59 protein-coding genes (1 of these 59 cut by a window edge) are annotated in these 56,770 nt (G+C 71.7%); 38 read left to right on the plus strand and 21 right to left on the minus strand.

Annotated elements, in window-relative coordinates:
• Positions 1-1,981 (plus strand): phospholipid carrier-dependent glycosyltransferase (locus MILUP08_RS00385; RefSeq protein ID WP_144056845.1); only part of this gene is annotated, 1,981 nt, incomplete at its 5' end.
• A gap of 141 nt (positions 1,982-2,122) precedes the next feature.
• Here MILUP08_RS00385 and MILUP08_RS00390 read toward each other — a convergent pair.
• From MILUP08_RS00390 to MILUP08_RS00415, 6 genes are all read right to left on the minus strand, one after another.
• On the minus strand, positions 2,123-2,728 hold the full coding sequence (locus MILUP08_RS00390; protein ID WP_007453626.1) for a hypothetical protein: 606 nt from the start codon (positions 2,726-2,728) through the stop codon (positions 2,123-2,125).
• A gap of 56 nt (positions 2,729-2,784) precedes the next feature.
• Positions 2,785-4,251, minus strand: a complete 1,467-nt coding sequence (locus tag MILUP08_RS00395) for a sensor histidine kinase (protein ID WP_007453628.1) — start codon at positions 4,249-4,251, stop codon at positions 2,785-2,787.
• The gene (locus MILUP08_RS00400; RefSeq protein ID WP_007453630.1) at positions 4,244-4,936 is read right to left on the minus strand and encodes a response regulator transcription factor; all 693 of its coding nucleotides are present in this window, start codon (positions 4,934-4,936) and stop codon (positions 4,244-4,246) included. Before MILUP08_RS00400 ends, MILUP08_RS00395 begins: the two co-directional genes overlap by 8 nt.
• Before the next feature lie 93 nt (positions 4,937-5,029).
• A complete protein-coding gene (locus tag MILUP08_RS00405; protein ID WP_007453632.1) occupies positions 5,030-5,542 on the minus strand; it encodes a hypothetical protein in 513 nt (170 codons plus the stop codon).
• A gap of 111 nt (positions 5,543-5,653) precedes the next feature.
• Positions 5,654-6,667, minus strand: coding sequence for a protein kinase family protein (locus MILUP08_RS00410; protein ID WP_007453634.1), 1,014 nt, complete (start codon positions 6,665-6,667; stop codon positions 5,654-5,656).
• 116 nt (positions 6,668-6,783) lie between these two features.
• The gene (locus MILUP08_RS00415; protein WP_007453635.1) at positions 6,784-7,956 is read right to left on the minus strand and encodes a thiolase family protein; all 1,173 of its coding nucleotides are present in this window, start codon (positions 7,954-7,956) and stop codon (positions 6,784-6,786) included.
• 98 nt (positions 7,957-8,054) lie between these two features.
• Here MILUP08_RS00415 and MILUP08_RS00420 point away from each other — a divergent pair, with 98 nt between their 5' ends.
• Positions 8,055-8,483, plus strand: a complete 429-nt coding sequence (locus tag MILUP08_RS00420) for a PH domain-containing protein (protein WP_007453637.1) — start codon at positions 8,055-8,057, stop codon at positions 8,481-8,483.
• Positions 8,484-8,487: 4 nt separating this feature from the next.
• Here the strand turns inward: MILUP08_RS00420 and MILUP08_RS00425 are convergent, their stop codons facing one another.
• Positions 8,488-9,399 (minus strand): rhomboid family intramembrane serine protease, encoded by a 912-nt coding sequence (locus tag MILUP08_RS00425; protein ID WP_007453639.1) that lies wholly within the window; start codon positions 9,397-9,399, stop codon positions 8,488-8,490.
• 100 nt (positions 9,400-9,499) lie between these two features.
• A complete protein-coding gene (locus MILUP08_RS00430; RefSeq protein WP_007453641.1) occupies positions 9,500-10,030 on the minus strand; it encodes a peptidylprolyl isomerase in 531 nt (176 codons plus the stop codon).
• Positions 10,031-10,114: 84 nt separating this feature from the next.
• Here MILUP08_RS00430 and MILUP08_RS00435 point away from each other — a divergent pair, with 84 nt between their 5' ends.
• On the plus strand, positions 10,115-10,891 hold the full coding sequence (locus MILUP08_RS00435) for a hypothetical protein (protein WP_039905000.1): 777 nt from the start codon (positions 10,115-10,117) through the stop codon (positions 10,889-10,891).
• A 242-nt stretch (positions 10,892-11,133) separates the two neighbouring features.
• Here MILUP08_RS00435 and corA read toward each other — a convergent pair whose 3' ends face one another.
• From corA to MILUP08_RS00465, 6 genes are all read right to left on the minus strand, one after another.
• Positions 11,134-12,282, minus strand: coding sequence for a magnesium/cobalt transporter CorA (gene corA / locus MILUP08_RS00440; protein WP_007453643.1), 1,149 nt, complete (start codon positions 12,280-12,282; stop codon positions 11,134-11,136).
• A 307-nt stretch (positions 12,283-12,589) separates the two neighbouring features.
• On the minus strand, positions 12,590-13,684 hold the full coding sequence (locus tag MILUP08_RS00445) for an aminotransferase-like domain-containing protein (RefSeq protein ID WP_007453646.1): 1,095 nt from the start codon (positions 13,682-13,684) through the stop codon (positions 12,590-12,592).
• Between the two features lie 106 nt (positions 13,685-13,790).
• A complete protein-coding gene (locus tag MILUP08_RS00450; RefSeq protein ID WP_007453648.1) occupies positions 13,791-14,249 on the minus strand; it encodes an ester cyclase in 459 nt (152 codons plus the stop codon).
• An 83-nt stretch (positions 14,250-14,332) separates the two neighbouring features.
• The gene (locus tag MILUP08_RS00455) at positions 14,333-17,038 is read right to left on the minus strand and encodes an NACHT domain-containing protein (RefSeq protein WP_007453650.1); all 2,706 of its coding nucleotides are present in this window, start codon (positions 17,036-17,038) and stop codon (positions 14,333-14,335) included.
• A 19-nt stretch (positions 17,039-17,057) separates the two neighbouring features.
• Entirely contained in the window at positions 17,058-17,876 is an 819-nt protein-coding gene (locus tag MILUP08_RS35720) for an NACHT N-terminal Helical domain 1-containing protein (RefSeq protein ID WP_007453652.1), read from the minus strand.
• Between the two features lie 97 nt (positions 17,877-17,973).
• A complete protein-coding gene (locus MILUP08_RS00465) occupies positions 17,974-18,366 on the minus strand; it encodes a CBS domain-containing protein (RefSeq protein ID WP_039905087.1) in 393 nt (130 codons plus the stop codon).
• A 114-nt stretch (positions 18,367-18,480) separates the two neighbouring features.
• Here MILUP08_RS00465 and MILUP08_RS00470 point away from each other — a divergent pair, with 114 nt between their 5' ends.
• The 5 genes from MILUP08_RS00470 (at position 18,481) to MILUP08_RS00490 (ending at position 22,257) form a co-directional block, all read left to right on the plus strand.
• On the plus strand, positions 18,481-18,930 hold the full coding sequence (locus MILUP08_RS00470) for an NUDIX hydrolase (RefSeq protein WP_007453655.1): 450 nt from the start codon (positions 18,481-18,483) through the stop codon (positions 18,928-18,930).
• Positions 18,927-19,694 carry a hypothetical protein gene (locus MILUP08_RS00475; protein ID WP_007453657.1) on the plus strand — a complete coding sequence of 256 codons (768 nt, stop codon included), beginning with the start codon at positions 18,927-18,929 and terminating at the stop codon, positions 19,692-19,694. Before MILUP08_RS00470 ends, MILUP08_RS00475 begins: the two co-directional genes overlap by 4 nt.
• Before the next feature lie 79 nt (positions 19,695-19,773).
• On the plus strand, positions 19,774-20,505 hold the full coding sequence (locus tag MILUP08_RS00480; RefSeq protein WP_007453659.1) for a phosphocholine cytidylyltransferase family protein: 732 nt from the start codon (positions 19,774-19,776) through the stop codon (positions 20,503-20,505).
• On the plus strand, positions 20,493-21,560 hold the full coding sequence (locus MILUP08_RS00485; RefSeq protein ID WP_007453661.1) for an iron-containing alcohol dehydrogenase family protein: 1,068 nt from the start codon (positions 20,493-20,495) through the stop codon (positions 21,558-21,560). The genes MILUP08_RS00480 and MILUP08_RS00485 overlap by 13 nt, the downstream gene beginning before the upstream one ends.
• Positions 21,535-22,257 (plus strand): CDP-alcohol phosphatidyltransferase family protein, encoded by a 723-nt coding sequence (locus tag MILUP08_RS00490; protein WP_007453663.1) that lies wholly within the window; start codon positions 21,535-21,537, stop codon positions 22,255-22,257. The genes MILUP08_RS00485 and MILUP08_RS00490 overlap by 26 nt, the downstream gene beginning before the upstream one ends.
• A 28-nt stretch (positions 22,258-22,285) precedes the next feature.
• On the opposite strand, the gene MILUP08_RS00495 is transcribed toward MILUP08_RS00490, so the two are convergent.
• Positions 22,286-23,542, minus strand: coding sequence for a glycosyltransferase (locus MILUP08_RS00495; protein ID WP_039905006.1), 1,257 nt, complete (start codon positions 23,540-23,542; stop codon positions 22,286-22,288).
• Positions 23,543-23,622: 80 nt separating this feature from the next.
• Between MILUP08_RS00495 and MILUP08_RS00500 the strand changes: the two genes are divergently transcribed.
• From MILUP08_RS00500 to MILUP08_RS00520, 5 genes are all read left to right on the plus strand, one after another.
• Positions 23,623-24,483 carry an Fpg/Nei family DNA glycosylase gene (locus tag MILUP08_RS00500; protein ID WP_007453667.1) on the plus strand — a complete coding sequence of 287 codons (861 nt, stop codon included), beginning with the start codon at positions 23,623-23,625 and terminating at the stop codon, positions 24,481-24,483.
• Positions 24,484-24,747: 264 nt separating this feature from the next.
• Positions 24,748-26,319 carry a sugar transferase gene (locus MILUP08_RS00505; RefSeq protein ID WP_051065630.1) on the plus strand — a complete coding sequence of 524 codons (1,572 nt, stop codon included), beginning with the start codon at positions 24,748-24,750 and terminating at the stop codon, positions 26,317-26,319.
• A gap of 32 nt (positions 26,320-26,351) precedes the next feature.
• On the plus strand, positions 26,352-27,578 hold the full coding sequence (locus MILUP08_RS00510) for a sensor histidine kinase (protein WP_007453671.1): 1,227 nt from the start codon (positions 26,352-26,354) through the stop codon (positions 27,576-27,578).
• A gap of 22 nt (positions 27,579-27,600) precedes the next feature.
• A complete protein-coding gene (locus tag MILUP08_RS00515; RefSeq protein ID WP_007453674.1) occupies positions 27,601-28,362 on the plus strand; it encodes a LytR/AlgR family response regulator transcription factor in 762 nt (253 codons plus the stop codon).
• Between the two features lie 29 nt (positions 28,363-28,391).
• Positions 28,392-29,090: a DUF5701 family protein gene (locus MILUP08_RS00520; protein ID WP_039905008.1), complete on the plus strand. Its 699-nt coding sequence runs from the start codon at positions 28,392-28,394 to the stop codon at positions 29,088-29,090.
• 72 nt (positions 29,091-29,162) lie between these two features.
• On the opposite strand, the gene MILUP08_RS00525 is transcribed toward MILUP08_RS00520, so the two are convergent.
• On the minus strand, positions 29,163-29,714 hold the full coding sequence (locus MILUP08_RS00525; protein ID WP_167626022.1) for a Uma2 family endonuclease: 552 nt from the start codon (positions 29,712-29,714) through the stop codon (positions 29,163-29,165).
• Between the two features lie 182 nt (positions 29,715-29,896).
• On the opposite strand from MILUP08_RS00525, the gene MILUP08_RS00530 reads away from it, so the two are divergent.
• The 10 genes from MILUP08_RS00530 to MILUP08_RS00575 all read left to right on the plus strand — a co-directional run bounded on the left by MILUP08_RS00530 (position 29,897) and on the right by MILUP08_RS00575 (position 38,018).
• Positions 29,897-30,574, plus strand: a complete 678-nt coding sequence (locus tag MILUP08_RS00530) for a response regulator transcription factor (protein WP_007453681.1) — start codon at positions 29,897-29,899, stop codon at positions 30,572-30,574.
• Positions 30,571-31,647 (plus strand): sensor histidine kinase, encoded by a 1,077-nt coding sequence (locus tag MILUP08_RS00535; protein WP_007453683.1) that lies wholly within the window; start codon positions 30,571-30,573, stop codon positions 31,645-31,647. Before MILUP08_RS00530 ends, MILUP08_RS00535 begins: the two co-directional genes overlap by 4 nt.
• Before the next feature lie 758 nt (positions 31,648-32,405).
• Positions 32,406-33,731, plus strand: coding sequence for a DUF4153 domain-containing protein (locus tag MILUP08_RS33560; protein ID WP_237747004.1), 1,326 nt, complete (start codon positions 32,406-32,408; stop codon positions 33,729-33,731).
• A 44-nt stretch (positions 33,732-33,775) separates the two neighbouring features.
• On the plus strand, positions 33,776-34,189 hold the full coding sequence (locus tag MILUP08_RS00550) for a DUF485 domain-containing protein (protein WP_007453686.1): 414 nt from the start codon (positions 33,776-33,778) through the stop codon (positions 34,187-34,189).
• Position 34,190: 1 nt separating this feature from the next.
• Entirely contained in the window at positions 34,191-35,831 is a 1,641-nt protein-coding gene (locus MILUP08_RS00555; protein WP_007453688.1) for a sodium/solute symporter, read from the plus strand.
• Between the two features lie 65 nt (positions 35,832-35,896).
• Positions 35,897-36,307, plus strand: a complete 411-nt coding sequence (locus tag MILUP08_RS00560; RefSeq protein ID WP_007453690.1) for a YbaB/EbfC family nucleoid-associated protein — start codon at positions 35,897-35,899, stop codon at positions 36,305-36,307.
• A gap of 10 nt (positions 36,308-36,317) precedes the next feature.
• A complete protein-coding gene (locus MILUP08_RS00565) occupies positions 36,318-36,629 on the plus strand; it encodes a hypothetical protein (RefSeq protein WP_039905013.1) in 312 nt (103 codons plus the stop codon).
• 6 nt (positions 36,630-36,635) lie between these two features.
• Positions 36,636-37,130 carry a WXG100-like domain-containing protein gene (locus tag MILUP08_RS00570; RefSeq protein WP_007453694.1) on the plus strand — a complete coding sequence of 165 codons (495 nt, stop codon included), beginning with the start codon at positions 36,636-36,638 and terminating at the stop codon, positions 37,128-37,130.
• An 88-nt stretch (positions 37,131-37,218) separates the two neighbouring features.
• Entirely contained in the window at positions 37,219-37,626 is a 408-nt protein-coding gene (locus MILUP08_RS34280) for an EndoU domain-containing protein (RefSeq protein ID WP_167626023.1), read from the plus strand.
• Positions 37,623-38,018 carry a hypothetical protein gene (locus tag MILUP08_RS00575; protein ID WP_007453699.1) on the plus strand — a complete coding sequence of 132 codons (396 nt, stop codon included), beginning with the start codon at positions 37,623-37,625 and terminating at the stop codon, positions 38,016-38,018. The genes MILUP08_RS34280 and MILUP08_RS00575 overlap by 4 nt, the downstream gene beginning before the upstream one ends.
• A gap of 11 nt (positions 38,019-38,029) precedes the next feature.
• Here MILUP08_RS00575 and MILUP08_RS00580 read toward each other — a convergent pair whose 3' ends face one another.
• Positions 38,030-38,383: a hypothetical protein gene (locus MILUP08_RS00580; protein WP_007453701.1), complete on the minus strand. Its 354-nt coding sequence runs from the start codon at positions 38,381-38,383 to the stop codon at positions 38,030-38,032.
• Positions 38,380-38,841, minus strand: coding sequence for a hypothetical protein (locus tag MILUP08_RS00585; RefSeq protein ID WP_007453703.1), 462 nt, complete (start codon positions 38,839-38,841; stop codon positions 38,380-38,382). Before MILUP08_RS00585 ends, MILUP08_RS00580 begins: the two co-directional genes overlap by 4 nt.
• 122 nt (positions 38,842-38,963) lie before the next feature.
• Between MILUP08_RS00585 and MILUP08_RS00590 the strand changes: the two genes are divergently transcribed.
• Positions 38,964-39,728, plus strand: coding sequence for an ABC transporter ATP-binding protein (locus tag MILUP08_RS00590; RefSeq protein WP_007453705.1), 765 nt, complete (start codon positions 38,964-38,966; stop codon positions 39,726-39,728).
• Positions 39,725-41,416, plus strand: a complete 1,692-nt coding sequence (locus MILUP08_RS00595) for an ABC transporter permease (protein WP_039905101.1) — start codon at positions 39,725-39,727, stop codon at positions 41,414-41,416. Before MILUP08_RS00590 ends, MILUP08_RS00595 begins: the two co-directional genes overlap by 4 nt.
• A 22-nt stretch (positions 41,417-41,438) precedes the next feature.
• Here the strand turns inward: MILUP08_RS00595 and MILUP08_RS00600 are convergent, their stop codons facing one another.
• Both MILUP08_RS00600 and MILUP08_RS00605 read right to left on the minus strand, forming a co-directional pair.
• The gene (locus tag MILUP08_RS00600) at positions 41,439-41,654 is read right to left on the minus strand and encodes a DUF397 domain-containing protein (RefSeq protein WP_007453709.1); all 216 of its coding nucleotides are present in this window, start codon (positions 41,652-41,654) and stop codon (positions 41,439-41,441) included.
• Positions 41,651-42,436 (minus strand): helix-turn-helix domain-containing protein, encoded by a 786-nt coding sequence (locus MILUP08_RS00605; RefSeq protein WP_007453711.1) that lies wholly within the window; start codon positions 42,434-42,436, stop codon positions 41,651-41,653. Before MILUP08_RS00605 ends, MILUP08_RS00600 begins: the two co-directional genes overlap by 4 nt.
• A gap of 626 nt (positions 42,437-43,062) precedes the next feature.
• Between MILUP08_RS00605 and MILUP08_RS00615 the strand changes: the two genes are divergently transcribed.
• From MILUP08_RS00615 to MILUP08_RS00670, 12 genes are all read left to right on the plus strand, one after another.
• The gene (locus tag MILUP08_RS00615) at positions 43,063-43,815 is read left to right on the plus strand and encodes a flavin reductase family protein (RefSeq protein ID WP_039905103.1); all 753 of its coding nucleotides are present in this window, start codon (positions 43,063-43,065) and stop codon (positions 43,813-43,815) included.
• A 184-nt stretch (positions 43,816-43,999) separates the two neighbouring features.
• Entirely contained in the window at positions 44,000-44,365 is a 366-nt protein-coding gene (locus MILUP08_RS00620) for a DUF485 domain-containing protein (protein ID WP_007453717.1), read from the plus strand.
• A complete protein-coding gene (locus MILUP08_RS00625; protein WP_007453719.1) occupies positions 44,343-46,016 on the plus strand; it encodes a solute symporter family protein in 1,674 nt (557 codons plus the stop codon). The genes MILUP08_RS00620 and MILUP08_RS00625 overlap by 23 nt, the downstream gene beginning before the upstream one ends.
• Positions 46,017-46,094: 78 nt before the next feature.
• A complete protein-coding gene (locus MILUP08_RS00630; protein WP_007453721.1) occupies positions 46,095-47,072 on the plus strand; it encodes an NAD-dependent epimerase/dehydratase family protein in 978 nt (325 codons plus the stop codon).
• A 75-nt stretch (positions 47,073-47,147) separates the two neighbouring features.
• Positions 47,148-48,371 carry an LCP family protein gene (locus tag MILUP08_RS00635; RefSeq protein ID WP_007453723.1) on the plus strand — a complete coding sequence of 408 codons (1,224 nt, stop codon included), beginning with the start codon at positions 47,148-47,150 and terminating at the stop codon, positions 48,369-48,371.
• A 424-nt stretch (positions 48,372-48,795) separates the two neighbouring features.
• Positions 48,796-49,827 carry an LCP family protein gene (locus tag MILUP08_RS00640; RefSeq protein WP_237747008.1) on the plus strand — a complete coding sequence of 344 codons (1,032 nt, stop codon included), beginning with the start codon at positions 48,796-48,798 and terminating at the stop codon, positions 49,825-49,827.
• Positions 49,828-50,224: 397 nt separating this feature from the next.
• On the plus strand, positions 50,225-50,968 hold the full coding sequence (locus MILUP08_RS00645) for an LCP family protein (RefSeq protein WP_449288939.1): 744 nt from the start codon (positions 50,225-50,227) through the stop codon (positions 50,966-50,968).
• A gap of 58 nt (positions 50,969-51,026) precedes the next feature.
• Complete coding sequence (locus tag MILUP08_RS00650; RefSeq protein ID WP_039905019.1) at positions 51,027-51,362, plus strand: rhodanese-like domain-containing protein; 336 nt, start codon at positions 51,027-51,029, stop codon at positions 51,360-51,362.
• A gap of 10 nt (positions 51,363-51,372) precedes the next feature.
• Positions 51,373-52,161, plus strand: coding sequence for a glycerophosphodiester phosphodiesterase (locus MILUP08_RS00655; protein ID WP_007453731.1), 789 nt, complete (start codon positions 51,373-51,375; stop codon positions 52,159-52,161).
• 56 nt (positions 52,162-52,217) lie between these two features.
• A complete protein-coding gene (locus tag MILUP08_RS00660) occupies positions 52,218-53,672 on the plus strand; it encodes a sensor histidine kinase (RefSeq protein WP_007453733.1) in 1,455 nt (484 codons plus the stop codon).
• 61 nt (positions 53,673-53,733) lie between these two features.
• On the plus strand, positions 53,734-54,168 hold the full coding sequence (locus tag MILUP08_RS00665) for an ATP-binding protein (protein ID WP_237747009.1): 435 nt from the start codon (positions 53,734-53,736) through the stop codon (positions 54,166-54,168).
• A gap of 61 nt (positions 54,169-54,229) precedes the next feature.
• Positions 54,230-55,117, plus strand: a complete 888-nt coding sequence (locus MILUP08_RS00670) for a DUF5926 family protein (RefSeq protein ID WP_007453737.1) — start codon at positions 54,230-54,232, stop codon at positions 55,115-55,117.
• Positions 55,118-55,135: 18 nt separating this feature from the next.
• On the opposite strand, the gene MILUP08_RS00675 is transcribed toward MILUP08_RS00670, so the two are convergent.
• On the minus strand, positions 55,136-56,353 hold the full coding sequence (locus MILUP08_RS00675; RefSeq protein WP_039905020.1) for an arginine deiminase: 1,218 nt from the start codon (positions 56,351-56,353) through the stop codon (positions 55,136-55,138).
• A gap of 167 nt (positions 56,354-56,520) precedes the next feature.
• Here MILUP08_RS00675 and MILUP08_RS00680 point away from each other — a divergent pair, with 167 nt between their 5' ends.
• Positions 56,521-56,770, plus strand: the 5' end (the start) of a protein-coding gene (locus MILUP08_RS00680) for a hypothetical protein (RefSeq protein ID WP_007453741.1). The gene runs 491 nt beyond the window's last position; only the first 250 of its 741 coding nucleotides appear in the window; it begins with the start codon at positions 56,521-56,523; its stop codon lies beyond the right edge, outside the window.

The raw sequence follows: 56,770 nt of genomic DNA on the forward strand, positions 1-56,770 counted from the left end.
GGTCGGCGCGGCGGTGGCCGCCGGCGCCGGCCCGGAGACGTCCGTCGCGCTCGCCGACCGCGGCCCGGCGGGCGGGCGCGCCGCCGCGCCGGTCCAGACCGGTGGGGTACGCGCCAGGGCAGCCGACGCCTGGCGTACGGCGAGTCGGGGCGAGCGGCTGCTCGGCGGCGTGATCGGTGGGCTGGTGCTGCTGGAGTTGCTCGTCGCGCTGCTGGCCGAGCCGAACAACTTCGACTCGCAGACGTACCACCTGCCCAAGGTCGAGCACTGGGTGGCCCAGGGTGACCTCGACTTCTGGCCCACCGCCATCCACCGGCAGGTGACCATCCCGCCCGGCGCGGAGTACCTGCTCCTGCACCTGCGCCTGCTCACCGGCTCAGATGCGCTGCACAATCTGGTGCAGTGGGCCGCCGGGGTGCTCTGCCTGCTGGTGGCCGCGCGGATCACCGCGCAGCTCGGCGGCGGTCGGCGGGCTCAGTTGATCACCGCGTTCGTGCTGGCCAGCACCCCGATGGTCGTGCTCCAGGCGACCAGCACCCAGACCGACCTGGTCTGCGCGGCGTGGGTGGCGTGCGCCGCGACACTCGTCCTGGACGGGCTGCGGCGGCGGACCGGTTGGGGGACGCTGCTCTGCCTGGGCGCGGCCACCGGGTTGACGGCGGTGACGAAGACCAGTGGCCTCATCGCGGTGGGCCCGCTGCTGGTGCTCTGGGGCCTGGCCCAGCTCCGGCTGGCCCTGGCCGCCCGGGCACCGGCCGCCGCGCTGTCCGTCGGTGGTCCGTCGGCCGGCGGAGCGCCGGCCGGCGGAGCGTCGGTCGCTGCGACGTCGGCCGACGAGGCTCCGACGGGTGCCACGTCGGTTGGTCGGGTGCGGCCGGTCGGCGGGGTGGTCCGGGTCGTCGCTGGCTCGGCGCTGATCCTGGTGGTCGCGGCGGTTGTGGTGGGCCCGTTCCTGGCCCGGGTGACAGCCGAGTTCGGGCATCCGCTGGGCCCGCCGCGGCTGCGGGAGTCGATCCCGATGGAACGGCATGATCCGGCGTCGGTACTGGTCAACGCGCTGCGGATCGGGCACACGGCGTTCGACACGCCGTTGGCGCCGCTGCGCAGCGCCAGCGCGGACGCGATCATCGACGGCGCGGACGCGATAGGCGTCGACCCTCAGGACCGGGCGATCACCTTCGGCCGGGAGGTCTTTCCGGTGCCCGCCTGGTACCCGGACGAGGACCGGGTGGCCTTCCCGATCGCCGGGGCGGTGGCGTTGCTCGGGGCGCTCGTCGCGCTCGTCCGCCCGCGCCGGATCGATCCCGGCCAGGTGGGGCCGCTGCGGGCGTACGCCGTGGTGGTGCTGACCACCGTGCTGCTGCACACCGCGATGCTCAAGTGGCAGCCGTGGGGCAACCGGCTGCTGCTCTACGCCCTGGTCCTCGCCGTGCCGCTCGCCGGGCTGTGGCTGGATGCGATCCTGCGCCGCCACGCCGGCCGCGCGACGAGCACCGCCCCGACGAGCGGTCGTGCGCGGCGGTCGGTGGCCACGCTGGCGGTGGTCGCCGTGTTGGCCACCTCGGCGCTGGCCGGGGTGCTGGCGCTGTCGTACGGCTTCCCGCGGCGGCTGGTCGGCTCCGGCTCGGTGTTCACCACCTCGGACTGGGACACCCGGTTCCTGCGCCGGCCGGAGTGGGCCGACGAGTTCCGCTGGGCGGCGTCGGCGGTCCGCGACAGTGGCGCCCGGCGGATCGGGCTGGTGGAGCAGAACGACAACTGGGAGTACCCGTGGTGGCTGCTGCTGCGTCAGCCGGACGGCGGCTCGCCGGAGCTGGTGTCGTTGCAGTCGGTGCTGCCGGAACGGCCGCCGGCCGACCCGGCCTCGGTGGACGCGATCGTCTGCACCGGCAGTCAGCCGGCCTGCGCCAAGCTGGTTCCGGCTGGCTGGCGGCTGGAGTTCCGTGGCTACGTGGGCTACGCCCTGCCACCCGGCCGCTGACCGGCCCGGACCCCGATTGATCAACACGGCTTCGGCGATATCGGGGTGTTGCACCGACCGGGACACGCCCGTTTCACCGAACCCGTGTTGATCACGCCAGAGCGGTGCGGGCCCCCGGGCGTACACCCGGGGGCCCAGCGCTCACTTGTCGCGCGGGATGAGGACGAGCCGGGCGACACCCTTGTCGCCGTCCTTCGCGCCGGCGACGCCGACCTTCGCCCCGACCTTGACCTCGCTCGGCTGCACCGTCGCGCGCCGCTCGACGACCCGGAGGTCGTCGCCGAAGGTCCAGGTCATCGTGAAACCGTCGGTGGACTTGACGGTCATCGAGTCGCCGTCGATGGCGGTCACCTCGCCACGCTGCACCGCCACCGTCTGCGTACCGTTGTCCTTGGTCTGCACCACCGCCTCGCCGTGCAGGGTGTTCTTGCGGAGCTGCACACGGGCCTGGTGGCGCTTGCGCCACTCCTCGCCGCGCTTCTGCTTGTCCTTGTCCTTGTCCTTGGCCGTCGGAGAGGCGCCCGGCGCCGGGGTGGACGGTGCGGCGACGGTCTGCACGTCCAGGTCGGTGGCGTCGAAGCCCATCGCGGTAAGCGCCTGGCCCTCCACACCCATCGCCGCGGCGACCTCGACCGCCGCGTCCCGCGCGGGCTGGCTTGCCACCTCGGCCGCGCCGCAGCCGCTGACGCCGAGCGCCACCGCCGCGAACAGTGCCGTGGTGCCGGTGACGAATCCCCAACGTGGCATGACTCTCCCTCTCGTCCGTGGAGCCTTCAGCCTTCCCCGCGAGGACGAGCGGACCGTCAGGCCGATGTACGGATCCGGTAAGGATCACCGGGAAGCCGGACCGTGAAGGCCGCGCCGCCCTCGGGCGCGTGACCCGCGACGATCTCCCCGCCCAGCCGGCGGACCAGCCCGGCGGCGAGGGCCAGCCCCAGCCCGCTGCCCACCTTGCGCACCCCCCGGTAGCGCTCGTGCAACGCCCCCCGCTCGAACGCCACCGCCAGGTCGTCGTCGGTGAAGCCGGGTCCGCCGTCGCGGACCTCCAGCACACCACCGTCCGCCGGGTCCGCACCGACCGGCCGGACCGCGAGCACCACAGGCGCCCCCGGGGGTACGACCCGCAGCGCGTTCTCCAGCAGCCCGTCCACCACCTGCCGGATCCGACCCGGATCGGTGTACGCGGACACCGGCTGACCGGGCGTCTCCAGGCGGAACGACACTCCCACCGCGGCGCACCGACCCGACCAGGTCGGCTCGGCGTCGGCGGCCAGCCGGGTCAGGTCGACAGGCACCGGTTCCAGCGGAAAGTCGGCGGCCTCCAGCCGGGCCAGCGCCAGCAGGTCGCCGATCAGCCGGTCGAGGTGCTGGGCCTCGGCCAGCATCGTCCGACCGGCGTCGGCGGTGCCGTCGGTGTCGATGACGCCGTCGGCCAGCGCCTCGGCGTACCCCCGGATCGCGGTAAGCGGGGTCCGCAGCTCGTGCGAGACGGAGAGCAGGAACTCGCGCTGCCGGCCCTCGCTCGTGGTCAACGCGGCGGCCAACCCGTTCAGCGCCTCGGCCAGGTCGGCGACCTCGTCCGGCGGTTCGACAGGCACCCGGACGGCGCGGTCCCCGGCCCGCAGTCGGGCCGCGGCGGTGGCCGCGACGCGGATCGGTCGGGCCAGACGGCGGGCAAGCAGGAGGCCGGCCACCACGCCGGCGGCCAACCCGGCCAGCAGCGGCAACCAGAGGCTGAGCAGCACCTGCGCCCACAACCCGTTCGACGAGGCACGGGACAGCACCACCCCGTTGCCGCCGGGCAGCGCCCGGCCCTCCACCAGGGCGCGGTGGCCGTTGACCGAGCGGCGGGCCGACACGTTGCGGCCCTGCCCGATCCGCTGCACCACGCGGGCCGGCAGGCCCGACCGGTCGACGGTCCCGCGCCGGATCAGGTACGCGTCGATGCCCTGGTCGCGCAGTTGCTGGATGAGCCGCTCCTCGTCGACTGTGCGACCCCGGTCCAGCCGGGTGCGCAGCACCTCGGCGGCGAGTCGGGCCTGCGCGGCGAGGGCCTGCTGATCACGTCGCTCCGCGCCGCGGATCGCCAGTGGCACCGCGACGATGGCCGTGACGAGCACCGACACCAGTGCCACCGCGCAGGTGACGAGCACCGCGCGGGCGGTGAGCGTCCGGCCGAGCCGACTGCGCCGGGGTGCGGCCGGCGGGCGGACGCCGATCACCGGCAGCGCCATGGTCGGCGACTCGGCGCGTACGGGCTGCTCAGGCATCGACCGCGTACCCCACGCCCCGGTGGGTGCGGATGACGCTGACCGGGCCGAGCTTCGCCCGCACCTGGGCGACGTGCACGTCCACCGTGCGGGTTCCGGCGTGCGCGGCGTAGCCCCAGACGCCGGCCAGCAGCTCCTCCCGGGTGAAGACCCGGCCGGGCCGGGCCATGAGGTGCGCCAACAGGTCGAACTCCGTGGAGGTGAGCTGCACCGGTACGCCGTCGGCGGTGACCGTCCGACGGGCCGGGTCGAGGGTCACCGGGCCGACGACACGCGGTCGTTCCGCGCCCTCGGGGCCCCCGGCGGTACGGCGCAGCACCGCGCGTACCCGGGCGACCAACTCGCGCGGGCTGAACGGCTTCGTGACGTAGTCGTCGGCGCCCAGCTCCAGGCCGACGATCCGGTCCACCTCGTCGTCGCGGGCGGTGAGGAAGATGACTGGCGTCCAGTCACCGGCCTCGCGTAAGCGTCGGCAGATCTCGGTGCCGGGGAGGCGGGGCAGGGCGATGTCGAGGACGCAGGCGACCGGTCGCAGCCGGCGGGCGGCGCTCAGGCCCGCCTCGCCGTCGCGTTCCAGGTGTACGCCGAACCCGTCCCGGCTGAGGTAGAGCCGGACCAGGTCGGCGATGGCCGGCTCGTCCTCGACCACGAGGACGAGCCCGCGGTGCGGCGGTTCGACGGTCACCGGCCCATGATTGCCGACCCGGTCGGCTCGGAGCGATCGGTGCGTGTTCGGGTTCGGTAAAGGCGACGTGAAGGGCTGCCGTCCGGTCGGGCGTCAGCGCGCCACGGCGGGGCGGAACGCGCTGGGTCGGACGGCGGCCGGCGTGTCGCCGATGGTGGCGACGATCCGCTCGCGGGGTGCCCGCAGGCGGGTCCGGAAGGCGTGGTTGAGCAGCGCGTCGAGCTGCCACACCTGCTTCGGGTGGCTGGTGCGGACGAGGAACCGCTCGCGGATCCCGTCGATCGCGGTGGCGGCCAGCTCGACCGACCCCAGCCGGGGGTCCGGGCTCCAGGTGACGTTGCTCAGCTCGCGCAGCTCGGTGTTGAGGTGCAGGCGCAGCCGGTGCAGGAGCCGGGTCTGCTGGGTCACCACCAGTCGACGGTGGGTGAGCAGCAACAGGTAGTCGCCGGTGACCGGGCGGTCGGGGCGGCTGCAACGGGTGACCAGGATGGTGGCGTCACCGGAGCCGACACAGCGTCGGAAGACCGGCATGTGCCGGCTCACGGTCTGCACGGCAAGGCCGGCCTCGGTGGCGGCCGGGAGGAACGTTCGGGAGAAGACGTCCATGACCTGCCCAACGACCTCCCCGGCGCGGTGACGTGGGTCACGTCCAAATTTTGGAAGTTCCACGCCGCGCGTCGCACCGCCTGTCCGACTTCCGACTTCGACGGATGCCGGTCAGTGGTCGGGCTGAAGCGGGGTGGCGGCGAACAGCTCGGCGAGCCATCCGGGCACCGCCTCGGCGTACTCCGCGCGGGCCGGGTCGGCCGTGTCCAGAGCCCGCCGCCAGGAGAGCGACCGGCTCACCGCGCCCAGGTTCATGGCCAGGTCGGCGGCCTCGACGAGGGTCCGGCGGTCATAGCGGTCCGTCCACGCCTCCAGGTAACAGTCGCGCAGCCGGGCCAGGCCGGCGTCGTCGGCCGACGCCTCGGTGGCGTACCGGATCGAGCGCAGGGTCACCAGCAGCGTGCCGAACGGGTGCGCCACCGAGGCGTCACCCCAGTCGAAGTAGCGGTAGCCGGCCGGGCCGGCGAAGACGTTGCCGTCGTGCAGGTCGTCGTGCTGCACGGTGGCCGGGATGCCGATGTCCGCGAGCCGGCGGCACCGCTGCGCGTACGCCGGAAGCTCCGCCCGCAACCGCTCGTACGTCTCGACGGCGAGCCCGCCCTCCGCGCCGACGCGCAGCGAGTCGCGATCGTCGAGCAGCTCGTCGAGCAGCCCCGCCAGCACCTCCGGGCGGTGGTCCGGTACGCCGAGGGCGACCAGTTCGTCGGCGCGGGGCGCGGTGGCGAGCTGGAGTGCCGCGTACCCGGGCAGCGCCCGCTCCCAGTGCGCCAGGTCGGGGTCGCGGCCCAGCACGTCACGCAGCGACTCACCGCCGTCGGGAAGCAGCGACCAGCCCCGCTCCCGGTCCACACCGATCGGGGTCAGCACCCGCTCGGGCGCCAGCCGGGCAAGCGTCGCGATCAGGACCGCCTCGTGCGCCGTGCCCCGGTTGTTGGCCTTGAACCAGACCGGCCGGCCGTCGGTCGGCACCCGCCAGACCAGCGACCACGGCCGGACGCGCGGCTCCATCGGCCCGGTGACCCGGCGACCGGCGTTGCCGAGCTGCTCGTCGACCCAGGATCGGGCCTGCGCCTGCCACTCGTCGCTGGACCAGTCGGGGGCGCGCCCGTCGGCGATCGTCGTCACGATGGGCACCCTAGGCGGCGTGCCCGACCCGGGGCGAGACCATTTCCGCGATGCTCCTCGGCCGGCGTCGAGCCGCCGGGTCAGACCAGCTCGACGGTCCTCGGCCGGCGGCCGGGTCAGACCAGCTCGACGATCGTGGCGTTGGCCATGCCGCCGCCCTCGCACATGGTCTGGAGGCCGTAGCGGAGGCCGTTGTCCCGCATGTGCTGGAGCATCGTGGTCATGATCCGGGCGCCGGAGCCGCCGAGCGGGTGCCCGAGGGCGATCGCGCCACCGCGCGGGTTGAGCCGCTCCGGGTCCGCCTCGGTCTCCGCCAGCCAGGCCAGCGGCACCGGGGCGAACGCCTCGTTCACCTCGTACACCCCGATCTCCTCGATGCCCAGCCCCGCGCGGCGCAGCGCCTTCGCGGTGGCCGGGATGGGTGCGGTGAGCATGGTGACCGGGTCGTCGGCCGCGACCACGGCGGTGTGGATGCGGGCCAGCGGGCGCAGGCCGTGCCGGCTGGCCCACTCGGACGTGGTCACCGCGAGCGCGGCGGCGCCGTCGGAGATCTGGGAAGCGGACCCGGCGGTGACGACGCCGTCGGCGCGGAACGGGGTGGCCAGTTCGCCGAGCTTGTCCAGCGAGGTGTCCCGGCGGATGCCCTCGTCGGCGGTGAACTTGCCGCCGTCGGCGAGCGGCACGGCCGTCAGCTCCGGATCGAACGCCCCGGCGTCCTGCGCGGCGGCGGCCTTCTCGTGGCTGGCGAGCGCGAACTCGTCGAGCTGCGTACGCGAGAGTCGCCACCGGCGGGCGATCAGCTCGGCCCCGACGCCCTGGTTGAACGGCAGCGGCGCGTCGTCGGCGAAGCCCTCGACACCACGGTAGCGGGCGCGGAGCTGATCGCTGAACGGCATGCCGCCCGCCACGCTGGAGCCCATCGGCACCCGGGTCATCGACTCCACTCCGCCGGCGACCACCAGGTCGGCCTGGCCGGAGAGGACTGTCGCGGCGGCGAAGTGCAGGGCCTGCTGGCTGGAGCCGCACTGCCGGTCCAGCGTGGTGCCGGGCACCGTCTCGGGCCAGCCGGCGGCGAGCACGCCGTTGCGCGCGATGTTCCACGACTGCTCGCCGACCTGGGACACGCAGCCCCAGAAGACGTCGTCGACCTGCGTTGGGTCCAGGCCGGTGCGCTCGGCGAGGGCGCGCAGTACGTGGGCCGACAGGTCGACCGGATGGACACCGGCGAGGCTGCCCTTGCACCGCCCGACCGGGGTGCGCACCGCGCCGACGATGACCGCGTCACTCATGTTTACTCCCCGGTAACGTGGGCTGACCCGATCCTACGTCGTCGATCGACCGGCCGTCCGCCCAGGCGGCATCCGACCACCGCTGGCATGCTGGACGGGTGGACGAGATCTCCCCGGTGCGGCAGTGGCGGGTGCCGACGAACCTGCCGGTGACGAAGCTGGCCGGCGCCGTCCTGCTGGTCGCCCTCGGCCTGCTCTTCGCCGACGGCGACCCGGTACGCCTGGTCGTGGCCGGTCTGGCCGCCGCCACGCTGGCCGGTTGGGCGGTACGCGACCTGGTCGCGCCGGTCCGCCTGGCGGTGGACCCGGCGGGGCTCACAGTCATCCACGGCTTCGCCGGCCGGCGACTGCTGCCCTGGCCGACGGTCGAGGCGATAAACGTGGACCGCCGGCAGCGGCTCGGGGTGACCGGCGAGGTCCTGGAGATCGACGCGGGCGAGTCGCTGCACCTGTTCGGTCGGTACGACCTGGGTGCCACCCCGGAGGAGGTGGCCGCCGAGCTGCGCGCCGCCCGCCGATACCCCTGAGTCGTCAGCCAAGCAGTTGCGCGGTGCGGAACAGGACCAGGCCGAGCAGGATCAGCAGGATGATGGCGGCGCCCACGGCCTGCACCAGCGTACGCCGACCACGCGGCGCGTACGCGAGCACCAGGGACATCGCCGCGCCGACCACCAGGCCGCCGAGGTGCCCGGGGATCGAGATGCCCGGCACGGTCAACGTGAACACCAGGTTGATCACCAGGATGGGGATCACCTGGGAGATGTCCCTGCCGAGTTTCCGCTCGATGATGATCAGCGCGGCGAAGAGGCCGAAGACGGCGGTCGACGCGCCGGCCGTCGCCGAGTTCTGGGCGCTGAACAGGTAGGCGGCCACGTTGCCGCCGAGGCCCGCGATCAGATAGAGCGCGCCGAAGCGCAGCGGCCCGAGGTTGGCCTCCAGCGACCGGCCCAGCACCCACAGCGCCCACATGTTGAGCAGCAGGTGGATCACGCCGTAGTGCAGGAACATCGCGGTGACCAGCCGATACCACTGGCCTTCGGCGATGCCGCCGAGCGTGCCGTCGGGGAAGACCGCCAGCCCGAGCACCGAACCCCAGTTGGTAAGCGGGGTGCCGCCGCCCATCAGACCGCCGAAGCCGGAACCGCCGACTGCCGCGTCCCCACCCCGGTCGGAGGCGATGGACAGCAGCATGAGCAGCACGTTCAGGGCGATGATGCCCTTCGTGACGTAGCCGTGCCGGCCGGCCGTACCACCACCGAAGGCGGTACGTGCCGGCCGGACGGTGCGACGTCCCTCGTTGACGCACTCCGGGCACTGGTGCCCGACGGACGCCTCCCGCATGCACTCCGGGCAGATCGGCCGGTCGCAGCGGGTGCACCGGACGTAGGTCTCGCGACCAGGGTGCCGGTAGCAGACCGGGGTGGTCGGCGGGGACTCGCTCACCGGGCCGATCCTCCGTCCGCCACCGCGCGGCTCACCGACGCTGGCCGGCGCGGTGCTCCGGAGCGCTCAATCATGCGAGCAAAGGTACCTCGCGGGTTCGTCAGGCGGCAGACCGCTCGATCTCGACCCGCTCGATGACGACGTCCTGGAGCGGACGGTCGCTCGGGCCGGTCGGGGTGTTCGCGATCGAGTCGACGACCTTCACCGACTCCTCGTCGGCGACCTGGCCGAAGATGGTGTGCCGGTTGTTGAGGTGCGGCGTCGGGGACACGGTGATGAAGAACTGCGAACCGTTGGTGCCGGGTCCGGCGTTCGCCATCGCCAGCAGGTACGGCCGGTCGAAGCGCAGCTCCGGGTGGAACTCGTCGGCGAACTTGTAGCCCGGCCCGCCCCGGCCGGTGCCGGTCGGGTCTCCCATCTGGACCATGAAACCGCTGATCACGCGGTGCGAGATGGTGCCGTCGTAGTACGGCCCGCTGCCCGGCTGACCGGTGCGCGGGTCGGTGTACTCCCGGTTGCCCTCGGCCAGGTCGATGAAGTTACGGACCGTCTTCGGAGCGTGGTTCGGGAAGAGCTCCAGCCGGATCGGGCCAGCGTTGGTGTGCAGGGTGGCGTAGACAGCCTCGGCCACGGGTACTCCTCACTCGTTGGTCAGTTCCATGCGGATCCTCCCATGTGCCCGATCTGGCATCGCGGAGGCATCCGTTGGTGGAGGATGACGAAGGAACAACTCCCAGGAGGTAGGACCGTGTTTGGAATCGGGCGGCGTCAGTCCCAGGGCCAGCTCGCCAAGGCTGAGCTGAACCAGAGCATCAGCCACCTGATGCAGGCAGCCAACCACGCGGCCAAGGGCGCCGGCGCGACCGTCGGTCCTCGGGTCCAGGTGGCCCGGGGCTACGTGGGGCCGGCTGCGGTGAAGGTGCGCGACCGCGCGTCGACCGGCTGGGGAACCACACTCACCACGCTGGCACCGCTGGCGGCGGCAGCCCGGGACGGCGCCGCGCAGGCAGGGCCGCTGACCAGGAAGGCCAAGTCGAAGACCATGCGGATCACCGGGAAGAAGAAGCAGCCGCGCCGTCGCGGCTCGATGATGACCGGCCTGCTGGCCGCGGGCGCCATCGCCGGCCTGGCCGGTGCGGTCGCCCTGCGTCGCCGCCGGGAGCAGCAGGAGTGGGCGGAGTACGACCCGACCCGCTCCCTGGAGCCGATGCGCGACGAGGTCGACTCGATCGAGGTGCGCACGCCGGCCGCGACCAAGGGGACCGACGGGTCCGCCATGAGCGGCGCGCCCGGAATGACCGGTGCGGGCAGCTCGGCGGTCGCCGGCGGCGACAGCGCCAGCACCACCGCCCCGGCCAAGCAGACCGGGATCCGCCCGACCGACAAGGTCCCCTCGGTGGCCGAGGGCGCCACGGACGTCACCGGTCGGCCGACCGACGACCTCACCAAGGCGCTGGGCAAGGACACGGCCCGCACCAACGGCCGTCGCTGACCCCCGACACAGCAACGCAGCGAGCGCCGGCGACGCGGGTTCTCCCCGCTCGCCGGCGCTGCCGCGTCGAGCGGCGCACCCCGCGTGAGCTGAACCCTCGCAAGATCCACTCGGGTTTCATGAAATCGGGATGTCCGGGTCCATGGGATGCCCCGACTTCACGGAAGCCGAGTGGATCACGGTGCCGGTCCGGCCGCGGAGCGGTCCGGGCGCGGAGCGGTCCGGGCGCCGCCGCCGCGCGGTCAGAGCCAGCCGTTGCGGCGGAACCAGCGGTAGAGGGCCAGGGAGACACCGAGCATCAGGGCCAGGGCCACCGGATAGCCGTACGTCATCTTCAGCTCGGGCATGTTCTCGAAGTTCATGCCCTCGACGCCGGCGATGGAGGTCCAGACCGCCGCGATGGCCGCCCACGCGGCGATCTTGCGCATGTCGTTGTTCTGGTCGACGCTTACCTGGGCCAGCCGCGCCTGCAGGATCGAGTTCAGCAGGTCGTCGTACGAGTTCACCTGCTCGACGGTGCGACTCAGGTGGTCCTGCACGTCCCGGAAGTACTTACGGATCTCCTTGGGCACCTCGCGGTTCACCTGGGAGGTGAGCGACATGAGCGGTCGCTGCAACGGGATCACCGCCCGCTTGAACTCCACCAGCTCCCGCTTCATCTGGTAGATCCGCTGGATCCGGCCGTGGCTGTTGCGGTCGAAGACCTCGGCCTCCAGCACGTCCAGGTCGTCCTCGAGCTGCTCGGCCACCTCCAGATAGAGGTCGACCACCCGGTCGGTCACGCCGTACGCGACCGCCCACGGGCCCTGGAGCAGCAACTCCTGCTTGGTCTCCAGGTCGGCGCGGACCGGGGAGAGTCGGCAGGCGTCCCCGTGCCGGACGCTGATCAGGAAGTTCGGGCCGATGAACAGCATCACCTGGCCGGTCTCGACGACCTCGGAGGTCTCGGTCAGTTCGGTGTGCTCGCAGTACCGGGCGGTGCGCAGCACCAGGAAGGTCACGTCCCCGAAGCGCTCCAGCTTGGGCCGCTGCTCGGCCTTCACCGCGTCCTCGACGGCCAGCTCGTGCAGGCCGTACGTCTCCGCGATGGCGGTCATCTCGGCCAGCTCCGGCTGGTGCAGACCGATCCAGACGAAGCCGTGCTCCTCCCGGCGGGCCGCCTCCAACGCCTCCGCGTACGTCCAGTCGCCGGGCTGTCGCTTGCCGTCGACGTAGAGAGCGCAGTCGACCACCCCGCTGCGGCCGGTGCCGGGGGACGCCGGAGTGGGCGGCGATCCGTCGGCGTTGAGCATCCTGGTCACCGCCCGGACCGGCGACGGCCAGGCCCGGGGTCGCAGCACCCGGGACGTGCTCAGCGGCGCCGTCCGGCCCCGCTCTGCCCGATCCGTCATCGCGACACCTCCCCGCGCTCGCCTGCGGCTTGCAGGCTACGCCGATGGTCGCCATCGGCAGGTGTGACGGCGGTCGCGGGTGCGGCGCCGGGCGGGCCGGGCCGCATCGGGGGGTGAAGGACGACACGGCCCACCCGGCGCCCGTGGGGGCGGGGGTTGTGCTGCACGCGTAGCCCGAGGTGGCGGCGAGGCGGTGATCCTCGCTACACCTGGCGGGTGACGCTCGCAGCATTGTGAGCCGCCGGCCGTCCGTTGGGGAGTCCCTGGACGGCGGGCATCGTCGTTCTGTCGGGAACCCGACAGAAATTCAGTTCCGGATCGCCTCGACAGCCGCCGCGAGCCGACGGACACCCTCGTCGATCTTGTCGGCCGTCACCGCCGAGAAGGCCAGCCGCAGGGCGTGCCGCCCACCGTCGAGAACGAAATCGCTGCCCTTGACCACGGCGACCCCACGCTCGGCCGCCGCCGGGGCGAGCTGGTCCACCAGCACGTCCTCAGGGAACTCCACCCACAGGAAGTAGCCGCCGTCGGGCTCCACGAACCGGGCCTGCGGCAGGTGCCGGCGCAGCGACTCGGCCAGCACCCGGGCACGTTCGCCGAGCGCCGATCGGACGGTCTCGATCGAGCGGTCGATGTCGCCGGAGACGCAGAACTGGTGCACGATCGCCTGCGACACCATGCCGGGCGAGATGTAGAGGCTCGTCGCGTTCTTGGCGATGTCGGCGATCAGATCCGCCGGGCCGACCAGGTAACCGACCCGTACGCCCGGGCAGACCGTCTTGGTGAAGCTCGACGCGTGCACGACCACGTTGCGGGTGTCCAGCGAGAGCATCGACGGCAGCGCCTCGCCGCGGAAGCGGATGTCCGCGTACGGGTCGTCCTCGAAGATCGTGAACTCGTACTCGGCGGCCAGGTCGAGCAGCTCCCGGCGCTTCTCCAGCGACAGCGTCATGCCAGCCGGGTTCTGGTAGTTCGGGATGACGTGCGCGAGCCGGGGGCGGACCCCGGACTCCAGCAGCTTGCGCAGCTCGGCGGTGTCCAGACCGTCCGGCTGGACCGAGATGCCGTGCAGTTCGCTGCCCATCCGCTGGAGGTTGAGCAGCGTGCGGTCGTAGGTCGGACGCTCGACCACCACCGCGTCGCCGGGACGGACCAGGTGGTCGAAGAGGAAGGCGTCGGCCTGGAGCGAGCCGTTGGTGACAAGCACCTGGTTGGCATCCACCCCGTGCTTCTCGGCGATCCACTTTCGCAGCGGAAGGTAACCGACGGAGGTGCCGTACGCCGTGACCCCCGCGGGGTCGGCGTCGAAGGCGCGTACGGCGGCGGCCTTGAGCCCCTCGACATCGACGATGTCCAGCGAGGGCGCCCCACGGGCAAAGGAGATCAGCTGCTCGGCGGTCATGGACATTGAGCGTACGGGCGGCGGCGGGGAACGCGCGGACGGCACGGCGATGTCCGCATCCTGAGCCACCGGGACGGGTGACCCGCGTCGACCGGTCGACGTCAGATCAGACCGGAAGTGCGAGCGAGTCGTGCTGCGTCGCCCGGGAAAGGCCCTCCAACTGCACGCCGAGCGCGTCGAGGAGCTGACTCCAGTCGAAGTAGGAGCGCCACGCCACGATCCGGCCCCGGCGTGCCCGGACCACGTCGGCCACCTCCCAGCTCACCGACCGGCCGGTCGGAGCGACAGTGCCGTACGGCGAGTGCAGCGTGCCGGTGTGGGTGCCGCTGAGGCGCAGCTCCACCGCCGCGCCGCCGGACGTGCGCACCGCGCCCAGCGGGTCGATCCGCAGATCCGGAAATGCGCCGGTCCAGGTGCGCAGCAGCGCGGGCAGCTCGATCGGCCGGACCGTGACACCCGGCATGGCGTAGAACGCCTCCGGGGCGTACAGATCCGGCAGGCGGGCCACGTCCCGACGCAGGAGCATGGCGTACTGCTGCTCGACCAGGCGCTCCGCGTCACGCATGATTCCCTCCCACGGCACGGCGGTCCGTGCCCGCAGGGAAGAAGTACCCATCGATCCCGCTGCCACACCCGAGCACCGGAGACTCAGGCACCGAGGTAGTCGGTCACGTCGAACGGGTCGTCGAGCGGGTCATGATCGATGACCAGCCGCTGCCCGGCCCGGCTTCTGAGGTCGTCAATCATGTCGAGCGACACCCCAGCCACTCCGCCGGACATGCTGACGTACTCCAAAAGTGGCAGATCACCGAGCGCGCTGATGTCGCTGAGGCGATGGCACCGGTTGAGATACAACCGGCGAAGCCGCGACTGGTTCCGGAGGAAGTCCAACGAATGGATCCCGGAGTTGCTCAGGTCGAGCACCTCCAGCCCGGCGAGGTCCTTCAGCGGAGCGGTCGGCTGCGCCAGCAGTTCGCAGTTGGGCAGCACGAGGTGGGTCAGCGACGGAAGGCGGGGTAGCTGATCGAGGTGCGTCAGGTCTCGGATTCCGCCCGTACGCAGCACCTGGAGGCCGGTGGCCGGGGCGAGTGACCGCAGGTCGGAGACATAGACCGGACCACCCAACTCGACCTCGCGCAGGGTCGCCGACAGCGCGGGGAACGGCGCACGACGACTGGACGAGAAGACCACGTTGAGGCGGCGCAGGCTGACACAGCCCGCGATCCCGCTGATGTTGTCGACCCCGTCGGCCGAGCGGACCCGCAGGGTGCGCAGATTGCCGAGGTGCGAGCAGAAGTCCAGTTCGGTGACCTGACAGCGGTCCAACGAGAGGGTGCGGAGGCCTTCGAGCCGGGAGATCCACGCAAACTCGTAGAGCTGCCGGCAACCGTCCAGCACCAGCACCCGCAGTGAACTCCGCCCCGCTAACGCCTCCACCTGCTCAGGCGGAACCGCGGCGCAACCGCCCAGATGGACCTCGGCCAGGTTTGGCAGTTGCGCCAGCTCCGCGACGTCACTCATGGTGGTGCAGCCGGTGAGGTTGAGTCGCCGCAGCGTGGGCAGTGCCGCCAATCCTGCCGAGCTGCGCAGCCCGGTCACATGCGAGCAATCCAGTTCCTGCAGTTTGTCGAGCTTGGCCAGGCAGGACAGATCAGCGAGCTCTCCGTCGACGGTGATCCGTACCGCCCGAGCCGACGTCACGTGCTTCAGCGCCTCGAGCTGCGGCCGGGTCCGTACGGCCACCTCGTGCTCGCCGAGCTGAAGTGGTGCCAGCACCTGCTGGGCGTACAGCTCGGCGTCGAACCGACCCCAGGCGGCGAGAAGAGCTGGTACGACAGACGTGGCAATCGGAGACGCGGCATAACGCGCAAGGATCTTCATGGCCGCCGGACCACCGACCCGGGCCGCAGCCGCGATGCAGGCGCTGACCACCTCCGGTGACCGTTGGTGGTGACCGTCCAGCCAGCTGAGCAGTTCCTCGCCGAGGCCGGTCAGGGAACGTGCCTCCTCCAGCGAACGAGGTGGCAACACCTCCTCGATCATCGTGGAGGCCCGCCGCGCGACGGACTGGCTCACCCGGCCGGCGGCGGTGAGGCACTCGGCCGCGAGCAGGAGCAGATCCCGGCGGCTCTCCAGGGACATCTCGGCAACGTCAAGGATTGCCCCGACCAGAGCGGAGACCGCCCGTTCCTGCACCGGTGCGCTGGCGGCGAAGACAATCACCCGCCGCCACTCAGGCTCCAGCACATGCGCCACGAGGTCCTCGATAGGCCCGTCGGCGTACGCCCAACCGGTCAGGAACTCCTGGATCGAGCGGTGCGCGAACTGCGCCTGATCGTCGGCGACCCGCTGGAGCACGATGCTGCGGGACAGCAGGTGGGTGAGGGCGTCCTCAGCTCGGACCCGCACCGACACCATGCCGTTGAGCTGCTCGGCGACGATCTCCTGGGCGGTCTTGGCCCGCAGGTCCAGGTCGACTGCGTCGCCGCGCTGCACGAGCTCCTCATCGCGCAGCCGGCTCAACGGCTCCACTCGGATCGTGGTGGTGGAGGTCGCGGTCATGTGCATGGCGATCGCCTCCAACAGAACGAGCTTCTGCCGGTAGGTGAGACCGCCCTCGTCGCTCCGGTCGACCTTCCGCGCGTCGTCACGGAAGTGGATCAAAGCCTCCACGACCCGCTGGTAGAGATCGGCACGGCTCTCCGGGGCGGAGTCCGAGAGCTTGTGCGCATAGAAGGCGCAGAGCATGGCGCAGAGCAGCGGGGTCTCGCTCAGGTCGCGCACCGTCGGACGATTCTGGAAGTCGAAGATGAGCTGCTGGTGCTGCTCCCGGTATTCGTTGACCTTGCTCGCTACGGCGGTACCGCTGATCAGGACATGGAACCATCGGTTGATGCAGTCGCGCGCCTCACCTTCCGACATCGGCATCAACTGCAGCCCGTCGAAGTACCGCCGGGCGAACCACCCGTAGTCGAGGCTGTCCGGCCGGGACGTGACGATGAAGTTCGCACCCGGATGTGCCCGGAGCAGCTTGTCGAGCCATACGTACGCCCGCAACTTGTCATGGTGCGACAGCTCGTCGAAACCGTCGAAGAGCACGAGCGCCTCCCCGCGGTCGAGGCAATCGCGGACCCACGACCCCGGCACGTCCGACCCGCGCCAAGCGGCGGCTCGGATCAGGTCCTCGTAGTTCGGCTCGCGACCGGGGGCGAACGCGTAGCGCAGCTGGGCGACGAATGGTACGCACCCTGACCAGCTCGCCATGGACTCCGGGAGCCGGCGCTGTGCCGTGCTGATGGCCAACCACTGGCTGATCGTGGTCTTGCCCGACCCGGCCGAACCGGTGAGCAGCACCCGCGCCCCTCGCCTCGGTTCACGGGCGGTGGCAATGCGACCCAGAGCCGCGTCGACGGCCGGGCTCCCGTCGACGGACGCCTGCCCCCCGGCGCCCGGCACCCTCGATGCCCGGAGCCGGATGTACGCCACGTCGACGGGATGGCGGCGCAACTCGATCGGCAGGTTCAGGCCGAACAGATCGGCGTACCTCGTAGGTGCTCGCCACGTCGGAGCGGTAGCCGGCCTCGAACCGGCTCATCTCCTCGGCCAGCCCTGGCCGGAACTTCGGCAGCACCACGCTGGTGATTCCGCGCTCCAGCATCGCGTCGATTCTCCGCGTCGCCACGTACGTCTCCCAGGCGACATCGCTGTCGAAGCCGGGCAGGTCGCGGACCAGCGCGGAAACGTACGCGGCCGCTTCGATGAGGTACAGCCTGCCGTAGGAGACCGCCTTCTCGCCCAGATCATCGGCCCGCCAGCGGCGCTCGGCGGCCGGTGCCAGCGCGGCACGGAGCTGCTCCGTGGTGATGGCCTCCTGGACGATGCGACTCTTACTCGGCCGGAATTTGGTGAGCGCCTCCTCCACACCCTGCACCGCGAGGCGACGCTCGGCGTCGTCCAAGCCCGCGTACTCGATCGACTCGATGCGCCCGAGTCGGTCGGCGATGCGGTCGGCGGCGTCGGCGAGACGCCTGGGCAGTGCCTTGCCCTCAAGGCTGTCCGCGTCCAACTTGCCGATTGCGGCGACGACGTCCTCGATGCCCTGGATCCTCGCCTCCGCGCCCGGAAACAGAATCTTGAAGCCGGCGGCGATTATCTTCCTGGCCACGCCCTCGCGCTGAACAGGTGACGTCATCGACCGACTCCTCAGCTTCGACGGACCGTCCATTGTATTTCCGCGCGACCAGCTCCATTCAGTCAGATCAATTACTCGACACTGCCGGCCGCTCGGCTCAGCCCGCGGCGGCCACCTGGCTCTCCGCCCAGACCCGCATGATGTCCCGAACCGAGATCACCCCGGCCACCTCTCCGCCGTCGAGCACGACCAGGTGCCGGAAACCGCCCCGGGCCATCGCGGCGGCGGCCTCGGCAACCGTCCACTCCGGGCCCGCGTAGACCACGTCCCAGGTCAGGTGGGCGCCGGTGCGTTCGGTGTCGCAGTCGAGGCCCGCGCCGATGGCCTTCAACACGTCGCGTTCGGTCATGATCCCGACCCCCTCGGACTCGGGATCGATCACGACCGCCGACCCGACACCGCGGGCCGACATCATCCGGGCCGCCTGACGGAGCGTGTGCTCCGGACCGACGACGAGGACCTGGCTGGACATCGCTTCCCGTACCTGCATCACACATCACTCCTTTGGGACGGTGGCATTCGGTACGGACATGGTCGTCCGTGGATGTTTCCGGGACAAGACCGGGCATCGTCGCGATGCCGGGTCGCTCGCTACTGTCGAAGCGTGTCCACCGAGCCCCTGCGCTGCGCCGGCGCATTGATCGCCGACCGCGACGGCCGCATCTTCTTCCAGCGCCGCTCACCCCAGCGACGCCTGTTTCCCAACTGCTGGGACATCGTCGGCGGCCACCTGGAACCGGGCGAGGACATCGACGAGGCTCTGCGCCGGGAGGTCACCGAGGAGACCGGGTGGGTTCTCTCGCACGTCCTCGGACAGGTGGGCGAGTACACCTACGTCGGCGACGACGGCCTGGCCCGCATCGAGTACGACTTCCTGGTCCGGGTGGACGGCGACCTCGACCACCCGACGCTGGAGGCGGGCAAGCACACCGAGTACCGCTGGCTGGCCGAGCACGAGGTGACCGTGCTGGACGAGAACCGCGACGTCAACGACGGTCTGATCCGGCGGATCGCGGAGGAGGGCTTCGCCGTCCTGCGGTCGATCGGTCGGTGAACACCGTCGAGCTGGCCCCGCACCGGATCGCCGGTCTGCTCGCCCCGGCCGTGGACCGGACGTTCCGCGCCGGCATGCTCGCCGGCCGCGACGGCGGCGGCGCCGAGCTGAGCCAGCGGTACGGCGGGCCGACCGCGAACGGCTTCCTCGTGGACCTGCGCACCCGGCTCGCCGCGCCGGGCGGCACCGTCGACGGGCCGGACTTCGCGGCGATCACCCGCTACGCCGACCCGGTCACGGTCCGCCGGGCCGTGGACAAGCAGGTGGCGTACGGCATGCTCCACCGCCGCCCGGACGGGGCGCTGTCCGCCACCGAGCGGGGCGCCGCCTTCCTCGGCGAGCTGTACCAGGTGCACGCCGAGGTCACCGAGGAGCTGTGGGCCGGGCACGACGAGCGGGTCACGCGGCTCGTGGCGGCACTCGGCCGGCTGCTGACGTACGCCCTGGTGCTGGCCGACGCCGACGGCGACCGGGACGGGTCGGCGTTCGCGGCGCTGGCGCCCCCGCACGAGCCGGACGGCACCCCGCCCGGCGTGCTGCTGCTCAACCGGCTCGGCACGCTGCGCTACCACCGGGCCGACGCGCACGCCGCGGCCTGGACGGCCGCCGGTCACACCGCGTCAAGCATCGCCGCCCTGCCCGCCGGCCCCGAGCGGCTGGCCATCGAGCTGGAGACCGACCGCCGGGCCGCCGGCCCGTACGCCGCGCTGGACGCGGAGGAGCGGCTGACGATGCTCGCCGACCTGGCGGCGCTGCCCGGCTGACCCGGTTGGCCGGAGCCGCACGGCCGGCCGGCGCTATCCTCCACCGGTGAGCGGGAGCAGGACGAGGGAGGATGTCGCGATGATCGGAATGGTGCTCGCGGCCGGAGCGGGACGACGGCTGCGCCCGTACACCGACACCCTGCCCAAGGCTTTGGTGCCGGTGGACGGCGAGACGACGATCCTGGACATCGCGCTGGGCAACCTGGCCGAGGTCGGGCTCACCGACATCGTGATCGTGGTCGGCTACGCGGCGGACGCGGTCCGCGAGCGGCAGGCCGACCTGGAGAAGAAGTACGGGGTCACGCTCACCCTGGTGCACAACGACAAGGCCGAGGAGTGGAACAACGCCTACTCCCTCTGGCTGGCCCGGGAGTACTTCGCGCGCGGGGTGCTGCTGGTCAACGGGGACACCGTGCACCCGGTGAGCATCGAGAAGACCCTGCTGGCCGAGCGCGGCCCGGGCATCCTGCTCGCGGTGGACACCCTCAAGCCGCTGGCCGAGGAGGAGATGAAGACCACCTTCGACGCCGCCGGGCAGCTCACCCGCATCACCAAGATCATGGATCCGGGCGAGGCGTACGGGGAGTACATCGGCGCGACGCTCATCGAGCCGCAGGTCGCCGACGCCCTCGCCGACGCGCTGGAAGCGACCTGGCGACGGGACCCGAACCTCTACTACGAGGACGGCTACCAGGAGTTCGCCGACCGGGGCGGGGAGGTGCGGGCGGCGCCGATCGGTGACGTCCCGTGGGTCGAGGTCGACAACCACGCCGACCTGGCCCGCGCGCGGGAGATCGCGTGCCGCTACTAGCTCGGAGCGTCCTCACCCCGCTGCACATCGACGTGCGACGCGGGGCGGTCGCCGACCTGGGCGCGATCCTGGCCGACGGGCGCATCTCCTCCGGGGGCGACGTCGCCGTGGTGGTCGGCCCGGGTCAGGGTGCGCAGATCGCGGAGCTGATCCGACCGTCCCTGCGCTCGGCTGACGTGTTCACCGTCTCCGGCGGGACGCTTGACGCCGCCGACGACCTGGGCGGCAAACTCCGCTCCCGGTCGTACGACGCGGTCGTCGGCATCGGAGGCGGCAAGACCATCGACGTGGCCAAGTACGCGGCGACCCGCCGTGGGCTGCCGATGGTGTCGGTGGCGACGAGCCTCGCCAACGACGGGATCGCCTCCCCGGTGGCCAGCCTGATCACCGACGGGATCAAGGGGTCCTACGGCGTGCACATCCCGATCGGGGTGATCGTCGACCTGGACTTCGTGGAGAGCGGCCCGGACCGGCACAACCGGGCCGGCATCGGCGACGTGATCAGCAACATCAGCGCGCTCGCCGACTGGGAGCTGTCCCGGCAGGTACGCGGCGAACCCGTCGACGGGCTGGCCGCCTCGCTCTCGCGAGCGGGCGCCGAAGCGGTGCTCAATCACCCCGGCGACATGAGCGACGACGCCTTCGTGATCGTCCTCGCCGAGGCGTTGATCTCCAGCGGCCTGGCGATGGCTGTCGACGGCACCAGCCGGCCGTGCAGCGGAGGCTGCCACGAGATCATGCACGCGGTCGACTCGCTCTTCCCCGGCACCGCCTCGCACGGCGAGCTGGCCGGGCTGGGCGCGCTGTTCTGCACCTGGCTGCGCGGCGACCTGCGCCGATTCCGGGAGATGTCGGCCTGCCTGACCCGCCACGGTCTGCCCCGACTCCCCGCCGAGGTGGGGCTCACCGACGACCAGTTCGTGGAGGCGGTGCAGTTCGCTCCGCGTACCCGACCGGACCGGTACACGATCCTCGAGCACCTGGCCCTGTCGCCTACCGAGACGCGGGAGCGGCTGGCAGACTACGCCGGTGCAATCCGCGACCAGCTTGGCTGAGCCCCGTCCCACCGTCGCCGACTTCCACCGGGTGAACCGGGGCGGCGGCCTGTTCAGCGAGTCGATCAGCCAGTGGCTGGGGGCCGTCTTCGCGCTCGTCGCCCAGCGGCTCGGGCTGCGCCCGACGGCGTTGACGATCACCAACCTGGTGCTCGGACTGGCCACCTCGGTCACCGTGGTGGCGCTCGCCGAGCCGGTCGCCGACGGGGACGTACCGGCCTGGGTGGTCGGCCTGCTCGCCCTGGTCGGCTGGCAGGTCGCGTACTCCCTGGACTGCGCCGACGGGCAGCTCGCCCGCGTGACCGGCCAGGGCAGCGCGGCCGGCGCCCGCATCGACATCCTCTGCGACGTGGCCGCGCAGATCGCCCTGGTGGCAGCCCTGGCCGCCACCGCCGCGGCGCAGGAGCCGTCCACGCCGACCTGGCTGGTGGCGACCTTCGCCGGCACCTGGATGGTCAACCTGGTGACGTCGGTGATGCAGGCCGGCCCGAACGCGGCAAGCATGGTCACCTCGACCTCGCTGCCGGTACGCCTCGTGAAGCTGGTCCGCGACTACGGCGCGGTGGTCTTCGTGGCCGCCCTGGTGCTGGCCGTGGCCCCCGCGCTGGTCCTGTGGGTGCTTGTCGCGTTCACAGTCGTCAACGGCGGCTTCCTGCTGGCCAGCATCGCCTTCTCCGCCCGCGCCTCCCTACGCTGACCCGCGCCCGCGCCCGCGCCCGGGTGGATCAGGTGCGGGTCATGCCCGCGTAGATGTCGATGAGCTGCTTGGTGACCACGTCCGGGTGGAAGGTCCGCTCGTAGCGGGCGCGGGCGGCCATGGCCAGCCCGGACGCCCCGGCCCAGGCCACCGGCAGCGCGGCCGCCAGCGCGGCAGGCTCCGGAGCCACCACCCAGCCGGCCTCGCCGAGACCGATCCCCACCGGCATGGCCGGCCCGCCACCGCCGGCGACCGCGGAGGCGGTCTCGGCCGGGCCGGTGCCGGCGGGCTCGTGCGGGGCGTCCGCTCCGACGAGGTACGGGATGCCGCCCAGCGCGGTGCCGAGCACCGGCCGACCACTTGCCAACGCCTCGATGATCACGGTCGGCAGCACGTCGTGCCACATCGAGGCCGCGATCACCACGGCGCTCGCCTCGACCGCGGCGCGTACCCCGGCGCGGTCGAGCTGACCGAGGTAGACCACGTCGGGTCGCTCGGCGGCGGCGGCCTCCACAAGCGGGCGCAGCTCGCCGTCACCGGCCACGCGCAGCGTGCCCAGCGCACCCACCGGGTGTCGACGCCAGGCGTCCAACAGCAGGTCGACGCCCTTCTCGGGCGAGAGCCGGGCCATGTAGAGGAAACCGTCACCCAGCGGCGCCGGCCGGCCCGGATCGGGTACGGCATTCGGCTTCACGACGATCCGATCGTCCGGAATGCCGTAGTCGCGGAGGTGGTCGGCGATGGCAGTGGTGAGCGCGACGTACCGGTCCACCGAGCGCCAGGTGCCCCGATGCACGGCCAGGGTGGTCGCCATCAGCGCGCTCTGCGCCGCCGAGTCGCGGTAGCACTTGTGCCTGATCGCCGGCACGCCCAGCGCCCGACCCTTGCAGTCCTGGCAGATCACCCCGTCGCGGAAGTAGATCCCCGACGAGCAGACCTGCCGGTAGTTGTGCACCGTCTGCACCACAGGCACGCCGTGTCGGTGCGCGGTCCGCACCACCCAGGGCGAGATCAGGGGGTACGGGTTGTGCAGGTGCAGGACGTCCGGTCGGTGCTCGGTGAGCAGCCGGCCCAGGTCCTGCTGAGCGCGCGGCGCCCAGATCGGCGAGATCGGCAGCAGCGCCTTGGCCGCCTTCGACATCGACGGGATCTCGTCCGAGCTGCGGATGAAGGGCAGCACCTCGACGCCGGCGGCGGTGAGCTGAGCGATCTCCGAGTCGACCATCGTGTTCTCGCCGGAGGGCTGAGCTTCCCGGTACCGGTTGTGCGCCACCACGATTCTCAACGAGCTCGCCTTTCGTTCGCGATTGCGGGACTCGCAAGCTCATTCCTCGCGCTCACCGGAAAGAAGGCTACCGTTGGCTGGTGCCCGAACTACCGGAGGTTGAGGCGCTCGCGGGTTATCTGCGGCAGCGCGCGGTGGGGCGGCGTGTCGACCGGCTGGAGATCGCCGCGATCAGCGCCCTGAAGACGTACGACCCGGCGCCCGCCGCGGTCGCCGGCCGCGCGGTGGTCGACGCCCGCCGGCACGGCAAGTTCCTCGACGTGGTCATCGAGGGTGATCTGCATCTCGTGGTGCACCTGGCCCGGGCGGGCTGGCTGCACTACCGGGAGGCGTTCCCGGCCACGACGCCGCTGCGCCCCGGAAAGGGTCCGATCGCGGTGCGCGTCCGCCTCGACGACGGCTCCGGCTTCGACCTCACCGAGGCCGGCACCCAGAAGAAGCTGGCCGCGTACCTGGTCACCGACCCGGCGGCGGTCCCCGGAGTGGCCAAGCTGGGCCCGGACGCGCTCGCCGCCGACCTGCCCACCTTCGTCGAGCGGCTGCGCAGTCGGCGCGGGCAGGTCAAGGGGGTGTTGACCGACCAGTCGGTGCTGTCCGGGGTGGGCAACGCGTACTCGGACGAGATCCTGCACGCCGCGAAGCTGTCCCCGTTCGCGATCACCGACCGGCTCACGGACGCCCAGCTCGCCACCCTGCACGCGGCGACCCGGCAGGTGCTCGGCGACGCGGTCGAGCGGTCCCTCGGCCAGCGTGCCGCCGAGCTGAAGGGCGAGAAGCGGTCCGGGTTGAAGGTGCACGCCCGCACGGGGCTGCCCTGCCCGGTCTGCGGCGACACCGTGCGGGAGGTGTCGTTCGCCGATTCGAGTCTCCAGTACTGCGCGACGTGCCAGACGGGCGGCAAGCCGCTCGCTGACCGACGGTTGTCACGACTCGTACGGTGAGTAATTGCACTCGGCGACTACGGAGCGGAATCGGCCAGAGTGAGCCGAAGCTCCCGTCCACCGTTCTCGCCACACGCGCATCCATCGGTATAGTGGCCCGGTCCCCGGCTTCTGAAATGGTGCGGAGCCGGCCAGATCCCGCCGGCACCACCGGTCGCCAATCTCCTTCGGGGCGACGACCGGTCGGAGCCCGCGTGGGAGACTGGGACGGTGGGCGACCCGGGCCCTCACGCCGAGTGAGCGGCCCGTGTCATGCGGGAGGACATGGGTGAGGTGACGGCAAGCCTCCAGCGCCCGGTATCCAACGAAGGCCGGAGCAGACTCGTGCGGCACGTCGACAGCTTCGAGATCCAGCCGCCGACGCCGCCGTCGCACAACGGCGTCCCTCGGTCGGCATGGGCCAGGGCGCGACGCCGTGTCTCCCGCTGGCACCGCCCCTACACCGCGATCCTGCTCCTGCTCGATTTCGGGGCTGCGGCGTTCGCCAGTTGGATCGCGATTCAGCTCTTCGATCAGGCCGCCTCCGGGTTCAACAACCTGAAGCAGGACCCGACCTGGTTCCACACCGTCTCCTACCTGCTGCTCCCTCTCGGCTGGGTCGTCATCCTCTGGAGCAACCGGGCCTACGACAGGCGCTATCTGGGGCTCGGGCCGGACGAGTTCAAGCGGGTGATCCGGGCCTCGGTGACGGTCGCCGCGAGCGTCTCCTTCCTCGCCTTCTCCACCGTGACGCAGCTCTCCCGGTTCACCGTGGGCACGGCGCTTGTCGGTGCGACGCTGCTGATCCTCTGGGGCCGGTTCGTGGCCCGGTGGGCGCTGCACTACATCCGTCGGCGGGCCGGCCAGGCGGCACACCGGATGGTGCTGGTCGGCACCCTGCCGGAGTGCCTGGAGGTCTACGCGGCGGTCACCCGCAGCCCGAACGCCGGGCTGGTCCCGGTGGCGATCCACATCACCGACGGGTACGCGGCGGCCCGCGGGGTGCCGACCCCGGTGCCGGTGCACGCCGGCCGCGACGTCCTGGCCCTGGTCCGCGAGGTCGGTGGGGACACCATCGCGGTCTGCGGTTCGGCCAGCGCGGAGCCGGGCGAGTTGCGCCGGCTGGCCTGGCAGCTCGAAGGCTCCGGGGTGGATCTCGTCGTCGCCCCGCAGCTGACCGACATCGCCGGCCCCCGGGTGCACATCCGGCCGATCGAGGGCCTGCCGCTGCTGTACGTCGAGGAGCCCACCCTCTCCGGGCCGGCGCTGCTGGCCAAGAACCTGATGGACCGGGTCGCCGCGGGCCTCGGCCTGCTGCTGCTGGTCCCGCTGTTCCTCTCCATCGCCGTGGCGATCCGCATCTCCGACCCCGGTCCGGTCTTCTTCCGCCAGCCCCGGGTGGGCCACGAGGGGCGCACCTTCCGGGTGTGGAAGTTCCGGACCATGTACGTCGACGCCGAGGACCGGCTGGCCAGCCTCACCGACCAGAACGAGACCGACGGCATGCTGTTCAAGATGAAGCAGGATCCCCGGGTCTTCCCGGTGGGTCGCTTCCTGCGGGCCTCGTCGCTGGACGAGCTGCCGCAGTTGATCAACGTGCTCTGGGGGGAGATGTCGCTGGTCGGGCCCCGCCCACTGCCCGCCGACGACGGTGACTTCCTGGGCGACGTACGACGTCGCCTGCTGGTCCGCCCCGGCATGACCGGCCTCTGGCAGGTCTCCGGCCGCTCCGACCTGTCCTGGGACGAAGCCGTCCGGCTGGACCTCTACTACGTCGACAACTGGTCGCTGGCGTACGACCTGAGCATCCTGTGGCGCACCGTCGGCGTGGTGCTCGCCCGCAAGGGCGCGTACTAGCGCGGAGGGCCGCGAGCCGTCAGGATCGCTGCGTGGGTGGCAACCTCTCCGCCGTCGTCGGCGTCGTCTCGCTGGTCACCGCGCTGACCGCAGCCCTGCTGGCGGTGCTGCGGCTGCGCGCCCGACGCGGCATCGCCACCGCCACCCAACGGGCCACCTACGAGGTGCTGCACACCGCCGGGCTGGCTGCCGAACCGCTGCGGGCGGGGCTGAGCGCGGCGGGCGCGACGAAGGCCGTACGCCATCTGCGGGCCCTGGTGGGTGCGGTCGGGCTCGCGCTCACCGACGCCGACGAGGTGCTCGCCCTCGACGGGCGCGGCACGCACCACGGTGAGCAACTGCTCGCGGCGGCCCAGCGGTCGGTGGTCACCGGGCGCTCGACGGTGCTCGGGGAGTCCGACCTGCACTGCGACCGGGTGGACTGCCCGATCCGTGGTGCGGTGGTCGCGCCACTGCACGGGGCGGACGCCCGGGTGGTAGGCGCACTGGTGGCGATCGCCGACAGCGCGCCGGCGCCGGGGCTGGTCCAGGCCACCCTGGAGACGGCGCACTGGGCCGGCAACCAGCTCGCCCTCGCCGAGCTGGACTCGTCCCGGGAGCGGCTGGCGCGGGCGGAGGTCCGGGCGTTGCGGGCGCAGATCAGCCCGCACTTCATCTACAACGCGCTGACCGCGATCGGCTCGTTCGTCCGCACCGACCCGGAGCGGGCCCGGGAGTTGATCCTGGAGTTCGCGGAGTTCACCAGGTACTCCTTCCGGGCGCACGGGGAGTTCACCACCCTCGCGGAGGAGCTGCGGTCGATCGACAGGTACCTGACGATCGAGCGGGCCCGGTTCGGCGACCGGTTGCAGGTGCGGTTGCAGATCGCCCCGGAGGTGCTGCCGGTGACGCTCCCGTTCCTCTGCCTTCAGCCGCTTGTGGAGAACGCCGTCCGGCACGGGTTGTCCCGCAAGCCGGGCACGGGCATGGTGAGCATCGAGGCCCGGGACGCGGGCGCCGAATGCCACATCACGGTGGAGGACGACGGGGTGGGAATGGATCCGACCACGCTGACCGCCGGCATCGCCGAGCTGGCCCGCGGCACCGGCGACCCGGGGGACGACCAGGGCCAGCACGTCGGCCTCTCCAACGTCGACGAGCGACTGCGATCGGTCTTCGGTGACCGCTTCGGTCTGGTCGTCGAGACCGGCCTGGGCTCGGGCACCCGCGTGAGCATGCGGGTGCCGAAGTTCCACCCGGGCGTACGGGCCGGTTCGTGAGCGAGCGAATGCGGGCGACCCGGTGAACGCCTCCGGTTTCCTCCGGGTGCTGGCGGTGGACGACGAGCCGCCCGCGCTCGACGAGTTGGCGTACCACCTGCGGGCCGACCCCCGGGTGGCCCGCCTGCACACGGCCGGGGACGCCACCGAGGCGCTGCGGTTGCTGCGCGACGGCGACGTGGACGTGGTCTTCCTGGACATCCGGATGCCCGGCCTGGACGGCATGGAGCTGGCCCGGGTGCTGCGCCGGTTCGCCCGGCCACCGGCGATCGTGTTCGTCACCGCGTACGACGACGGCGCGGTCGACGCGTTCGACCTGGGCGCCACGGACTACGTGCGTAAACCGGTACGCGCCGAACGGCTGGCCGAGTCGCTGCGGCGGGTGATCGGTTCGCGGGTGGTGCCGTCGCATCCGGCGGCGCTGGCCCGCGCCGAGGAGGACCCGACGATTCCGATCGAGCTGGCCGGCACCACCCGGATGCTGCCCCGTTCGGCGGTGCGTTGGGTGGAGGCGCAGGGGGACTACGCCCGGCTGCACACCGCCGAGGGGTCGCACCTGGTGCGGGTCTCGCTGGCCACGCTCGCCGAACGGTGGGCGGATGCCGGTTTCGTCCGGGTGCACCGGTCGTACCTGGTGCAGTTGAAGTTGATCGCGGAGCTGCGCCTGGTGAACTCCGGGTACGTGGTGGTGGTCGACTCCACCGAGCTGCCGGTGAGCAGGCGACACACCCGGGAGTTGAAGGACAAGCTGGTCAGGGCCGCGAAGCAGGACTGGAGTCGCTGACGCGGGAATACCTCCAGCCTTCCCGTACGTTGTACGATAGTCCGTACGACTATCGGGAGGCCGCCGTGCACGACGCCCCGTTCGACGCCGAGACCGAGTTCGACAGCCAACTCGACCAACTGGTCCGACTGGACTACCCGGCCCTGGCCGGGATGCCCGAGAGCGCGTTCCGCGACCTGGTCGCCCCGCTGCGGGCCCGCGCGGTCCACGGCGCCGCCGGCCTGCCCGCGCCCACCGCCGCCCGAGTGCCGTTCGTGCTGGTCATCACGCGCGACCTGATCGGGGTGGAGCCCCGGCTCGCGCTCACCACGCTGGCCGGCAAGAACAAGCCCGGCTTCCTCGATCGGCACTACGCCGAGGACGACCTGCCGCGCTTCGACCCGATCAAGGAGCTGGAGGTGCCCGCCGGGCCGGCGTACCTCCTCTTCGACGTCGACCGTGGCGAGGAGTTCCGCAACCTCGCCCCCGCCGCGGCGATGGAGGGCATGACCGCCCAGGACCGGCTGCCGCTCACCATCGACGAGGGGCTCGCCTTCATCACCCTCCATCCGGCCGCGCTGGCCAGCAACAGGTGCTTCTCCCTGGTCGGCTCCCGGTGCGGCGACAAGCGGGTGCCGGCCCTGTGGATCAGCCAGGGCGCGCCGAAGCTGGGCTGGTGCTGGTACGGCAATCCGCACACCTGGCTCGGCTCCGCCTCGGCCGGTCCCGTACGGGTCGGTCTGGAGTAACCGGCGGACCTGCTGTCCACCACGGACGGCAGGCTCCTCCCTGCCGGGGCTTCCGCCGACCGAGCCGACCGCTCAGAAGATGTCGGCCAACGGCAGGGCCAGGGGAAACGGCTCGTCGGTGCGGTAGATCTCGCCGACCGGGAGGAGCGCCTGTTCGCGGTAGCCGCCCGGACCGTTCGCGAGCACCGTCAACGTCTGTTTCCGGGGCTCCACCAACCAGTACCGGCCGATGCCGGCGGCCGCGTACTCGTGGCGTTTGAGCACCAGGTCACGGCCGGCGTTGCTCGGCGAGATCACCTCGACGACGAGGAGCACATCGCTCGGGTCGAGCGCGGCGCCGCCGCTGGCCAGCGCGCTCTCCCGAGCGACGAAGAGATCCGGCACGAAGTACGAGGAGCGCTTGGCGCTCACCCCGATGTCCTGACCGACGAGCAGGCCGGCGGGGGCCTGCCGGTCGAGGATCCGACGGAGGCGGTTGGCGATCGCACCGTGGAAGACGTCCGCATGGGGGGACACGAGCAGGCTCCCGTCGAAGATCTCGTAGACCTGGTCGTCCTCGGGAAGAGCCTGGAGGTCGTCCACCGTCCAGGCGTCGCCCCAGCCGGGCCGGGCAGGATTGGTCACCGTCACACCTCCTCTCTACCGAACCACCCTGACAGCTGGCTCGGTCGTCCACAACGAGGCTCGGGGTTCGCTGAGGCCAACCGCAGCGGACCCCGGGTTATCCACAGGGGTGAACCGTTCTCCACAGGTTATTCACAATGCCACCCACTGATCTCCACGGTGGCTCCCTACAGTCAGACCCCATGAAGGAACGCCGCGTCCTGGTCGTCGAGGACGAACGCACCATCGCCGAGTCGGTCGCCGCCCGACTCCGCGCCGAGGGTTTCGCCGTGGAGATCGCCGCGGACGGCCCCAGCGCGGTCGAGCGGTTCCGGACCGGGCAACCGGACCTCGTGGTCCTCGACGTGATGCTGCCCGGCTTCGACGGCCTGGAGGTGTGCCGGCGGATCCAGGCCGTCCGGCCGGTGCCGGTGCTGATGCTCACGGCCCGCGACGACGAGACCGATCTGCTGGTCGGGCTCGCGGTCGGCGCGGACGACTACCTCACCAAGCCGTTCTCGATGCGGGAACTGGCCGCCCGCGTACACGTGCTGCTGCGCCGGATGGAACGGGCCGCGACTCCCGCCCCACCTGCCATCCGCCTCGGCGACATCGAGATCAACGAGGCCGAGCGGCGGGTTCGCCGCTCCGGCGCGGACGTGCACCTCACTCCGACCGAGTTCGACCTCCTGATCCACCTCGCCGGGCGGCCCCGCACAGTGCTGCCCCGGGAGCGGTTGCTCGCCGACGTGTGGGGCTGGGCCGAGGGCACCGGCACCCGCACCGTGGACAGCCACGTCAAGGCTCTGCGCCGCAAGCTCGGCGCCGATCTCATCCGGACCGTGCACGGCGTCGGGTACGCCCTGGAGGTGCCCGCGTGACCAACCACCGACTGGTGGACTGGCTGGACCGGGTGCTGCCCCGCCCGCTGGACCCGGTCCGCTCGATCAAGATGAAGCTCGGCGTCCTACTGGTCGCGTCCTGGGCCGTGGCCATCGGCTACTTCTGGTACGGCATCGGTTGGCTCCCGCCGGGCACGTCGATCACCGTCATCTGCATCGCGCTCGTCACCTCGCAGGTGCTCGCCCACGGGATGACCTCGCCGCTGCGCGAGATGACGGCGGCCGCCGGGGCGATGGCCCGCGGTGACTACACCCGTCGGGTACGCGCCACCTCCCGCGACGAGGTGGGTGAGCTGGCCCAGGCGTTCAACAAGATGGCCGAGGACCTGCACGCGGCGGATCAGCGCCGACGCGAGCTGATCGCCAACGTCTCCCACGAGCTGCGGACGCCGATCACCGCGCTGCAGGGCGTACTGGAGAACATGGTGGACGGGGTGGCCGAGCCGGAGCCGGCGGCCCTGCGCGCGGCGCTGTCCCAGACCGAACGGCTCGGGCATCTCGTCGCCGACCTGCTCGATCTGTCCCGTCTCGACGCCGGAGTGGTGCCACTGCGCCGGGTCCGCATCGACGTCGCGGACTTCCTGGACGAGGCGGTGGAACATGCCACCGCGAGCGCCGCCGGGGCGGGGCTCGACGTGGACTTCCAGCTCCGCGACCTGGCGGCGCCGCTGACGGTACGCGCGGACCCGTGGCGGCTGCACCAGGTGTTCGCGAACCTGCTGGACAACGCGGCGCGGCACAGCCCACCCGGCGGCACGGTGCGGGTGAGCGCCGAGGAACACGCCGGCCAACTCCACTTCGAGGTGAGCGACGAGGGGCAGGGCATCCCGACGGCCGAGCGTTCCCGAGTGTTCGAGCGGTTCACCCGCGGCGACCGGGCGGCCGGCGGCGGGACCGGCCTGGGCCTGGCCATCGCCCGCTGGGTCGTCGAACTGCACGGCGGCCAGATCGGGGTCCTCGACCCGGTCGGCGCCGCCGGGAACTCCCAGCCCGGTTGCCGCATCCGGGTCACCATCCCGAGCAACGGGCCACACCGAGAAGAGGCCGCATGACCAGCCCCGGCAGCATGCCCGCACCGGCGACGGGACCGACCGGTCCGGCGACCGGACCGGTCGGACCGCAGCCCACCCCGCCCGGCCAGACCGGTCAACCCACTCCACCCGGTCAGCCCCGGTCCGGTCCCGGCGCGACGCCCCCGCCGGTGGCCGGCCGGCCGCACCCCTGGCCGCCGCAGCCGTGGCCGTCCCAGTCCGTTCCACCTCGGCCACCGTCGCTACTCGCGCAGCGCTGGCCGGGCCCGACCGGAACCGCCCGTCCGCTGCTCCTGGGCGTGTTGACGGCGGCGGCGGTCGTCGGCGCCTCGGCGCTGACGGTTGTCCGTCCCGGACTGGGCTGGCTGGTCGCCGCCCTCGCGGCCACCGCCGCGCTCGCCACCGCCGCGCTCGCCACCGCCGGTTTCGTCCGGTCCGGCACGCCGTCCCCGGCGCAGGTCACCGAACGGGCCGCGCCTGCCGCTCCGGGGTCACCGCCGGCACCAGGCTCATCGCCGGCACCGTCGCTGGCCAGCTCCGGGCCGACGTCCGCCGCCACGCCATCCGCGACGGAGAAAGCAACTCTCGCGCCGGCCACGACCGCCGTGCCGCAAGCGTCGCCTCCGACCGCCGCGCCTGCCGCTCCCTCAGGGCCCGACACCACCGTGACGCCCGCCACGGCACCACCGCCGGCCGCCACCAGCGCCGCACAGCCGCCGACGGCCCAGCCGGCCGCAACGGCTGCGCCGACCCCGACCGCTCCGCCGACTCCAACCGCTGTGCCGGCGTCGTCCGCGGCCGCGACCACCGTCCGTCCCGGTGCCACGGGGGCACCGGGGCGGGCGGCGCAGGTCGTCTGGGCTGCCGCGACTGTCGCGCTGGTCGCCGTCGGCACGGTCCGGGCCGCCGGTTGGCTCTTCGTACTCTGCCTGCTCGCCGCCGCGGTGACCGCGACGCTCGCGGTGACAGGTGGGCGGACCCCGCTGGGGATGCTGCTGGCCGCGACGCTGCCGCCGGCCGCGACGGTCCGCGCGCTCCCCTGGGCGGTACGCGGGCTGCACGGCACCCGCTCGTCCGGCCCCGGGATCGGGCGGATCGTGACCAGCCTGGCGATCTCGGTCGGTCTGCTGACGCTGTTCGGCCTGTTGTTCTCGTCCGCCGACGCGGTCTTCGCCGACCTGCTGGCGGGCCTCCTGCCGGACATCTCGCCGGGCGGTGTGGTCGGCTGGTTGCTACGCCTCGGGCTGATCGGCCTGGCCCTGCTCGGCGGCGCGTACCTGGTCAGCCGGCCGCCCGACCTGGACAGCCTGCGGGCGAAGCCGGGTCGGCCGGTGCACCGGCTGGAATGGGCCCTGCCGCTGGTGCTGCTCGACGCCCTGTTCGCCGCCTTCGTGCTGGTGCAGTTGACGGTGTTCTTCGGCGGCGCGGGGCACGTGCTGCGTACGGCCGGCCTCACCTACGCCGAGTACGCCCGGAGCGGGTTCTGGCAACTGCTCGCCGTCACCGCGCTCACCCTGCTGGTGATCGCCGTCGCGGCCCGCCGGGCGCCGAAGGCCACCCGTGCCGACCGGCTGCTGGTCCGGGCGCTGCTCGGCGCGCTCACGGCACTCAGCCTGGTCGTCGTCGCCTCGTCGCTCTACCGCATGCAGGTCTACGCCGACGCGTACGGCGCGACGCGTCTGCGGCTCTTCGTGGCGACCGTCGAGCTGTCGCTCGGGCTGCTCTTCGTCCTGGTCGGCGTAGCCGTGGCGCTGCTGCGGGCCAAGTGGCTGCCCCGACTGGTGATCGGCACCGCGGTGCTGGCGCTGCTGGGGTTGGCAGTGGTCAACCCGGACCGGCTGATCGCGGACCGGAATGTCGACAGGTACCTCGACACCGGCCGCCTCGACATCACCTACCTCTCCGGGCTGTCGGCCGACGCCGTACCGGCCCTGGACCGGCTGCCCGAGCCGATGCGCACGTGCGCGCTGCGGGAGATCGCCTTCGAGCTGCCCGAGGACGGTTTGTGGGCGACGAACCTCGGCCGGGAACGGGCCCGTTCCGTCCTGGACGCGACAGGGGTGACCAGCAGCACGACGGACTGCGTCACTCAGGTGCGCTGGTGAGCGCGAACGCTTGACAATCGCGCTGGGCGGGCAAGACTGCCGGGGTGGCCGAGCAACTGTCTGACGTGGGGTCGGGCGCTGCGGTACCGCCGCCCCGGCGCGCCCGGATCGTGTTGGCCGACATCACCCGGCGGGACACCCGCTCCGAGCGGACCCGTGCCGAGTTGGCCCAGCAGACCCAGGTCGGCGAGGCGCTGGTCCGCGGTCTGGTCCGGGCGCAGCTCGCGCTGGCGTTGCGGCTGTCGCTGGTGGTCGTCATCGGGCTGGGCGGGCTGCCCTGGCTGTTCGCCATCGCACCGTCGCTCGGCCGGACCACCGTGGCCGGCGTCAACCTGCCGTGGCTGCTGCTCGGGTTGGTGTCGTTCCCGTTCCTGATCGCGGTGGGCTGGGCGTACGTGCGGCTGGCCGAGCGCAACGAGCAGGACTTCACCGACCTGGTGCAGCGGCCGGAGCGCTGACGTGGGCAACGACTACGTGGTTCCGGCAATCGTCGCGGTCACCCTGGTCACCGTGGGGATCGGCTTCTACGGGCTGCGGCTGGCGCGGACCACGTCCGACTTCCTGGTGGCGTCCCGGGCGATCAGCCCGACCTGGAACGCCGCCGCCATCGGCGGGGAGTACCTGTCGGCCGCGAGTTTCCTCGGCATCGCCGGCCTGGTCCTCAAGTACGGCGTGGACGTCCTCTGGTATCCGGTCGGGTTCGCCGCCGGCTACCTGGCGCTGCTGCTGTTCGTGGCCGCGCCGCTGCGCCGCTCCGGCGCGTTCACGCTGCCCGACTTCTGCGAGCTGCGGCTGGGGTCCCGCCGCCTGCGCATCCTCGCCACGGCTTTTGTGATCTTCATCGGCTGGCTCTACCTGGTGCCGCAGTTGCAGGGCGCCGGGCTCACGCTGGCCACGGTGGCCGGCTCCCCGTACCCCGTGGGCGCCCTTTTGGTGGCCGCTGTGGTCACCGCGAACGTGGCGCTCGGCGGGATGCGGGCGATCACCTTCGTCCAGGCGTTCCAGTACTGGCTCAAGTTGACAGCTCTCGCCGTACCGGTGATCTTCCTGGCGTTGCAGTGGCAGGCCGACGGCCGCCCGGCGGTGACGCCGCCCGACGGGCCGACGTTCCGGGCCGCGACCACAGTCGTGGTCGAGCACCGCGCGACACTCACCCTTGCCGACGGCGACATCCGAGAGGTACGCCCCGGCGACGAGCTGACGTTCGCCGCCGGTGACCCGGTGCCGGAGGTGTCCGGGGTGGCCACCGACGCGGGAGACTGGTTGCTGCCCAGCGCGGCCGGCGACGACGACCGGGGCCTCTTCGGGACGTACTCGCTGATCCTGGCCACGTTCCTCGGCACGATGGGCCTGCCGCACGTGCTGGTCCGTTTCTACACCAACCCCGACGGCGCGGCGGCGCGCCGGACGACGCTCGTGGTGCTGGCCCTGGTCGGCGCCTTCTACCTGCTGCCCACCCTGTACGGGGTGCTGGGCCGGATCTACACACCGCAGCTGCTCGTCAGCGGGCAGACCGACGCGGTGGTGGTGCTGCTGCCCGGTGCGGTCCTCGGTCACGGGTTGGTCGGGCGGCTGCTCGCCGCGCTTGTCGCGGCGGGAGCGTTCGCGGCGTTCCTCTCCACGTCGTCGGGACTGCTGACAAGCGTCGCCGGGGTGATCTCGACGGACGTGCTCGGTCGGGGCTCGGTACGCGGCTTCCGGCTGGCCACCATCATCGCCGGGGGTGTGCCGACGGCGCTGGCCCTGCACGTCTCCGGGCTGGACGTGTCCCAGGTGGTCGGGTTGGCCTTCGCGGTCGCCGCGTCGAGCTTCTGCCCGCTGCTGGTGCTCGGCATCTGGTGGCGCGGGCTCACCGACCTGGGCGCCGCCGCCGGTGTGCTGGCCGGCGGCGGGGCGGCGATCGGCGCGGTGCTGGTCACCGTGCTCGGCCCGCCGCTGTCGGGCTGGCCCGCCACCCTCACGGCGCAGCCCGCCGCCTGGACGGTGCCGCTGGCGTTCACAGTGATGGTCGCGGTGTCGATGGCGACCCGCCGACGCGCTCCGGCCGACGTCGCCGCCACCATGCTGCGCCTGCACACCCCCGAAGCGCTACGCCTCTGAGGCAGCGCGACCGGCGGCTACGTACGGGCTGATCCGGATGTGATCGGCTTACTACACTGCGGCACGTGACAAACCCCTCGGACCTGAGCAGATCGATTTCGGAGCTGCTGTCGACGCTGGACCGCAGCGATGCGAAGGGCGATACGGAGGCAGCGCCCCTGCAGGGCGTCGGCGAGGCGGCCGACGGGATGGTGCGGGTGGTGGCGCTCGCGGGTGGACAGATCGAATCGGTGTGGATCGACCCGAAGTTGATGCGGTCACCGTCGGAGAGGCTGGCCGAGGAGATCCGTACCGCCACCAATGCCGCCCTCACGAACCTGCGGTCCGCGCTTGCCGACGCCGCAGCCGCGCCGGACACGACGGCGATGCTGGAGCAACTGCGTGAGCTGCAGCGCAGCGCCGTGCCGCAGTTGCAGGGCCTCATCGACACCCTCGGCAGCGTCCAGGCCCGGCTATCCACCGGCGGGAGGCCCTGACGTGACCCGGATGGTGGATCCGGACGGGCTGCGCGACGTCGGCACCAACCTCCAGGACATCTCCGACCGTTTCCTCACCGAGCTGCGCACGTTCCTGGCCGACCTGGAGGGGTTCGGCGCGCCGTGGGGAAACGACGACATCGGCAGCCTGATCGGCGCGGCCTGCGAGGAGGTGACCGCGTACGCCGCCGAGTGCTTCGAGTCGGCGATCGAGGAACTCGGCGTGGTCGGCGTCGACCTCAACCGGATGGCACACCTCGTCGAGGAGGACGAGCGGGCCATCACCGCGCACCTGACCGGGCTCGGCCAGGAACTGGGGTGAGCTGTCGTGGGGCTGCAACTGCCGGGTGAGCTGACCACCTTCCTCAGCATGATCGGGTACGACTGGCCGCAGGCGGACGAGACGGCGCTGGTCGAGATGGGCCAGCGCTGGCTCGACTTCAGCGGCACGCTGCAAACCCTGACGACGGAGGCGGGGCAGGCAGCCCAGCCGGTCGGGGCCGGCAACGCGGGCGCCGACATCGACGCCTTCCAGCGGTACTGGACCGAGCGGGACGGCCCGGTGCAGGTGCTCCAGGACGGTGCTCTCGCCGCCACCCTGGCCGGCACCGGCCTGATCATCGTCGGCGCCATCGTGCTGGCCTTGAAGATCCAGGTCATCGTGCAGTTGGTGATCCTGTCGGTGGAGATCGCCCAGGCGGTGGCGACCGCGGTGGCGACGTTCGGCGCCTCGTTGGCGGAGATCCCGATCTTCCAGATGATCACTCGTGAGATCGTCGGCCTGCTGATCGACGAGGTGATCGGCGCGCTCATCGATGGGTAAGCGCGCGCGGGGCAAGTTCATCCGGTCCGCCCTTTCCCACCTGCGGAAACAGAAGGCACGAGCGCGTCGCGGGCAACGGACCGACGGCATGACGCCGGAACGTCTGCGGCACACCCTGCTCGGCGAACGGGACGGGCGAACATCGGGATGGCACCACCGACCGGGCGGCATCGACCCACCCGGAGCGAAGCTCATCAAGGTGACGAAGCGCGATGACCGAACTGGCGTCTACAACGGCAAGGTCGCGATGCAGAACCGACGGAACGGAGAGTGGCAGGAGAAGCGCGGCGGCAGCACCTTCTTCCCTGACCACTGGACACCCCAGGATGTCGACAACGCGGTCACTCGGGGGTTCAACTCTCCGGATGTAGTCAAGGATCCAGAGACGGGACGGTGGTCGGGCAAGTACGACGGAGTCCATCTGAAAGGCTTCTACGATCCGGAGACCGGCACCCTCAGCCACGGCTATCCCACTCTTCCTGGAGGCACTCCTTGAGCGGCATCGAGTTCCACTGGTCCAAGGAGCGCATCGCCGAGTACCACTCAACCGACCGGCGGCTCGCCTGCCTGGGGATGTGGTTGACCGACGACATCCAGAGCGTCCACGAGCTGTGCCTGGATCTGTTGGCCGATCTGGAGGACATCGCCGCCGGGCGCAAGCAGAGCGAAAGCTGGGAGGGCAACGCCTGGGCTGCGGAACTCAGCGCCGAGGGCGTCGACCTACAGAATCTGTGGCGCGATGTGCTGAAGGCCCACTATCCGCTCGGGGAGACCCGCCGCGTGGTGGCCCAGTACTGGCGTTTACTCACCGAGGACCCAGACCGGACGCGGGCGGTGACGGAGTGGGAGCGCGACAACGGCCGCCAGCACCCCTACCAGGGGCTCTGACTGCTTGTGGATCAGTCGGTAGCCCTGGGGTGACCCGTGCCAGCGTGTTTGATCCAGCAGGTGCGGGTGTCGTGGTCGGGGAGATACCAGATGCGACCGCCAGCGGTGACCTCGTACTGCCACTGCGGCAACGCCTTGCCGTTGTGCGCGGCGGCGGCGAGGGAACCCTTGAGCGGGTGTTGACGGCTGGTCGGCGGGGAGGGGCAGGGGTTGGATTCGATGGCTTCGAACGCGGCGCGGGTGTTGGCCGCGGCCTGCCGGCACAACTCCTCCCAGCCTTTGGCCGCATCGTTCGTGGCGAATCGGAGGATGTAGTCACCAGGGCGGGGTGGCGGCGCCGCCCTGGCGCCGCGCTTGGCGCTCACTCGGCGATCGGGCGGGGCACCGCCCCGAAGTCGTCCGAACTGGGTGCTACCAGGACCCGGTGCAGGTCGGGGTCGGCATGGATCTCGGCGGTGTGCCGCCACTCGGTGAGCAGCTGCGATACCGCAGCGGTATTTCCCACCGCTGCGGCGGCCTCCGCCGTCTCGACGAATTCGTTGGCCATCCGCTCGCGGTCTTCGGGTGGCAGGAATCGCACCCACGGCAGCACGGTCGGCAGCGCCTCGCGCACCAGCGTCGGATCCCGGCGCACGACGCTGGCCAGCAGCCGGGCCGTCAGGTCCACCACCTCACCCTCGGCGGCCGCCCGGTCGGCAGACATCAGCACGAGATCAGCGGCGTCGCGGCGTCGTAGGCGCACCGCGCGAGCGCGGGAGAGCCGCTCGGCCGTCTCGGCGGGCTGACGCAGCAGCTCCGAGAACGGCACGGATTCCAAGGGCATTGACACGACATCAACACTACTTCAGAAGTTGAGAGAAGGCTACGAACTACGACTTCAGGATGATCGCGGGTCCGTCCGCTGCCGGAGGGCGGAACTGGCGGTCGACGGATAACGTTCGGTCCATGACTGGTGAGCACCCCGCGCTCGCGCTACGTGGCCTGGCGAAGCGGTTCGACGGCACGATCGCGGTGGCCGGCGTCGATCTGGACGTACCGGCCGGCTCCTTCTACGGTCTGCTCGGCCCGAACGGCGCCGGCAAGACCACCACCCTGTCGATGGCGGTCGGGCTGTTGCGGCCGGACGCCGGCTCGGCGTGGGTGCTGGGCCAGGACGTGTGGCGCGATCCGGTCGCGGCCAAGCGGCTGCTGGGCGTGATGCCCGACGGGGTACGCCTGTTCGACCGGCTGACCGGCGCGGAGCTGCTCGCGTACAACGGATTGTTGCGGGGGATGGACCCGGCGGTGGTCGACCAGCGCGCCGCGGAACTGCTCGACGTGCTGGCGCTCGGCGACGCCGGCCGGACGCTCGTGGTGGACTACTCGGCGGGCATGAAGAAGAAGATCGGCCTGGCCTGCGCGTTGCTGCACGGCCCTCGGGTGCTGGTGCTGGACGAGCCGTTCGAGGCGGTCGACCCGGTGTCGGCGGCGCTGATCCGCGACATTCTCACCCGGTACGCGGCCGGCGGCGGCACGGTGATCTTCTCCAGTCACGTGATGGAGGTCGTCGAGCGGCTGTGCTCGCACGTGGCGATCCTCGCCCAGGGCACCATCAAGCGGGTCGGCACGATCGCGGACGTCCGTGGGGGCCGCTCGCTGGAACAGGTCTTCGTCGAGGTGGTCGGCGGGCGCACCGCGACCGGTGACGAGCTGTCGTGGCTGTCCCGGTGAACGTCGCCGTCGCGCCCGCCGGCCCGGCGCGGACGGTCTCCGCCCGGCACTTCGTACGCCTCAAGCTGCGGGTGATGGGCAACAACTTCCGGGGGCAGGGCTGGCGGATCGCGCTGTTCGTCGGCGGCGCGCTTGTCGGCCTCTGGTTTGCGGCCAGCGGTTTCTTCCTCTTCGCCGCGCCGGGCCTGTCGGGCAACGGTCGGTACGCTGTGCTGGTCGCGGCCGCCGGCGGTGGCCTGCTGGTGCTCGGTTGGCTGCTGCTGCCCCTGGTCTTCTTCGGCGTGGACGAGACACTGGACCCGGCTCGGTTCGCGCTGCTGCCGCTGCCGCGGCGCACGCTTGTCATCGGCCTGTTCGCCGCCGCGCTGGTAAGCGTGCCGGTGCTGGCGGTGTCGGTCGCCGTGCTGGGGTTGGTGGTGACCGCCTGGGCGTTGGGCGGTTGGTCCGCCGGCCTGGTGGCAGTGGTCGGCGTACTCGCCGGGTTGTTGCTCTGCGTGGCCGCCAGCCGGGCGGTGACCAGCGCGTTCGCCAGCATGCTGCGGTCGCGCCGGGTGCGGGACCTGGCGGCCGTGCTGCTGGCGGTGGTCGCCGCGCTGCTCGGGCCGTTGCAGGTCTTCGGCCTGGCGGCGCTGCGCGAGACGGACTGGACCCGGCTGACCGGGATCGCGACGGCGATCGGGTGGACGCCGTTCGGGGCGCCGTGGACCGCCGGCATCGACGTGGCGCAGGGACGGGTGTGGGCCGCCCCGCTGAAGCTGCTGATCACGGTGGCGGCGATCGTCGCCCTGCTGGCCTGGTGGTCCCGGTCGCTGGAGTCGGCGATGGTGGGGACGGCGAGCACCGGAAAGGCCCCCACGCAGCGCGGCGTCACCGGCGGGGCGGTCGCCCAACTGTTTCCCCGGGTCGCCACCTGGGTCCGGCGGGACCGGTTCGGCGCGCTGGTCGCGCGGGAGGCCCGTTACTGGTGGCGGGACGCCCGCCGCCGCGCCAACCTGATCACGATCGCGGTGGTCGGCATCTTCGTACCCGTGTTGGTAAACGTCACGGGTGGGGACTTCGCGGCCGAGGACGGCGCGGGGTTCACGGCCGCCGTCAGCGACAGCTCTCCGGTCGTGGTCACGATCTCGCTGCTCTTCGTCGGCGTGCTCGCCTCGGTCACGCTTGCCAACCAGTTCGGCTTCGACGGTAGCGCCTACGCCACGAACGTCGTGGCCGGGGTTCCCGGGCGGGTCGAGCTACGCGCGCGGATGACAGCATTTTCGCTGTACGTCCTGCCGATGCTGGCGGTCGTCGCGGTGCTGCTGGCGGCGCTCCTCGGCCGGCCGGGCTGGATCGGGCTGATGGTGGGCAGCCTGGCCGCCACCTACGGCGTCGGGTTGGCGGTGAACAGCTTCGTCTCGGTGCTCGGGGCGTACTCACTGCCGGAGACGAGCAACCCGTTCGCCATGAACGGCAGCGCGGGCATGGCGAAGGCGCTGCTCACCGTGCTGTCCATGGTCACCACGGCGGTCGCCGCGGTACCGATGGTGGTGGCCGCCGCCCTGCTCGGGGACGCCTGGTTGTGGCTGGCACTGCCGGTCGGCGTCGCGTACGGGCTGGGCACCGCGTTGCTCGGCGCGTACCTGGCCGGCGACGTGCTGGACCGTCGTCAGCCGGAACTGCTGGCCACGGTCACCCCGCGTCGCTGACCGGCGTCGTCAACGGGCGTCGTCAACCGGCGTTCGGGCCGGCGCCCTGGGCGGTCTGAGCGGCCTGGGAGACGAAGTCACGCCAGGCGCCCGGAGCGAAGGTGAGCGTCGGACCGGAGCGATCCTTGCTGTCGCGCACCAACACGACGTCGGGCAGATTGTCCGCCACCTCGACGCAGTTGCCGCCGGAGTCGGTCGACCGGGTCGACGTGCGCCAGCCTGGCTCGCTCATCGTCATTGCGTCACCTTCAGCTTCCGGATCAGATCCAGCGAGGCGCCGGTGGAGAGTGCTTCGCCGAGCAGGCTATCCCACTTACGATCGATCAAGGCGATCATCTCGGGGTCGTCAATGACGTGTCCCCGAACGGCATTCTCCAGGTAGAGCGCCCTGTCCCGGTCCGGCAGATCAGCGAGCACAAAGCCACCGCCGAGGCCGACGTGCTCGCCCACGGCCAGTGGAATGACGTGCAGCCGGACGAATGGCAGGGCCGCTACCTCCTGCAGTCGACCGAGCTGGGCGTCGAGCACGGCAGGGCCGCCCACGGGTCGACGAAGGCCCGTCTCGTCGAGCAGGAAGACGCAGTGCGGCGGCACGTCGCGGGTCAGCAGCTTTTGACGTTCCAGTCGGACCGCAACAAGCTCGTCGACCATGTTCGGTGCGTGCAGTCCGCCCGCCGAGATGACGGCACGGGCATACGCCTCCGTCTGCAGCAGGCCCGGGACGAGACACGCCTCGAAGGCGCGCAAGCGCAGGGCTCGCTGCTCGTATTCGCGCCACTGCGCAAACCACGACGGACCGCGTTCCTGGTCGGCGGCTCGGAGGAGTTCGGCGAGGAGGCCACCGGTGGCGAGGGCCTCGTCCGCGGCGACCGCGAACTCCATGGTGGGCCGGCGGCGGCCGGTCTCGATGGCGGCCACCGTGGACGGGCTCCACCTGATCACGGTCGCCAGCGCCTCCTGAGAGACCTCGGCACCGGCTCGGGCGGCCTTCAACGCCCGTACCCACATCTCGATGTTCATCCTTACCTTCCCGGTAAGTACGCGACCGCGCTGCGTAGTAAGCCCTGGAATCCTCCCCTGCCCAGGGCCGGGAGTCCAGGGTGGAGGACGCGCGGCCCGGCCGGTGGAGGCGACGTCCCGGCGGTCGGTCCTGCGTCGGGCCGCCCCGGTCATCCCCCGAGCGGGGCGGCCCTCGTCGACTGGGAGGGATCGCTCATGGTCGGGTTCATCCTCGTGGGGATCGGGGCGCGGTGGTCGTACCGGAGGAGGAAGGCCGTGGTGCCGACGACCGTGCCGGACGGGCCACCGGCGTGGGGGAGGCGGCCGACGGTGGCCGTGTCGCGACCGGGCGGGGCCGGTTCGCCCCCCCGGCGACGACCGGGCGGGCGGCGACCGGTGATGAGCGCGAGGCCGACGGGCGGCGGCCGGACCCGCGCGGGCCGAGTTGCGGCGTGTCGCTCGCGGAAGCCGGACACCCCAGCGAGCGGTATGACTCAGAGGTATCAATATGACTCCGAGTCATACGCCTCATCGGCGCATTGCCCTCCGGCCGGACCGCACGAGCGCCAGCCAGCGGAACCGCGCGCGGGCCGGCCGGCGCGGCTGGCGGCCGTCGGGGGGCGCTGGTGAGCCGGCCGCACGTGCCGATGCGACCGCTGTGGCGGTGTCGGGGCTGCGGCGCGCTCTGGCCGTGTCAGCCGGCGCGGCTGGCGCTGCTCCGCGACTACCGGCACGACCGCACCGCGCTGCTGTTCTACCTGGGCACTCTGATGGCGGAGGCGGCTGACCAGCTCGCTCGGCTCAACGGGCGACCCGCCGATCTGCACGAGCGCTTCCTGGGTTGGGCGCGGGGTCGGGGCGGCACAATGTTTCACGTGAATCATGAGCCGGGTGCCGAGATCCACCACACCGACCCGTTCGCGGTGCCGACCGGGCAGCGGTCGCCGGTCCGCCGGCTGCGGGGGCGGCTCGCCGCGCCGGTGACCCTCTGGACGGCGCCCGGTCCGGCGGGCCTGACCGTCTCGTCCACCCTGGTCGCCGAAGGAGAGCCGGACCGGCTGCTCGGGCTGATCGACGCGGAGTCCGATCTCTGGGCCGCCGTCGAGGAGGCGGGCCGGTTCGCGGTCGCGCCGCTCGGCCCGCCGCACCGCCAGCTCGCCGACCGGTTCGCCGGCCTCTTCCCCGCCCCGGGTGGGCTGTTCGCCACCGGCACGTGGACCGAGACGCCCTACGGGCCGGTGCCGACCGACGCCGGCGGCTGGGTGGGCTGCCGCCTGGACACCGCCCGGGAGTACGGCTGGGGCCTGTTGGTGGAAGCCACCATCGAGGTGGTCGACCTGGCCGAAGAGGCCACGCCGTTGCTGCACTACCGGGGGCGCTACCACGAGCTGCCGGGCTGACCAACGCCCCAACGGGCCCGACCGGCCCGACCGGTCACCGGGGTGACCTGGGTCACTCGGCGCAGCCAGTCAACCGCTCGGCGCACTCGACGACCGGCGTCGATCTCGGCCTTCCCCGTGGGGGAGCGTGCTCTCTACGGTGCGCGGAACTACCCCCGACGCCTGTGAAGGTGGTGATCCACAGATGTCCACGGACACACCCGCGCCTACCGCCTCCCAGCCGGACAAGTACCTGGCCGTGCAACGGTCGGACGAGTTCGCCGGGCTACGGCGCGCGCTACGCGGCTTCGTCTTCCCGATGACCGTCGCGTTCTTCCTGTGGTACGCGCTCTACGTCATTCTCTCCGCGTACGCCCGGGACTTCATGGGCACGAAGCTGTTCGGCAGCAACATCAATGTCGCGCTGGTCTTCGGCCTGCTCCAGTTCGTCTCCACGTTCGTGATCGCCTGGCTCTACTCCCGCTACGCGGACCGGAAGATCGACCCGGTCGCCGACCGGATCCGCGCCGAGATCGGGGAGGTGACCCATGAACACGGTCCTCGCGGCTGAAGCCGGCAACCACACCGCCCGCAACCTGACCATCACGCTGTTCCTGGTCTTCGTGGCGGTGACCCTGGCCATCACCATCTGGGCCAGCCGGCAGACCAAGACGGCCACCGACTTCTACGCGGGCGGTCGGTCCTTCTCCGGATTCCAGAACGGCATGGCGATCGGTGGCGACTACATGTCGGCCGCCTCGTTCCTCGGCATCGCCGGCATCATCGCGCTCTACGGCTACGACGGCTTCCTCTACTCGATCGGCTTCCTGGTCGCCTGGCTGGTGGCGCTGCTGCTCGTCGCGGAACTGCTGCGCAACTCCGGCCGGTACACGATGGCCGACGTGCTGGCCTTCCGGATGCGTCAGCGACCGGTGCGGACGGCGGCGGCGGTCTCCACCATCACGGTGTCGATCTTCTATCTGCTGGCGCAGATGGTGGGCGCCGGCGCGCTTGTCGCGCTGCTGCTCGGCATCAAGCCCGGGACGACCTTCCTCGGCATGGACGCGGGCACCGCCAAGGTGGCGACCATCATCATGGTCGGCGCCCTCATGATCATCTACGTGACCGTGGGTGGCATGAAGGGCACCACGTACGTGCAGATCGTCAAGGCGTTCCTGCTGATGACCGGCGCGCTGCTGATGACCGTGCTGGTCCTGGCGAAGTTCCACTTCAACCTCTCGGAGCTGCTCGGTGCCGCAGCCGACCGCTCCGGCAAGGGCGACAAACTGCTGGAACCGGGCCTGCGCTACGGCGTGGAGGTCGCCGGGAACGCCAAGCAGACCTTCTACAACAAGATGGACCTGCTCTCGCTCGGCATCGCGCTGGTGCTCGGCACGGCGGGTCTCCCGCACATCCTGATCCGCTTCTACACCGTGCCGACCGCCAAGGCGGCCCGCAAGAGCGTGCTCTGGGCCATCGGCATCATCGGCACCTTCTACCTGCTCACCCTGGCCCTCGGCTTCGGCGCGGCGGCGCTTGTGGGCAGCGAGGCCATCACCGCTCAGGACAAGGCAGGCAACACCGCCGCACCACAGTTGGCGGAGGCGCTCGGCCTGGAGTTCTTCGGCGGTGACCTGGGTGGCGCGGCCCTGCTGGCGATCATCGCGGCGGTCGCCTTCGCCACCATCCTGGCGGTGGTCGCCGGGTTGACCCTGGCCTCCTCGTCAAGCCTGGCGCACGACTTCTACGCGAACGTCCTGAAGAAGGGGCAGACGTCGGAGCGCCAGGAGGTGCGGGTCGCCCGGATCTCCGCCCTGGTGATCGGCGCGATCTCCATCCTCCTGTCGATCTACGCGCAGAACCTCAACGTGGCGTTCCTCGTGGCGTTGGCCTTCGCGGTCGCCGCCTCGGGCAACCTGCCGGCGATCCTCTACAGCCTGTTCTGGAGGCGGTTCAACACCTCCGGCGCGGTGTGGGCGATCTACGGCGGTCTGCTGTCGGCCGTACTGCTGGTGTTCTTCTCGCCTGTGGTCTCGGGCGCGGCGACCTCGATGTTCCCGAAGCACGACTGGCAGTGGTTCCCGCTGTCCAACCCGGGCATCCTCTCCATCCCGTTCGGCTTCCTGTGCGGGTGGATCGGCACCCTCATCTCGAAGGAGAACGACGAGGCGAAGTACGCGGAGCTGGAGGTGCGCGCCCTCACCGGTTCGGGCGCCCACTGAGACTCCGGACGGGCCCCCGCCGACGCCACGCGTCAGCGGGGGTCCGTCCCGTATCCGACGATCGGTAGGCTGACCGGCATGAAGGTTGCTGAGCGCTTCGGTTCCGGTCACCGCGTTCTCGTCACCGGCGGCGCCGGTTTCGTCCCCTCGCACCTGGTCGACTCCCTGATCGCCCGGGGCTGCACGGTGGTGGCGCTGGACAACTTCGTCACCGGTTCCAAGGAGAACGTCGCCCACCTCCTGGACCGGCCGACCTTCACGCTTGTCGAGGCGGACCTCTCCGACGGTCTGCCGACCCACCACCCGGCGCTGGCCGAGCGGTTCGACGCGATCCTGCACATGGCCTCGCCGGCCAGCCCCACCGACTTCGCGCAGCTGCCGGTGGAGATCCTCCGGGTCGGCTCGGTGGGCACCCTGCACCTGCTGGAGCGCGCGGCCGCCGACGGCGCCCGGTTCCTGATGGCCTCGACCTCCGAGGCGTACGGGGACCCGAAGGAGCACCCGCAGCGCGAGACCTACTGGGGCAACGTCAACCCCATCGGCGTCCGCAGCGTCTACGACGAGGCGAAGCGCTTCTCCGAGGCCGCCACGATGGCGTACCACCGCTACCGCGGGCTGGACGCGGCAATCGTCCGGATCTTCAACACGTACGGCCCGCGGATGCGCCCGGACGACGGCCGCGCCATCCCCACCTTCATCTCCCAGGCGCTGCGCGGCGAGCCGATCACCGTGCACGGCACCGGCAACCAGACGCGGTCGATCTGTTTCGTCGAGGACCTGGTGCGCGGCATCCTGCTGCTGCTCGACTCGACCGAGACCGGCCCGGTCAACTGCGGCACCGAGCACGAGATGTCGATGCGTCAACTCGCCGAGTTGATCGTGTCACTCTCCGACAGCAGCTCGCAGGTGACGTACATCACCCGCAGCGCGGACGACCCGGAGATGCGCCGCCCCGATCTGACCCTCGCCCGTGAACTGCTCGGATACGAGCCGACCGTGGCGCCCGAAGACGGCCTGCGACGCACGATCGAGTACTTCCGGGCGCGGCTAGGGTAACCGCTCGCGGCGGACCTCCGATCGCTGAGTGTTGCCTGAGGGCGGGAGTGGCTCCCGCTACGTACCCTGAGTTACATGTCAGCGACCTCTGCCGGCGTTCCTCACCCGCATCTGCACCGCAGCGCCGGGCGCGCCTCGGTGCCCGGCCCCGACCGGGGCGCCTCCGGACGCGCGCGTCCCGCCGAGGCGCGCTGGTACCCGTCGTACGACGAGCAGCAGCGCGGTCCGGGCGGCCCGGCGGGGCCGACGGGACCGGGCGGGCCGGGTGGCGCCGGCGGACCGGGACGGCGTGGCCCACGGCCGCGCTGGGGGCGGATCGGCCTGGTGGCCGGGATCGCGGTGCTGGTGTTGGCGCTGCTCGGCGGCCTGGGCGCCTGGATGTACGCGCGCAACCTCAACAACGACCTGACCCGCACCGACCCGTTCGCGGAGATCACCGGCGGTCGGCCGGCGAAGACCGTCGACGGCGCGTTGAACATCCTGTTGGTCGGCAGCGACTCCCGGGACCCGGACGCGCCTGTCGACAGCAAGAGCCAGTGGCGGGCCGACACGGTCATCGTGATGCACATCCCGGCCGACCATCAGGCGGCCTATCTGGTCTCCATCCCGCGTGACCTGTACGTGCCGATCCCGGAGAGCGCCGGAGCGGACTGCGGCTCCGGCAAGCGCGCGAAGATCAACGCGGCGTTCGCGTTCGGTGGCCTGCCGCTGGCCGTGCGCACCGTGGAGTGCTTCACCGACGTTCGGATCGACCACGTGATGGCGATCGACTTCGGCGGTTTCAAGGAGGTCACCGACGCCCTCGGCGGCGTGGACCTCAAGGTCGAGCGGACGATCACCTCGATCCACAAGCCGTACCGGACGTTCACCAAGGGCACCAACCACATGGACGGCGCGGAGGCACTGGACTGGATCCGGCAGCGCAAGCAGTTCCCGGAGGGCGACTTCGCCCGGATGCGGCACCAGCAGGAGTTCCTCCGGGCGCTGATGGACAAGGCGGCGAGCAGCGGCACGCTTGCGAACCCGAAGAAGCTCAACGACTTCCTCAAGTCGGTGACCGCGGCCGTGACCGTCGACCAGGGCTTCTCGGTGACGGACATGGCGGTGCAGTTCCGCAACCTGCGCGGGCAGAACCTCACCTTCCTGACCAGCCCGAACTCGGGCAGCGACACCATCAACGGCGAGTCGGTGGTGGTGTCCGACCGGGAGAAGGCGCTGGCGATGTACCGGGCCATGTCGGCGGACACCATGGCCGACTGGGTCAAGGCCAACCCGCCGAAGAACACCGACGGCGGCTGACCGCGGGGGGTGGACCGCGTCGGCGGCGACGCGGTCCACCCGAAGTCGAGCCGACCTCGCCTTTACGGTCATCGAGTGGGGACGATCGCCCGGTTGACGGGACCTGTCGTCCCGATTGAGCCCGGATGAACTCGCAAAGTCGAATTGATGTACGTACAGTGGGGCCGCCCCCTCCTGATCACGAGCTGGAGCACGCATGCCGGTTCAGGCCAGCCGTCGCCCTACGTCCCCCGGATCCGCCGCGCAAAGCGGCCGGATCGCCGCGTCCATTCCGGTACAGCCGGGCCCGTCAGGCGGTGGGCCGGGCGGTCGCCCGCCGGGCAGCGGCGCCGGCCGGTCGGGCGGGAAGGGGCCGGCGAAGAAGCGCCCGCGCCGCAAGGATCCGCTCTGGGCCCGCCTGACCGTCATCTTCGGTGCGGTGCTGATGCTCAGCAGCGGGGCGGCCATCGTCGGCACCAAGGTGCTCGTCGGCCAGGCAACCGGCGACATCGCCCAGCGCAACCTGCTCGGTGACGCCGGCAAGTCCGACGCCGAGGGTGGCGCGAGCCTGGACGGGCCGATCGACATGCTGCTGCTCGGCGTGGACGCCCGGGAACGCTGGGCCGCCGACAACGTCCGGTCGGACAGCATCATCATCCTGCACATCCCGGCCTCGCACGACCAGGCGTACCTGATCTCGATCCCCCGCGACACCGAGGCGCAGATCCCGCCCTTCAAGAAGAGCGGCTTCACCGGTGGCACCGACAAGATCAACGCTGCCTTCCAGGCCGGTGCCCGCAACGGTGGCGGTTGGGAGGGTGGCGCCCAGCTGATGGCGCAGACGATCAAGCGCCTCACCGGCATCAGCTTCGACGGCGCGGCGATCATCAACTTCGGGGGCTTCAAGAACGTCATCGACACCCTGGGCACCGTGCGAATCTGCGTGAGCCAGGAGGTCACGTCGCTGCACATGAAGTATGTCGACGGTAAGCCGATGTGGAACGCCGACGCCAAGAAGACCGGCAAGCCGATGAAGCCGGTGGTGCACAAGAAGGGCTGCCAGGAGATGGAGGGTTGGGCCGCGCTCGACTACTCGCGGCAGCGCAAGACCCTCCGCAACGGCGACTACGACCGGCAGCAGAACCAGCAGCAACTGATCAAGGCGATGGCCAAGAAGGCCACCGACGGCGGGATGCTGTCCAACCCGGCCAAGATGAATCAGTTGATCAAGGCAGCCGGCAAGGCGTTCGTGCTGGACACCGGCGGCGTACCCATCGAGAACTTCATCTTCACCATGCGCGGGGTGACCGCGAACGAGCTGACGATGTTGAAGACCAACAACGGCACCTTCAACGGCAACGGCAACAGCACCGAGGGCTTGAACGCCGAGACGATGGACATGTTCCAGGCGGTCAAGCAAGACAAGCTCGCGGAGTTCGTCTTCACCCACCCCGAGGTGATTTCCACACGCAAGTGACAACCGGCGGCGCCCGGAAGTCGGGGAAAGCCCGGCGACCGGTCCGTTACCGCCCGTAGCCTGACGTGAGCAGGTTTCACGTATCGGCTGCGGGGAGGCGGTCACGACCAGGTGGGGACGGACCGCAGCCGACCGGGCACGCCCGGCCGCGCCGCGCCGCGCTCTCTGGCCGCGCCTCCTGCTCGGCGTCGGCCTGGCCCTCACCCTGCTGGCCGGGCTCGCCCTGGTCGGGCTCAAGACGCTCACCCACCGGTACGACCGTACGGTCACCAAGGAGCAACTGCTCGACGCGGACGCCCGCACCGACCGGACCGACCTGGACGGGCCGCTCAACTATCTGCTGATCGGCACCGACCGACGCGCCGGCAGCAGCGAGCCGGACCAGCGCTCGGACACCATCCTCATCGTGCACGTGCCCGCCGGGCGGCGGGAGGCGTACCTGGTCTCCATCCCGCGTGACCTGCTGGTCGCCATCCCGCCGGCGAACGGCTTCGGCGGCGGTCCGGACAAGATCAATGCGGCGTACGAGCACGGCGGCGGCGGGCAGGCCGGCACCCGACTGCTCTCCGTCACCCTGAACCGGCTCACCGGCATCCGCTTCGACGGCGCCGCGCTCATCGACTTCTCCGGCTTCCGGAAGGTGATCGACCTCCTCGGTGGGGTGCAGATGTGCGTGGACACCGAGGTCCGCTCGATCCACACCAACCGGGTCTTCCCCACCGGCTGCCAGCAGATGGACGGCGCGCGGGCGCTGGACTACGTACGGCAGCGCTACGACCTTCCCAACGGGGACTTCGACCGACAGCACCACCAGCAGCAACTCCTGCGGGCGATGCTGGACAGCGCCGGCCACGCCGATCTGCGCAGCAACCCGGTCAAACTGGACCAGGTGCTCCGGGCGGTCGGCGGCTCGTTGACCGTGGACACCAACGGCGTACCCCTGGAGGACCTGCTCCTCGCGCTCCGCGCGCTGCCGCCCGACGGGATGCACGGCGTCCAGGTGCCCTCGTCGTCACAGACCATCGACCAGGTCTCGTACGTGGTGCTCGACAACGGCGGCAACGGGCTGTTCGAGGCCGTCCGGGGCACCCGCGTACCGGCCTGGGCGCAGGCCAACCCGCGCTGGGTGTCCCGGTTGTGACAGTGCCGACGGCCGGGTCGGTGCCGATCCGGCCCGCGAGGATCTAGTGTTGCTTCCTGTGTTCGGACCCCAGGTTCCCACCGTGCCCGTGACCGAGATCGCCGACGACACCTACCTGCTCGACGTGCGGGAGGCCGACGAATGGGCGGCCGGCCACGCCCCCACCGCCCACCACCTGCCGATGATGGAGCTGCCGGCGCGGCTGGCCGAGGTGCCCACCGACCGGGACGTGGCAGTCATCTGCCGCTCCGGCGGACGGTCCGCCCAGGTCGTCGCCTACCTGGTCAACAACGGCTGGGAGCAGGTGCGCAACGCCGACGGCGGGATGCGCCAGTGGGCAGCGGTCGGCCGGCCCGTGGTCGACGCGAACGGGCAGCCCGGCCAGGTCATCTGAGGCGGCCGGGATGGGCGGGCCTCTGGTCTTCGCGCACCGCGGCGCCTCGTACGACCTTCCGGAGCACACCCTCGCCGCGTACCTGCGCGCCCTCGACGAGGGCGCCGACGGGCTGGAGTGCGACGTCCGGCTGACCCGGGACGGGCATCTGGTCTGCGTACACGACCGACGCCTGGACCGCACCAGCAACGGCCGCGGTCTGGTCAGCGCGCGTACCCTCGCCGAGCTGGACGCGCTTGACTTCGGGTCCTGGCATCCGGGCAGCGCGCCCAGCGGTGACCTGCCGCCGGACGAGTCGCACACCCGGCTGCTGACGCTGGCCCGGCTGCTCGAGGCGGTGCTCGCCGCCGGCCGGCCGGTCCGGCTGCTGGTGGAGACGAAACACCCGTCCCGCTACGGCTCGAACGTGGAGCGGCGGCTGGTCGAGCTGCTGCGGCAGTACGGGCTGGCCGACCCCGCGCCGGACGACCCGGTCCAGGTCACCGTCATGTCGTTCTCCCCGCTGGCGCTGCGCCGGGTCCGGGAGCTGGCCCCGGCGCTGCCCACGGTGCTGTTGCTGGAGGTGCTGCCGCCGTGGCTGCGGCTGGGCCGGCTGCCGTTCGGCACCCGCATCGCCGGGCCGGGCATCGGCCTGGTCCGGGCCCGACCGCGCCTGCTGCCCGCGCTGCGCGCCGCCGGCAACCAGGTGTACGTCTGGACGGTGAACGAGCCGGCCGACCTGGAGCTGGTGCTGGCCGAGGAGGTGGACGGGATCATCACCGACCGACCCGCGCACGTCCTGGCCCGCCGGGACCGCTGAAACGGGCCTCGACCCGGGGGGTGCCGAAAGCCGGACCGGCGGGGCAGACTCGGCACATGCCGGAGCGAATCGATTTCCCCGCTCTCCTCGCCGGCCAGGCCGTCGTGATCGAGATGATCAACTCTGGGGACGCGGGTCTGCCGGTCCTCACCCAGCTCCTCCGCGTGACCCAACCGGCGCTCGGCGCGACCGGAATGGCGTTCGTCGAGTTCGGTCCGACCGGCGGCCGGGTGATCGCGGCCACCGGCGCGGCGGAGTGGGCGCTCGGCCGGCCGCTCGCGGTGGACGACCCGGACACCGTCTGCCTGCTCTCCGGGCCACGGGTGAGCCAGGTCCGGGTGGTCGAGCTCAACGGCAAGCTCTCCGCCGAGCTGGCCGGCAGCGGGTTGCGCCGGATGGTGGTGTCCCGGGCCGAGATCGGCGGTCACACCGTCGGCAGCCTGCACGCCCTCTACCCGGGCGACGACGAGCCGGGCGACGAGCAGCAGGGGGTGATCGCCTACCTCGCCTCGTGCATCGCGCACATGTACGGCGACCAGAGCGGGTTGCCGGTGCACGGCGACGGGCCGGTGGTGGCGGCACTCGCCGACGGGCTGGCGGTGGTCGACCGGGACGGCCACGTCCGGCTGTGGAACCCGGCCGCCGCCCAGGTCACCGGCCGGACCCCGGAGCAGGCGTTGAACGGTCCGCTGCCGTTCCCCCTGCCGCCCTCCGGTCAGGTCCGCGACCACCGGCTGCCGGACGGACGCTGGCTCCGCATCACCTCCGGCGACCTGCCCGGCCCCGGCGCGCTGCGCGTGGTCACCTTCCGCGACATCACCGACCAGCAGCGCCGCGACCACGACCGGGAGCTGTTCGTCGCGGTGACAAGCCACGAGCTGCGCACGCCGGTCACCGTCATCAAGGGGTACGCGGACACGCTCACCGACCACTGGGAGTCGCTGACCGAGGGCGACCGACGGCAGGCCGCCCGGGTCATCGGGCAGCGCGCCAACGAGCTGGCCCGACTTGTGGACCGGCTGCTCTCCTCGGCGGCCGAGGCGGGGCCGGGGGACGACCCACCGACCCCGTTCGACCTCGGTGAGGCGCTGCGCGCCGCCATCGTGGACCTGCCGGCGGAGCTGCGGCACCGGCTGACGCTGCGTCTCCCGGCCGACCTGCCCAAGGCGCTCGGCCACCGGCCCAGCCTGGCCACCGTGCTGACCGAGCTGGCCACCAACGCCGGCAAGTACTCGCCGCCGGGCTCCCCCATCGAGATCACCGCCGGGGTGGACGGCCAGTTGGTCGCGTTCCGGGTCAGTGACCGGGGCATCGGCATCCGGCCGGAGCATGTGGAGCGGGCGTTCGACAGGTTCTGGCAGGGCGAGTCCGGCGACCGGCGCGGCTACCCGGGAGCGGGGCTCGGCCTCTATCTCGTCCGCCGGATCGTTGAACAACAGAATGGATGGGTATCCCTACGTCCAAGGACCGACGGCGGTACGGTCGCAGAGGTGCGGCTACCGCGCGGTTGACCGGCGGTGGCGTGACGTGGAGGCGACGGTGGCAGCGGCAGCGAGGGATCGGGCGTGGTGCGTGGTGGTTCCCCACCACCCCGCCGGAGCACGACTGGCGCGACACCGGCTCGCCGACGATCTGGCTGACGTCGTGACGCCGACGCTCCTCGCGGATCTGATCGCGGTGCTCGCCGAGCTGGTGGGCAACTCGGTCCGGCACGCCCGGCCGCTGCCCGGCGGCGTGGTCCGGGTGGCGTGGCGGCTGCGGCCCTCCGCCGAGGGCCCCCGGATCCAGTTGCGGGTGACCGACGGCGGCGCGAGCACCAGCCCGCGGATCCGCACGGCCAGCCCGGACGCCTCGGACGGGCGGGGTCTGCACATCGTGGCCGGCCTGGCGACCCGCTGGGGCGTCGAACGCGACGGCATGGGCCAGCGCGTCTGGGCGGAGTTCGACCCGCCCTCCACCTCGCGGCCCGCCGCGCCCCCACGTTCCGGCCTGGTGACGGCCAGCTGACGTCGCCGGGTGGGTGGGTCCGGCCCACGGCGGGGCGGGCGGGGCCTTAGGCTGTGACGCCGTGAGCAAGCGTCGAAAGAGCCAGCGAGCCGCCGCCGACACCGCGCCCCGGAAGGACAAGGTGCGCGACGTCTTCGTGCCGCGACCGTTCGAGGGGCTGGCCGACGAGTCCGAGTGGATCGCACTGCGCGAGCTGGTGCCCGCCGCGTCCGCGCCGCTGCGGCTGGCACCCGCCCTCGTCGAGGAATTCGGGGACCGGTCGGTCACCCTGGCCACGGTGCTGCCGATGGCCGCGCCGGCGATCAGCAAGCCGGACGGCCGCGTGCTCATCGGTCTGCAACGCCACCAGCAGTCCGGCGACGTCTCCCGGGACCTGGCCGAGGCGCTGCTCTGCGCGCTGCGGGCCGAGCCGGGCGGCCAGGTGTCGGTGCCACCGCTGCCCGGTCCCGGGCCGCGACTGCAGGACATCCTGGTGGACGGCCCGCTGGAGATCACCATGCACGACGGGTTCGAGTTCTGGCTCGACCCCGGCGCGGCCGACGACCCGAGCGTGCAGGCGTCGCTGGAGCGGGCGAACGCCGCCATCTACCCGACCGTGCGGATGACCGCCGCGAAGGCCGCGTACTGGTGCCGGGTGCCGGAGAAGGCGCACGTGCGCTGGGTACTGCCGGACGACGAGGACGCCGCCCTGGACGCGTTGGCCCGCCTCGGCGCGGCCGGCACGCTGACGCTCGGCGAGCAGACCAAGTTCGCCGGGATGTTCCGCGCACACGGCCGGCTGGTGCCGGTGTGGGACCTGCCGGAGGAGACGCCGGCCGCCGACTGGGAGGACCCGGTCGCGCAGTTCGCCAAGCGGTACGCGGAGGCGCTCGCCACCACCGAACCGCTGGACGCCGCCGGCCGGCGTGCCCGTCAGGGGCTGCTCGGCCGCCAGCTCACCCTGCGCTGACCCCGGCGCGTGGCCCGCTCACCCGTGCACGGGCAGTGGGTCGCGGACGATCGGGCAGGACATGCAGCGCGGGCCTCCCCGGCCGGAGCCCAGCTCCGAGCCGGCGATCGGGATGACCTCGATGCCGGCCCGCTCCAACTGCGCGTTGGTCTCGGTGTTGCGCTCGTAGCCGACGCAGAGCCGGGGCGCCAGGGCGAGGGTGTTGTTGCCGTCGTCCCACTGCTCGCGTTCGGCGGTGACCGGGTCCAGGCCGGTGTCGATGACCCGGAGCTGGTCCAGGTCCATCGCGTCGGCGGCGGCCCGCAGGAAGGGCGCCGGGCCGTCCACGCGCGGATCCTCGCCGTCCGCGCCGGCGATCACGGTGTACGCCGAGAGCGTGCTGGCGATGTTCGGGTACATCAGCACGGCGTCGGCGTCGACCATCGTGCAGACGGTGTCCAGGTGCATGGTGGCGCGCTTCTGGGCGATCGGCACCACGAGGATGGTGTGGGCCAGCCCGGCGGCGAAGACCTGCCGCCCGAGGCGCTCGGCGCCGGCCGGGGTGGTCCGCTCGCCCACCCCCACCGCCAGGACGCCCGGTGCGAGCAGCAGGACGTCCCCGCCCTCCAGGTGCTCAAGGTTGGGACGGTAGACGAACTCGGTGCCGGCGAAGCGCGGGTGGTGGCGGTAGATGGCGTCGGTCAGGGTGGTCTCCCGGCGGCGGGCCGGCATGGCCAGGCTGGTGACACCGACCCGGTCACCGATCCACAGCGACGAGTCCCGGGTGAACAGCAGGTTCGGCAGCGGGTCGATGACGAAGTCGTGCCGGTCCATCAGGGTGTAGACGAGGCCGCCCGGCCGCTCCGAGCTGATCCGCAGCTCCTCGTGGGCGAGCCCGGCGGTGAGCACGTCCGCAAGCGCGACCGGGTCCAGATAGGCGAGGTGGTCGGCGACCCGGGCGCGGAGCGTGTCGCCCAGTCGACGGGAGCGCAGCACCTCCTCGGTCAACTCGGCGCGGGCGTCCTCGACGGCAAGTGTCTCGGCCAGCAGGGTGGCCAGGTAGAGCACCTCGACGCCGCGCTCGCGCAGTGCGGCGGCGAACGCGTCGTGCTCCTCCTGAGCGCGGCCGACCCAGGGGATCGCGTCGAACAGGAGGGAGTCGTTGTTGCGAGGGGTGAGCCGGGCCAGTTCCGGGCCGGGCCGGTGCAGCAGCACGGTGCCGAGCCGACCGACTTCACTGTCGACGTAGTGGGTCACCCCCGCAGCGTAGGGCAGGGTTTGGCGGCATCCGAGAAAAGAACTGTGGATGAATATGGCATTCATCCACAGTCACTCCGGCGCTCCGGCTTGCCGAACACCGGGAGTGGCAACGTAGGGTAGTGAGGACATAACTTCGAGGGACCTTTTGCCGGAGGTCGACGACGATGACTGTCTTTCCCGCACGACGAGCCGTACCGACCGCCCGGGCACTGCCGCCCATCGCGGTGCCCCATCCCCGGGTCGAGTCGCCCGGGGTTCTGGAGCCGGTCCGTCCGACACCGCTCGAATGGGCCCGCCGCCGCCGTGCCGAGCGGGGAGCCCGTCGACTGGAGGCGGCCGGAGCGCGGGCGCTCGGCCAGCTCGACCACCTCGGGCCGGCCTGGCACGTCATCGAGTGGCCCCGCACCGACGCGT

This window comes from Micromonospora lupini str. Lupac 08 (assembly GCF_000297395.2).
Taxonomy (GTDB): domain Bacteria; phylum Actinomycetota; class Actinomycetes; order Mycobacteriales; family Micromonosporaceae; genus Micromonospora; species Micromonospora lupini.

Coding starts and splice junctions, on each gene's coding strand:
- MILUP08_RS00390 (WP_007453626.1), bottom strand. CDS start 2,728: ATGCCACGTTGGGGATTCGTCACCGGCACCACGGCACTGTTCGCGGCG.
- MILUP08_RS00395 (WP_007453628.1), bottom strand. CDS start 4,251: ATGCCTGAGCAGCCCGTACGCGCCGAGTCGCCGACCATGGCGCTGCCG.
- MILUP08_RS00405 (WP_007453632.1), bottom strand. CDS start 5,542: ATGGACGTCTTCTCCCGAACGTTCCTCCCGGCCGCCACCGAGGCCGGC.
- MILUP08_RS00415 (WP_007453635.1), bottom strand. CDS start 7,956: ATGAGTGACGCGGTCATCGTCGGCGCGGTGCGCACCCCGGTCGGGCGG.
- MILUP08_RS00435 (WP_039905000.1), top strand. CDS start 10,115: ATGACGAAGGAACAACTCCCAGGAGGTAGGACCGTGTTTGGAATCGGG.
- corA (WP_007453643.1), bottom strand. CDS start 12,282: ATGACGGATCGGGCAGAGCGGGGCCGGACGGCGCCGCTGAGCACGTCC.
- MILUP08_RS00445 (WP_007453646.1), bottom strand. CDS start 13,684: ATGACCGCCGAGCAGCTGATCTCCTTTGCCCGTGGGGCGCCCTCGCTG.
- MILUP08_RS00450 (WP_007453648.1), bottom strand. CDS start 14,249: ATGCGTGACGCGGAGCGCCTGGTCGAGCAGCAGTACGCCATGCTCCTG.
- MILUP08_RS35720 (WP_007453652.1), bottom strand. CDS start 17,876: ATGACGTCACCTGTTCAGCGCGAGGGCGTGGCCAGGAAGATAATCGCC.
- MILUP08_RS00465 (WP_039905087.1), bottom strand. CDS start 18,366: ATGCAGGTACGGGAAGCGATGTCCAGCCAGGTCCTCGTCGTCGGTCCG.
- MILUP08_RS00480 (WP_007453659.1), top strand. CDS start 19,774: ATGATCGGAATGGTGCTCGCGGCCGGAGCGGGACGACGGCTGCGCCCG.
- MILUP08_RS00505 (WP_051065630.1), top strand. CDS start 24,748: ATGGGTGAGGTGACGGCAAGCCTCCAGCGCCCGGTATCCAACGAAGGC.
- MILUP08_RS00530 (WP_007453681.1), top strand. CDS start 29,897: ATGAAGGAACGCCGCGTCCTGGTCGTCGAGGACGAACGCACCATCGCC.
- MILUP08_RS00565 (WP_039905013.1), top strand. CDS start 36,318: ATGGTGGATCCGGACGGGCTGCGCGACGTCGGCACCAACCTCCAGGAC.
- MILUP08_RS34280 (WP_167626023.1), top strand. CDS start 37,219: ATGACGCCGGAACGTCTGCGGCACACCCTGCTCGGCGAACGGGACGGG.
- MILUP08_RS00585 (WP_007453703.1), bottom strand. CDS start 38,841: ATGCCCTTGGAATCCGTGCCGTTCTCGGAGCTGCTGCGTCAGCCCGCC.
- MILUP08_RS00590 (WP_007453705.1), top strand. CDS start 38,964: ATGACTGGTGAGCACCCCGCGCTCGCGCTACGTGGCCTGGCGAAGCGG.
- MILUP08_RS00600 (WP_007453709.1), bottom strand. CDS start 41,654: ATGACGATGAGCGAGCCAGGCTGGCGCACGTCGACCCGGTCGACCGAC.
- MILUP08_RS00605 (WP_007453711.1), bottom strand. CDS start 42,436: ATGAACATCGAGATGTGGGTACGGGCGTTGAAGGCCGCCCGAGCCGGT.
- MILUP08_RS00615 (WP_039905103.1), top strand. CDS start 43,063: ATGCGACCGCTGTGGCGGTGTCGGGGCTGCGGCGCGCTCTGGCCGTGT.
- MILUP08_RS00620 (WP_007453717.1), top strand. CDS start 44,000: ATGTCCACGGACACACCCGCGCCTACCGCCTCCCAGCCGGACAAGTAC.
- MILUP08_RS00625 (WP_007453719.1), top strand. CDS start 44,343: ATGAACACGGTCCTCGCGGCTGAAGCCGGCAACCACACCGCCCGCAAC.
- MILUP08_RS00630 (WP_007453721.1), top strand. CDS start 46,095: ATGAAGGTTGCTGAGCGCTTCGGTTCCGGTCACCGCGTTCTCGTCACC.
- MILUP08_RS00635 (WP_007453723.1), top strand. CDS start 47,148: ATGTCAGCGACCTCTGCCGGCGTTCCTCACCCGCATCTGCACCGCAGC.
- MILUP08_RS00640 (WP_237747008.1), top strand. CDS start 48,796: ATGCTCAGCAGCGGGGCGGCCATCGTCGGCACCAAGGTGCTCGTCGGC.
- MILUP08_RS00655 (WP_007453731.1), top strand. CDS start 51,373: ATGGGCGGGCCTCTGGTCTTCGCGCACCGCGGCGCCTCGTACGACCTT.
- MILUP08_RS00660 (WP_007453733.1), top strand. CDS start 52,218: ATGCCGGAGCGAATCGATTTCCCCGCTCTCCTCGCCGGCCAGGCCGTC.